Below are 55,480 nucleotides of genomic sequence, written 5' to 3'. Positions count from 1 at the left end.
GGGAAGGGCTTCGAGCACCTCGGTCTCACCGCCCCGCAGGAGATCAAGGGGGTGCGGACAGCGAGTGCCTGTCCGCCGTGCGTCGGCGACTCCAGGCGACGCCACATCCAGGGCATCGAGATCCACGTGGGTGAGGCCAAGGGACAACGCGTCCGGCTCTACCTCACGGCGTACTGAGCTGACCTGCCGCCCCCACCTGGGACGGCTCCACCCCCCACTCCCGGTGTGCGACACCATCGTCCTGCGGGCGCGCTGATCGCATCTGCTGCGCAGGAGCAGCGCAGTAGGATCCGCCGCGACAACGTGGCGGAACCAAGCATTCCGTGGAACCCGCTCGCGTCCCCCCCCGTCACAGGGGGCGGCACAGCGCTTGCGACCCTGACGAAGGCAGCGAAGGTGACCACGCAGACGCACCCCGTCGACCCCGTCGGCCCCCTCGACCGCGAACTCATCGAGGCCGCGGAGCACACCGCCCGCACCCGCTGCCAGGGCGAGAACCACACCGTGGCGGCCGCGGCCCGCGCCCGGGACGGTCGGATCGTCACGGGAGTGAACGCGTACCACTTCACCGGAGGGCCCTGCGCCGAGCTGGTCGTCATCGGCGCGGCAGCCGCCCAGGGTGCGTACGAGCTGGACGCGATCGTCGCCGTGGGGGACCGTGACCGGGGTGTCGTTCCCCCGTGCGGCCGGTGCCGTCAGGTCCTGCTGGACTACTTCCCCACCATCAAGGTGATCGTCGGCGCAGGTGACCGCGTCCGAACCGTCCTGATCACCGAGTTGCTGCCCGAGAGTTACGTCTGGGCCGACCACCAGCTCGACGCCGAGTAGGTCGCACCGGAGAGGGGAACAGTCAGTGATCTCGGCGCAGGTGTCGCGTCCCGGGCGGCCGGTCACGCGCGTTGGGCGCGGTCGTACACCTTCTGGGCCGTGGCGCGCAGCACCTCGCCGTACATCTTGGTGGGGGTGAAGGAGTCCATCGTGCTGTTGACCGAGACCAGGGTGCCCTGGCCGGTCGTGGTGTTGAAGTCCGCGAACCAGGGCCCGCCGCTGGCGCCGCCGGTCATGTCGCAGGGGATGAACTGGGCGCCCTGTTCCTTCTTGGCGGTGCCGGTGCAGCGCAGGAGTTCCTCGCCGAGCTGCGGGCGGGTGGCGGGGTAGCCGAAGGCGGAGACGGTGCCGCCCACGGCGCGGTGGAAGGCGATGGCCTGGCCGCCCGCGACGTCGGTGAGCATGCGGCCCCTCTTGTCGGCGTCGACGGCGAGCGCGGCCAGGTCGTTGACGGAGTCGTTCTGCCAGCTGCGCGGGGTGGCGGCGGCGCGGACCGCGAAGGCGCCGTGCGGCTGCTGGCCCTTGTGGTAGCCGGGGACGAACACCATGTCGGTGTGGGTGTTGTACGGGGAGGAGCCCCGGCGCACGCAGTGGGCGGCGGTCATCACGGTCGACTTGTTGGCGCTCTTCACGGCGGTGGCCGTGCACCAGGTGTCGGAGCCGTTCGCGTTGACGAAGAAGAGGCGTCCCACGGTCTTCAGCGCGGTGCCCCGCCAGGGCTTGCTCTTCGGTCCGGTCGGGCCGAGGTCCACGGACTTCCCGACGGCCTTGATGCGGGCGGGCGTCCAGTGGGCGAGGGCCGCCTTGCGTTCGCCGGCGGTGTACTTCAGGACCGAGACCGGGTCGGCCGGGGCGGCCTGCGCGGGCACCGCCGTCACCGCGACCGGGGCGGCGAGGGCGAGGGCGGTAGCGGCCGCGGCGAGTACCGCGGCCCGGGAACGGGAGCGGGAGCGGGAGCGGGGGCCTCGGGTCGCGGAGGGGGAGGTCTCGGTCATGCCGCTGGTCTCCTCGGTGGGTGCGGTCGACGGGCGGGCAGCCCGTTCGCACTGCAGGAGCGGGGACCCCCCGTGCCCGGTTGGCGCTGTCGTCGTCCCGTGACACGCGTGTGCCCGGACGTGGACACGGGGCTCCTGTTCCGTGGATGGCACCATCTTCAACTCGGTACCCCCCTAGGGTATTTGACGGAGTGTCGGGCTCGGGCTAGCCTCGTTCCAGTGGATACCCCGCCGGGGTATCCGGGAAGGGGTAACGGTGATGAGCGGGACCGACTGGCACCTCAAGGGCGAGTGGTTCGACGTGTGCAGCTGCTCGATGCCCTGTCCTTGCACCTTCGCGCAGGCGCCGACGGACGGCGCCTGCCTGTTCACGCTGGTCTGGCAGATCCACGAAGGCCACTTCGGGAACGTCCGCCTGGACGGCCTGGGCGTCGTGGCGCTCGGCGAGTTCGCCGGGAACATGTGGGTGAACGACCCCGACGCCACGATGGCCGTGATGTTCTACGTCGACGCCAAGGGGACGCCGGCGCAGCGCCACGCACTGGAGGAGCTCTTCCGCGGCAACGTCGGCGGCTGGCCGGGCACGTTCGGTTCGTTGATCAGCGAGGTGCGCGGTGTGGAGTACGCCCCGATCCACTTCGACGCCGCGCCGGACCTCGCGTACTGGCGCGCCACCGTGTCCGACCGGGTGGACGTCGGTGCCGTCGCGCTCACCGGTCCCACCGCGGACCCCGGCCGCCGGGTGCAGCTGATCAACGCGCCCGGCGCGGAGGTCGGGCCCGGGCAGGTCGCGACCTGGGGCGTGGTGAACGCGGACCGCGCGGAGGGCTTCGACTTCTCCCGCGCCTACCGCGGGGGGTCCAGCAAACACTTCCCGTTCGACTGGCGGCCCGACGCCTGACCGCGTCCCCGCCCCCTCGGCACGCCCGTCCGCGGTCCGCGGGCGGGCGACCGTGCGGTCAGTCCGGCCGCTTGCCGCGGCTGTGGGCGATGCGGAGGGTGTCGGTCAGCGCCTCGGCGAGGCGGGCGGCGGTGAAGCGGAGTTCCGGGAGGGTGAGCGCGGGCTCCTTGAGCATCGCCCTGGTGTGGCCGAGCAGGCCCTCGGCCATGGAGAGTTGGGTGGCTTCGACGCCGTCGGCGAGCCGGGCGAGGTAGCCGTGCTCGTCCTCCGTGGCGAGGTAGCAGGGTTTGCCTTCGGGGGAGGACCAGGGGAGGAGTCGCAGTCCGGGGGCGGAGGAGTGGGGCGGGTCGTCGAACGGGAACCGGATGGTTCGGGTCACGGGTTCGGCCAGGGTTTCCACGCGGGAGGGTTCCGCTTCCCACTCCCGTCCGCCGCCGAGCGGTCGGAGCAGCCACCGGCCGCCGATCTCGCCCCTGAAGGTGCCCGCCTTCCCCCGTGCGGTGTCCCGTACGAAGGCCCCCACGGGTGGTGGACCCTGATCCTCGGCCATGTCGTTTCTCCCTCCGTGCGGTAGCTCTCCGCACGCAAGAGGTAACCGCTCGGTCACCGTCCGGCGGTACGGTGGATGCGAGTACCGCTTTCCAAAGTGTCAAGAATCGCCGTGGAACGAGGAGTTGGACACCTTGGTCGATCGAGAGGCCAACGGACGGTTGGCGCTGCTCCACCGGGAGGCGGGGTGGACGCTGCGGCAATTCGCCCAGCTGGTCAACCGCATCGCCACGGAGCGGGGCACCCCGAGCAGTTACCGGGCGTCGTCGGTCCACCAGTGGCTCCAGGGACACGTGCCGCGTGCGGAGGCCCGGCACCTGGTCCGCGAAGCGCTGTCCCGGAGACTGGGCCGTCCGATCACCGATCGGGAAGTGGGGTTCCCCCCGGTCGACGCCGCCGCGGACCCGGGTCTCAGCGAACGGATCGCCGGTCTGGGCGAGAGCGACATGTCACCCTCCCGGCGGGGTGTCCTGAACGCCAGCCTGTTCAGCGTCGCCCTGACCATTCCGGGTTGGCCGGACGTCGTGGGGCGCATGGAGCGGGTCCGGCACCAGGTGGCGCCCCGCATGGGGATGCCGGACGTCGACATGGTGATCGCCATGACGGAGCGGATCTCCGAGCTGGACGACCAGTTCGGCGGCCGGCACGCCAGGCCGATGGCGGCGGCGTTCCTCGTCAACACGGTCGTGCCCTATCTCCGGGCGCAGGCCCCCGACGCCGTGCGCAAGGCGATGATGGCCGCCGCTTCGGACCTCTGCTACCTGACCGGATACATGGCCGTGGACGAGGGCCTCGAAGGTTTGGGGCAGCGCTACTACCTGAAGGCCCTGGAACTGGCCGGCGCGTCGGAGGACCACCTGACGTACTGCACGACGCTGCGCGGCATGAGCGTCCAGGCCGTTGAACTCGGGCACGGCCCGACCTCGCGGCGACTCGCCGACGCCGCCGCGTCCGCATCACCGCAAGCGGGTCCACGCATGCGGGCCTTCCTCGCGGGGCAACAGGCGCACGCAGCCGCACAGTGTGGGGACGCCTCCCGGGCGATGCTGCACCTGAAGGAGGCCGAACAAGCGATGGACAGGGCCGAGTCCCGCCAGACGACGTTCGGCTCCTACGATCCGGCGGCGCTCTACTACCACATCGGGCATACACGCCATGAGCTCGGTGACGTTCGGGGTGCCATCAGCGCCCTGGAGGAGTCCGACCGGCTCACCTACTCCATCTACCGGCGGGGGCGCCTCAAGAAGCGGGCCACTCTTGCGGAGTACCAGTTGCAACACGGTCATCTGGAGGCGGCCTGCGCCACCTGGAACCAGGTGCTGGACGAGTTGCCCTTGGTGCAGAGCGGGCGGGTGGACCGCCGGGTCAAGCAGATGTTCGGTCTGCTGAAGCCGCACCTCGGCAACCGGCATGCCCGTGCGCTGTACGAGCGGGCCCGCACGGAGACGCCGACCGCACTGCACGCCTGAGGCACCCACTACGGTGGATCCGCATGACCCACACCAAGACGGAGATCACCGCGGAACTGGTCCGGGACCTGCTGCGCGACCAGCACCCCGATCTGGCCGACCACCCCGTGGAACTCGGCGCGCGCGGCTGGGACAACCAACTGTGGCGGCTCGGCGACGACCTCGCCGTCCGACTGCCCTGGGCGACGCAGACCGCGGACGAACTGTTGCTCAAGGAACACCGCTGGCTGCCCGACCTCGCGCCGCACCTCCCGCTGCCGGTTCCCGTTCCGCAGCGCCTCGGCGAGCCGTCCGAGCGGTTCCCGCGGAGTTGGATCGTCACCACCTGGGTGCCCGGTGAGCCCGCCGACCGCGCCCCCGCCACGCGCCCGGAAGCGGCCGACTCCCTGGCCGCCTTCCTGACGGCCCTGCACCGACCCGCCCCCGACGGGGCGCCCACCGGTCGTGGCCGCGGCGGCCCGCTGTCCGACCACGCCGGGCACTTCGCCGACGGGTTCGCCGCGCTCACCGGCGCGGGCCTGCTCGCCGACCCGGACGGCGTCCGCGCGGTCTGGGCGGACGCCCTCGCCGCGCCCGAGTGGGAGGGCCCGCCGCTGTGGCTCCACGGCGATCTGCATCCGGCGAACGTGCTGACCGCCGACGGCACCTTCTGCGGCGTGATCGACTTCGGTGACCTCTTCGCCGGTGATCCGGCCAGTGACCTCTCCGCGCCCTGGCTGCTGTTGCCGGACGGCGCCGTCGACCGCTTCCACCGGGCCTACGAGCCGACCGTGGACGCCGCGACCCTGCGCCGGGCCCGCGGGTGGGCGGTGCTGCGCGCCTTCGTCTGCATCTCCGTCGGGGACGACGGCCTCCACGGCCGCCTCGGCGGGAAGGAGAGCTGGGGCCCGCCCGGTCAGGCCGCGCTGCGCCGCCTGATCGCCACGGCCGACCGCTGAGGGGGGAACCGCCTCTCGGCGCCCGTCCGCGATGACACGATGGCGCGATGGGCGAGCCCGATCCGCAGCCGTACTGGAACACCAACGTCGCGCGGCACCCCGGCATCCTGCGCGCCGTGCCCGAGGGGTGCGGCGACGCGTTGGACGTGGGCTGCGGGGACGGGCTGTTGGCCCGCAAGCTCACCGGGCGGGCGCAGCGGGTCACCGGGATCGACAGCTCGCCGGAGATGATCGCCCGGGCCCGGGAGCACGCCGTCGACCGTCCGCAACTCGACTTCGTCGAGGGGGACTTCCTCGCGGCCGGGCTGCCCGCGGCGGGGTACGACTTCATCTGCTCGGTGACGACCGTCCACCACATGGACTTCGACGAGGCGCTGTTGCGGATGCGTGAACTGCTGCGGCCGGGCGGGGTGTTGGTGGTGGTCGGATTGGCGCGGGAGACGAGCCCGGGGGAGTGGGCCGCGCTGATCGCGGCGGCCCCGGTCGTGCGGATCGCCAAGGTGGTGCGTCGGGCGGGCGGCCCGGAAGGGGTGCCGGTCGCCGATCCCGAGATGGGGTACGGGCAGGTGCGGGCCGCGGCCCGACGGCTGCTGCCCGGCGTGCGCTACCGCCGCCACGTGCTCCGCCGGTACTCGCTGACCTGGCGCAAGCCCGGACCCTGAACCGGGACGGCGGAACCGCCCACCCCGGCGGGCCCACCCCGGCGCTCACCCCAGCGGGGTCACGTCCTGGGGAGCGGCCGGCCACTCGTGGCCGGTGTCCGGGCAGCGCAGCGTCCAGTGGAGGTCGGTACCGGCGAGGAACTCGCCGGGCAGATGGCGTCCGGAGTCGAAGAGGAGGGCGCCGCGCCGGGGCGGGACGAGGGCGGTGCCGTTCGCCGCTTCGTGCAGGCCGTGGCGGCGGGCCCGGGCGGCGACCGTGCGTCGTCGAAAGGTCATCGGGGGTCCTCGGGGCGAGGCGGGCGCGGGGGCGTGGTGACGACGACCGTAGAGGTGTGACCTTCGGTAAGGCTACCGGTGCGGTGGGTGACCGTCGGAGAAAAAGGTGCGGTGGTGCGCGGTCGTACCCCCGTAGGGTCACTCGGGTGCACGGGGGGTGCCCACCTCCGCCGCGCGCCCCCGTTCGCGTCCGCATCCGACGCCCGTACCCGAGGACGACGTACATGCTGCTCACCGCCGACACGGACGCCGACCTGGAGGTCTTCCTCACGGAGGTGGGACGGCACCTCGCGGGGATCGGCGCGCAGGTGTCCATCGACCTGTACGTGGACGAGGAGATCGCCGACCCCGGTGCGCGCCGCCTGTACGAGGAGCTGCGCCGCACCGTACGGGAGGAGCGGGAGCGCGCGGGTGGGCGGACGTGGCGGCGGGAGTCGTACATGGCGGTGCCGTTGGACCTGGGCAGCGGGGACGGGCTCACCGCTTTCGTGCGGCTGGCGCACCGCACGATCGGTTCCGAGGCCGTCCTCGCCGACCGGATCGTCTTCTCCACCGTCGAGAACGAGCGGATCGTCCGGCTCCGGCTGCCGGCGGCGGACGTCGACCGGCTGGTGGCGCGGGCCCGGGAGGCGGGCGCGCGCAGCCTCGCCCCGCTCCCGCCGAAGCCCTGAAGCAGCCGTCCCGCCGGCGACGCCCGGAGTAGCCGTTCCGTCCGCGGTGCCCTGAGGCGACCGTCCGGTAGGGCCGACGCCGTCGCCCCGTCGCGTACACAGAGGACCGCCGCCGCGGACGGAACCGGCGTGCGGGGTACGGGCCGGCGCGCGCCGTCGGGTTCGCGCCCCGTGCGGGCCCTCGTGCGTCAGGTGGTTCACCCGAACGGCAGGCGCCGTTTGCGCGCGCCCGCGTGAACATCGGCCGAGGAACACCCACTGCACGGATGCGCGGGTTCCGCACCCCTCGTGCGGGCGGCCGGGCGGTAGCCCGGGAACACCCCCTCCCGGCGTGCCGCGGCCCCCGTCGGAGACCGGTTCGCGTCCTCGCCGTGAGCGTTCCGTGACCGCACCACACCGACCGCATGGGTTCACCGGCCGTTCACCTGCGGCCGTAGGCCACTTCACCTGTTCTGCCTAATTTCGGCCTTACCGGGTGCGAGCCGGGGCCGACACGGTCCCACGGTCCGCGCCGGGTGAACGCACGACTCGGACACCCTCCGGACCCAACCCCCTGACGGGGGAGGTCCGACCGACACACGCACGCCGCCGCGCAGCACGCCGGGGCGGCTCCTGGAAGGAACTCCCGAACAGTGAAGCTTCAGCGCAAGAACCGGCTGCGCGCCCTCTCCCTCGGTGCGGTCGCCGTCTCCGGCGCACTGGCCCTCACGGCGTGCGGCTCCGACGACACGGGCGGCGGCTCCAACGGTGCCAGCGGCGGGACGCAGAGCGCCGCCGCGGGTTCCATCAAGTGCGACGACGCCCGGGGCGAGATCCTCGCGGCCGGCTCCTCCGCGCAGAAGAACGCGGTGGACGCCTGGGTGAAGAACTACCAGGCGGCCTGCAAGGACGTCCGGATCAACTACAACCCCAAGGGTTCCGGCGCCGGCATCACCAACTTCCTCCAGGGCCAGACCGCGTTCGCGGGCTCCGACTCCGCGCTCAAGCCGGAGGAGATCGCCGAGTCCGCCAAGGTCTGTAAGGACAGCCAGGCGATCGACCTGCCGATGGTCGGCGGCCCGATCGCGGTCGGCTTCAACGTGCCCGGCGTGGACAAGCTGGTCCTGGACGCCCCGACCCTCGCCAAGATCTTCGACGACAAGATCAAGACCTGGGACGACGAGGCCATCCAGAAGCTGAACCCGGACGCCAAGCTCCCGGACACCAAGGTCCAGGCGTTCCACCGTTCCGACGAGTCGGGCACCACCGACAACTTCACCAAGTACCTCAAGGCCGCCGCCCCCGAGGCGTGGTCGTACGAGGGCGGCAAGGCGTGGCAGGCCAAGGGCGGCCAGTCCGCGCAGGGCTCCTCCGGGGTCGCCCAGCAGGTCAAGGAGACCGCGGGCGCCATCTCGTACTTCGAGCTCTCGTACGCCAAGGACGGCATCAAGACCGTCGACGTGAAGACGGACGCCGCCGAGCCGGTCGCGGCCACCTCGGAGAACGCCTCCAAGGCCATCGCCGCCGCGAAGATCGTCGGCAAGGGCAAGGACCTCGCCCTGGAGCTGGACTACAAGCCGACCGCCGAGGGCGCCTACCCGATCACCCTGGTGACGTACGAGATCGTCTGCGAGAAGGGCAACAAGGCCGAGACGCTGCCCGCCGTCAAGTCCTTCCTCTCCTACGTGGCCAGCGAGGACGGTCAGGGCCTGCTCGCGGGCGCCGGCTACGCCCCGCTGCCCACCGAGATCGCGACCAAGGTCCGCGAGACGATCGCCTCGCTGAGCTGACCGGGCCGACCGAGCTGACAGAGCCGACCGAGCCGACCTGCCTGAGCGTGCGGGCGGACCCCGCCCTCCCCGTTCCCGCCTCCCCCGTCACGGGCTCCCCCGAGACGGGGAAGGCGGGGCCCGGGCCCGCCTGCACCGTCCGGTGCACCGCCGCCTGGAACCGCACACCACCCCGTGCGGTTCCGCAGACCGGAGAACTCCATGGACATATCTACTAAGGACATTCCGCCCCCACCCGCCCCCGCCCCGCCCTCGGACGTCGAGCGGCAGCGGGCCGCACGGGGTGCCACCCGCCCCGGTGACCGCATCTTCCTCGGTCTGACGCGCGGCTCCGGCATCCTGCTGCTGACCGTCATGGCCGCGATCGCGGTCTTCCTGACGTACCGGTCCGCACTGGTGCTCACGAAGAACGAGGGCAACTTCTTCACGACGTTCGAATGGAACACGGGCGTCAACCCGCCGGTCTTCGGCATCGCCGTGCTCGCGTTCGGCACGGTCGTCTCCGCGCTGATCGCCATGGTCATCGCGGTACCGGTCGCCGTCGGCATCGCCCTGTTCATCACCCACTACGCCCCGCGCCGCCTCAGCGGCCCGGTCGCCTACGTGATCGACCTGCTGGCCGCCGTGCCGTCGATCGTCTACGGCCTGTGGGGCGCACTGGTGCTGGTCCCGCACCTGACCGGGCTGTTCAGCTGGCTGGACACCTACTTCGGCTGGACCGGGATCTTCGCGTGGCAGGGCGGCGCCCCCCGCTCCATGCTGACCGTCGGCATCCTGCTCGCGATCATGATCCTGCCGATCGTGACCAACGTGTCGCGCGAGGTGTTCAAGCAGGTCCCGCAGATGCACGAGGAGGCCGCGCTCGCCCTCGGCGCCACCCGCTGGGAGGTCATCCGCATGGCGGTCCTCCCGTTCGGGCGCTCCGGGGTGATCTCCGCGTCGATGCTCGGCCTCGGCCGTGCGCTCGGCGAGACCATGGCGGTCGCCACGGTCCTGTCGCCGACGTTCGACATCAACGCCAGCCTGCTCGACCCGGGCGGCGGCACCTTCGCCCAGAACATCGCCAGCAAGTTCGGCGAGGCCAACACCACGGGGCAGGACGCGCTGATCGCCTCCGGTCTGGTGCTGTTCGTCATCACCCTGCTGGTCAACGGCGCGGCCCGCGGCATCATCGCCCGCCGCAAGGAGTACTCGGGGGCCAACGGATGAACCAGTCAGCCACCACCCGACGGCCCGAGCAGCCGGTGTCCTCCCGCATCCAGGGAGCGACCCTGCCGCGCTGGACGCCCTGGGCGCTCGCCGGATCCTCCGTCGCCCTGTCCGTGGGCATCGGCCTCCTCTTCGACCTGCACAGCCGGGTGCAGTGGGGGCTGCTCGCCGCCCTGCTGTTCGTGCTGCTCACCTACGGCGTCGCCACCCGGGTCGAGGGGCGCCGGCAGGCCCGGGACCGGGTCGCCACCAGCGTCGTGTGGGTCGCGTTCATCCTCGCGGTGATCCCGCTGGCCTCCCTCATCTGGGAGACCGTGAAGCGGGGCGTGACCGTCCTCGACGGCTACTTCCTCAGCCACTCGATGGGCGTCGTCGCCGACACCGAACCCGGCGGCGGCATCTACCACGCCCTCATCGGCACCCTGGAGCAGGTGGGCATCGCGACCCTGGTCGCCGTGCCGATCGGGGTGCTCACCGCGATCTACCTGGTCGAGTACGGCCGCGGCAAGCTCGCGGCGGCCGTCACCTTCTTCGTCGACGTGATGACGGGCATCCCGTCGATCGTCGCGGGTCTGTTCGTCCTCAGCTTCTGGATCCTGATGCTCGACCTGGGCCCGTCCGGCTTCGCCGGCTCGCTGGCCCTGGCCATCCTGATGATGCCGGTCGTCGTCCGCTCCACCGAGGAGATGCTCAAGCTCGTCCCGAACGAGCTGCGCGAGGCGTCCCTCGCGCTGGGCGTGCCGAAGTGGCGGACCATCCTCAAGGTGGTGCTGCCGACCTCCATCGGCGGCATCACCACCGGCGTGATGCTCGCGGTCGCGCGCATCACCGGCGAGACGGCGCCCGTGCTGCTGCTCGTGTGGGGCACCAACTTCATCAACAACAACCCCTTCGAGGGGGCCCAGGCGTCGCTGCCGCTGTACATCTACCAGCAGTACGCGAACAGCGCGGGCTCCGGCGCGGCGTACGACCGCGCCTGGGCCGCGGCGCTCACCCTGATCGCCTTCGTCATGATCCTGAACCTGGTGGCCCGCGGCATCGCCCGCTGGAAGGCCCCGAAGACCGGTCGCTGACGCGTCCCGACGGAAAGAAGTGTGACTCCCATGGCCAAGCGGATCGACGTCAGCGGCCTCACCGCGTACTACGGCACCCACAAGGCGATCGAGGACATCTCGATGTCCGTCGAGCCCCGGAGCGTGACGGCCTTCATCGGCCCGTCCGGCTGCGGCAAGTCGACGTTCCTGCGGACCCTCAACCGGATGCACGAGGTCACCCCCGGCGGTCGGGTCGAGGGCAAGGTGCTCCTCGACGACGAGGACCTGTACGGCAGCGGGGTCGACCCCGTGGCGGTGCGACGGACCGTCGGCATGGTGTTCCAGCGGCCCAACCCGTTCCCCACGATGTCGATCTTCGACAACGTCGCGGCGGGCCTGAAGCTCAACGGCGCGTACAAGAAGTCCGAGCTGAACGACGTGGTGGAGAAGTCGCTGCGCGGCGCGAACCTCTGGAACGAGGTCAAGGACCGGCTGAACAAGCCCGGTTCGGGTCTCTCCGGCGGTCAGCAGCAGCGGTTGTGCATCGCCCGGGCCATCGCGGTGGAGCCGGAGGTGCTGCTGATGGACGAGCCGTGCTCGGCGCTCGACCCGATCTCCACCCTCGCGATCGAGGACCTGATCGGAGAGCTGAAGTCGCAGTTCACGATCGTCATCGTGACCCACAACATGCAGCAGGCGGCGCGGGTCTCCGACCGGACGGCGTTCTTCAACCTGGCGGCGGTGGGGCAGCCCGGCCGGCTCATCGAGATCGACGAGACCGAGCGGATCTTCTCCAACCCGTCCGTCCAGGCCACCGAGGACTACATCTCCGGCCGCTTCGGCTGAGCCGCCCCGGTCCCGTACCGCCCGCACGGCCGCGCAGCGGCCGGTGGTCCGGACGGGGACCGACCGGACTCCCCGCGGTGCTGCATGGCGGTGCCGCCGCGGGGCCCCGGGCCCGCCCCCGACCCCCGGGGGCGGGCCCCTCCCTTTCCCGCGGGCCGGCCGGCCGGTCGGCGGGGGCAGCCGGAAAAAAGGGGGCGACAGGCGGGGACGGCTGCGCCTAGCGTGGAGGGATGGGTGGAGACGGAATCGACGTGCGTTCCCTGCGGGACGGCGAACTGGCCGACTGGTTGCGGGCGTTGAACACGGGGTTCCTGAACGAACCCACTCCGACCGCGCGCGATGTGGCGGGCCGTACGGAGATCGTCGCCGAGTCCCGGGTGCGCGGTGCGTTCGACGCGGGCCGCTGCGTCGCCACGTACCGTTCGTTCGACCAGCAGGTGACCGCGGTGGGCGGTGCGCCCGTCGCGTCGAACGCCATCAGCAACATCACCGTCAGCCCCACGCACCGTCGCCGCGGACTGCTCAGCCGCCTGATCGACCTGGACCTGCGGGCCGCCCGCGAGCGCGGTGACGCCCTCGCGACGCTGATCGCCGCCGAGTACCGGATCTACGGCCGCTTCGGCTTCGGGCCGGCCACCCGCGGCACGGAGTGGGTCGTCGACGTGGCGCGCACCGGTCTGGACCCCCGCTGGTCCGGGCCCGCGGAGCCCGGTGCCCGGATCGACCTGGTGGACCTCGCCGACGTGCGGGTCATCGGCCCGGTGCTGTACGACGGGTTCCGCCGCCGCCAGCCCGGGGCCACCGACCGGGACGCGATGTGGTGGCGCCGCTCCACCGGGGAACTCCGGCTGGACTCCCCGCCGTGGAAGGAACCGTTCTACGCGGTCTACCGGAACGCGGACGGCGCGGTCGAAGGACTGATCGCCTACCGGACCGAGGAGAAGTGGGGCGAGGGCAAGCAGCCGCTGAACACCGCGACCGTCGAGGACCTGGTGGCGCTCACCCCGGCCGCCGAGCGCGCGCTGTGGGCCTACGTGTGCTCGATCGACTGGATCGTCACCGTCCGCACGGGCATGCTCGCCCCGGACACGCTGCTGCCCGATCTGTTCCCCGACGCGCGGGCGGCGCGGGCCGCCACCCAGGGCGATTGGCTGTGGGTGCGGCTGCTGGACGTCGCCGCGGCGCTGTCGGCCCGGACGTACGAGGGCACCGGCTCCGTCGTCCTGGACGTGGTGGACGAGCCGCAGGGCGCGGGCGGGCCGTCGGGCGGACGGTTCCGGCTGGACGCCTCGCCGCAGGGCGCCCAGTGCGTACCGACGACCGCCGCCGCGGACCTGACGCTGTCGCTGGGCACCCTGGCGTGGCTGTGGCTCGGGGAGGGCTCGGTGCAGCGGTTGCTGGCCCTGGGCCGGGTCACCGAGGAACGCCCGGGCGCCGCCGCGGCTGCCGACGCCCTGTTCCGCACCTCCCGCCGCCCCTGGTGCCCGGACATCTTCTGACGCCCTCGGGGAAACCATCGCCACGCACCCCCCACTCTCCTAGGCTCTCCCCACAGGGCCTAGTGACCGCGGACACCGCGCCGCCGACCGAGTGGGTGACCCCCGAGACGGTGAAACACACGACCGAGCACCTCGACCGGACGATCGCGGGCGCGAAGGCCGTCCTGTGGGGTTTCGACGGACCCGTCTGCCGGCTGTTCGCCGCGCACCGGTCCGAGCGGGTCGCCGCGGGCCTCGCCGAGTGGCTGGCGGGGCGCGGACTGCGGGGCCTGCTCACCGACGAGGAGCGCGCCCTCGCCGACCCCCACGTCGTGCTGCGCGCGGTGGACCGCCGACACCCCGGCAGCGACCTCGTCGCCGAACTGGAGGAACGCCTCACCCAGGAGGAACTGCGGGCCGTCGACACCGCCCGGCCCACCGCCTGGGCCGATCCGCTGATCCGCACCTGGACCGCGGTCGGCGCCCGGCTCGCCGTCACCACCGACGACTCGCCCCGGGCGGTCCGCGCGTACCTCGCCGGCCGCGGACTCGCCGACTGCTTCGCCCCGCACGTCTACGGCCGCACCCGACAGCTCCAACTCCTCAAGCCCGAACCACACTGTCTGATCCGCGCCCTGACCGCGACGGGCACCGTGCCGTCCGAGGCGCTGATGATCGGCGACACGCCCTCCGACCTGGAGGCCGCCCGCAAGGCCGGCGTGCCGTTCCTCGGCCACGCCCGCAACGACGCCCAGCGGCACCTGCTGCAACGCGCGGGCGCTGGCCTGGTCGTCGACTCGCTGGAGGTCGTGCTGCGCTCGGTGGAGCAGCTCGGCCGCGTGCGGCGCGGGGGCGGCGGCGGGGCGCGCTGACCCGGCGGCCGCGGGGCGGTATCGGTTGACGGGGCGGCCGGGGCGGCCGGCGTGGACGGGGGAGTGCGCGGGTGCGCATACGCTCGTCGGCATGAGGGGTGCGCATGAGCGGTGAGACGGGGTTGCGGGAGCGCAAGCGGCTGCGGCGGTACCGGGAGGTGTCCGACGCGGCGATCGCGCTGTTCCTGGAGCGCGGCTTCGAGGGGGTGTCCGTCGCCGAGGTCGCGGCGGCGGCCGGGATCTCCAAACCGACGCTGTTCCGGTACTTCCCGGCCAAGGAGGACCTGGTGCTGCACCGGTTCGCCGACCACGAGGACGAGGCGGCCCGGGTCGTGACGGCGGCACTGGCCGCGCGGATCGCCCCGCTGGCCGCGCTGCACCAACACCTCCTGGACGGTCTGGACCGGTACGACCCGGTGACCGGACTGTGCGACGAGCCCGACGTCCTCGCCTTCCACGGGCTCCTCTACGGGACGCCCGCGCTCCTCGCCCGGCTGTACGGGTACCTGGAACGCACCGAGGAGCACCTCGCGCGGGCGCTCGCCCCCGGCGCCTCGGACACCGGGGCGGGTGCGCTGCCCGTCCGGGCCCGGCTCGCCGCCGCGCAGATCGTCGCGGTGCGCCGGGTCCTCGCCCAGGAGAACTGGCGGCGGATCGCGGCCGGCGCCCGTGCCCAGGCGGTGCGCCCGGGGGCGCTCGCCCAGGCGGACCAGGCGTTCGTCGAGCTGCGCGCCGGGTTGCCGGCGTACGCCTGACCACCCCGACCGCGCGGGCCGTACCGAGCGGGCCGGGCCGAGCGGGCCGGGCCGAGCGGGCCGGGCCGCCAGTCGGCGTTACCGAGTAAAAAGTGTAACCCGGTAACGTTTTTCGCCTAGGGTGGGGCCATGTTGCGCTCCGACCACCCTTCCCCGGACCCCGCCGACCCCGTCCCGTCCGCCCTGCGCGAGGAGCGGGCCCACCACGAACGCTGCCGGGCCGCGCTGACCGTGATGGCGCGCGGCGCCGAGGAGCACGTCGTCACCGGGGAGGACGTCTCCGCCTCCGGGGCCGACGCCGAGGTCCTCGGCCGCGCCCTGCGCACCCGGGCCCGCCGCTTCCGCGAACTCCCCGAAGGCCCCCTCTTCTTCGGACGGCTGGACTTCGCGTCCGCGGCCCCGGGAGGCGGCTCCGAGGGCGAGGCCGAGGTCGAGGGCGGCGAGCGGGCCGCGCACGCCGGCCAGAGCTACCACATCGGCAGGGTGCGGATCACCGAGGACCCGACCGCCCCGCCGCTCGTGGTCGACTGGCGGGCCCCGGTCTCCCGGGCGTTCTACCAGGCGGCCCCGCACGACCCCCGGGGCGTCGCGGTCCGCCGCCGCTTCGGCTGGACCCCGGGCGGCCGGGGTGCACCCGAGGACCTGACCGCACTGGAGGACGAACACCTGGCCGAGCCCCCGTCCGGGCACCCGGACGCCGGTGCACCCGGTGGGCTGCTCGCCGCCGAGATCCGGCGCCCCCGCACCGGACCGATGCGCGACATCGTCGCCACCATCCAGCCCGACCAGGACGACCTCGTCCGCGCGGACCCCGCCGACTCGCTGTGCGTGCAGGGCGCCCCCGGCACCGGCAAGACGGCCGTCGGCCTGCACCGGGCCGCCTACCTGCTCTACGCCCATCCGCAACGCGTCCGCCGCTCCGGCCTGTTGGTCATCGGGCCGCACCGCACCTTCCTGCGGTACATCGCCCAGGTGCTGCCCGCCCTCGGTGAGGACGGCATCGGGCAACTGACCGTGGCGGACCTGCTCGCCCGGCAGCCGGTGCGCGCCCGGGACGGGGCGGCGACGGCCCGGCTGAAGCACGACCCCCGGATGGCCCGCGTGCTGCGCCGCGCCCTGTACGCGGCGGTGCGGCCCGCCGCGGTCGCCGACGCGGGGCTGACCGTACCGGACGGCTCCTACCGCTGGCGGCTGTCCGCGGACGAACTCCGGGCGCTCGTCGCGGACGTCCTCGCGGAGCGCCCCCCGTACGCCACCGGGCGCGAACGGGTCGCGGCGCGGGCCGTGGCGCGGTTGCGGGAGCGGGCCGAACGGCGCGCCGGTCCCCGTACCGAGGGCTGGGCCCGGCGGCTGGAACGGTCCCGGCCCCTCACCGCGTTCCTCGACGCGGTGTGGCCGAAGGCCGTCCCCGAGGAGGTGTTGGCCGGGCTGTTGTCCGGGTCACCGGCGCTGGACCGGGCGGCGCACGGGGTCCTGGACGCGGACGAACGGGCGGCGCTGCGCTGGGACCGGCCCCCGCGTTCGTACCGGACGGCCCGCTGGTCGGCCGCGGACCTCGTCCTGCTCGACGAACTCGCCGGGCTGGTCGGGCCGCCCGAAGGGTTCGGCCACATCGTGGTCGACGAGGCGCAGGACCTGTCCCCGATGGAGTGCCGGGCGATCGCCCGGCGCGCCCCGCACGGTTCGCTGACCGTCCTCGGCGACCTCGCCCAGGCGACCACCCCGTGGGCGGCCCGGTCCTGGGCCGAACTCCTCGGTCACCTGGGCAGACCCGGGGCGCGGCGGGTCGCCCTGAGCACCGGGTTCCGGGTTCCCGGGGCGGTGGCCGACCTCGCCAACCGGCTGCTCGACACGCTCGGCCTGCCCGCGGCGGACGTGCCGCGCATCCGATCGCTGCGCGCGGACGGCACGCTGACGGTGCGCCGGGTGCCGGACACCGCCGCGGCGACCGTCACGGCGGTACGGGCCGCGCTGGCCGCCGCGCCGGGGTCCCTCGCGGTGATCGCCGCGGACGCGGAGGTGCCCCGGCTGCGCACCGCGCTCACGGCGGCCGGACTCGACGCCGACGACCCGACCGACGCCACGGCCGCCAGCGGGGGGTCCGGGGACCCGGGGGTGACCCTGTTGCCCGCCACCCTGGCCAAGGGGCTGGAGTTCGACCACGTCATCGTCGTCGAACCGGCCGCCGTCCAGGAGGCGGAGCCGCGCGGGGCGCACCGGCTGTACGTGGTCCTGACCAGGGCGGTCACCCATCTGGAGATCCTGCACCGACGGCCGCTGCCGTTCGATTGACGGCGGCCGGGGCGGGGCGATCAGAAGTTGATCATGTGGCCCGCGAGGCCGTGCACGGCTTCCTTCACGGCCTCGCCCAGCGTCGGGTGCGCATGCACGTTGCGGGCGACCTCGTGCACCGTCAGGTCCCACTGTTGGGCCAGGGTCAGCTCCGGCAGCAGTTCGGTGACGTCCGGGCCGATCAGGTGCCCGCCGAGCAGCTCCCCGTGCTTCGCGTCGCTGATGAGCTTCACGAACCCGACGGTGTCGCCGAGCCCGTGCGACTTGCCGTTGGCGGTGAACGGGAACTTCGCCACCTGCACGTCGTACCCGCGCTCGCGGGCCTGCGCCTCGGTGTAGCCGAAGCTCGCGATCTGCGGCTGGCAGTAGGTGGCGCGCGGAATCATCACGTAGTCGAGTTCCATCGTCTCCGCGTCGGCGATGGTCTCGGCCGCGATGACGCCCATCGACTCGGCGGCGTGCGCCAGCATCAGCTTCGCGGTGACGTCGCCGATCGCGAAGATGTGCGGCACCGAGGTCCGGCAGCGCGCGTCCACGTCGATCGCGCCGCGTTCGGTGACCCGCACCCCGGCCGCCTCCAGGCCGTACCCGGTGACGTTGGGCTGGAAGCCGATCGCCTGGAGCACCTTGTCGGCGCTCAGCACCCGCTGCGCGCCGTCCTTGCCGGTCACCGTGACCTGCACCTGCGCGCCCGACTCGTCGATGGAGTCGACCCGGGTGGAGGTGAGCACGTCGATGCCGAGCTTGCGGTACTGGCGGGCCAACTCGGTGGAGACGTCCGCGTCCTCCAGCGGGGCGATGCGGTCCAGGAACTCGACGATCGTCACCTTCACGCCGTAGTTGTGCAGGACGTACGCGAACTCCACCCCGATCGCCCCCGCACCGGCGATCACGATGGACTGCGGTACGTCGTCGGCGAGGATCTGCTCCTCGTAGGTGACGACCCGTTCGGTGCGGCGGGTGCCGGGCAGCAGCTTCGGGGTGGCGCCCGTCGCGATGATGCAGTGCTCGAACGTGAGGGTGCGCGTGGTGCCGTCGGAGGCGGCGACCGAGAGGGTGTTCGGGTCGGTGAAGGTGCCGCGCCCGTCGATCTCGGTGATCGCGTTCTTCTTCATCAGGTAGTGGACGCCCTTGACCCGGCCGTCGGCGACGCGGCGGCTGCGCCGGAACGCCTCCCCGTAGTCGAACGAGACCGAGCCCTCCACCTTGATGCCGAAGGTCTTGGCCTCGTGGGTGAAGAGGTGCGCGAGTTCCGCGTTGCGCAGCAGGGCCTTGGTGGGGATGCAGCCGACGTTCAGACAGACGCCGCCCCAGTACTTCTCCTCGACGACCGCGACCTTCTTGCCCAGCTGGGCGGCCCGGATGGCGGCGACGTACCCGCCCGGTCCCGCGCCCAGGACGACGACGTCGAAGCGGTCTACTTCCGTGGTCATGGAGTGCTCCCTGCCCTGTGATGGGTGTACTCCCCGATGGTCGCACCCGGCCCGTGCGTCGCGGAGCCGGGCCACCCTCTCGGCGGACGCGGTGTCCGTCCGATCAGCCGGTGACGTCGAGCGCGGTTCCGTACAGTCGGGTGACCCGCAGTCGGATCACCACGCGCCGCTCGGCGACGAGGGTGGCGAGGAACGCCGCCTCCTCGGCCGGGTCGTCGAACCCGGGGGTCAGCGCGAGCAGTTCGCGTCCGACCGCGTCCCCGGGGGTGGTGGTCGGCTCGGACAGTTCGACGGTTCCCTCGGCCACCGCGAAGGACCAGACGTCCGGGCCCTGGACGTGCAGCGCGGCGTGCGGGTCCTTGCGCAGCAGCCGTGTCTTGAGCCGTTCGGCGGTGGTGGAGACCCGTACGGTCCGCTCGGTCGGGTCCCATCCGTAGAGCACGGTTGACAGGTGGGGGTGTCCGGTGGAGCGGACCGCGGCGAGCGTCCCGAACTGGGCGCCGGCCAGCAGCTCGGACACGGCCGCGTCGTCCAGGACGCGGGGCGGGGGCCCGGAGGTCTTCCCGGCCTCGGGGTCCGTGGTGGGGTCGGTCACGGGGGTGGTGGCTTCGCTGGACACGGTGGGGCTCCCTGTCGGTGGGGGCGCCGTGGTGTGGACGGCGCCGTGGTCGACGACAGGATCGACCGTAGCAGATAGTTTTGTTGCAGACTATATGTTGCCCTTGCGCTGCCGGGCCCGGCGGGCCGGCTGGGTGCTCTCGGTGGGGGTGGCCAACGGGCCCTCGGCCAGATGGCGCAGGGCGTGCACGAGGGCGTCGCGCTCCCCTTCGGCGAGTGCGGCCAGGGCTTCCCGGTGCACCCGGTCGGCGACCTCCTGGCTGCGTCGGGCCATCTCGGCGCCCTGTTCGGTGACGGCGATGATCCGGGCGCGGCGGTCCGTCCGGGAGGGGCGGCGTTCGGCGAGGCCCGCTTCCTCCAGTGCGTCGACCGTGACGACCATCGTGGTCTTGTCCATGTCGCCGAGCTCCGCCAGCTGGATCTGGGTGCGTTCTTCCGCCAGGGCGTGCACGAGGACGCAGTGCATGCGGGCGGTCAGGCCGAGTTCGCCCAGTGCGGCGGCCATCCTGGTGCGTAGGACGTGACTGGTGTGGTCGAGGAGGAACGAGAGGTCGGGCTCCTTGCGGGTCATGTCCCCAGAATAGTCCCGTACAGGACTATCCCGCACTAGACGTTCTCTCCCCTCGGGTGCGTGGGGGTTGCCCACGCCGTTCCCCGCGCCCCTATCGGTGCGCTTCCCTGCGGGTGCGTTGTCCGGTGCGGGTGCGCTGTTGTTTCGCGCAGTTCCCCGCGCCCCTGAAGGGGGCGCTCCTCAACGCCACCGCCCGCCCCCCCCACGCACCCGCACGGGCCAGCGCACCCGCAGGGGACCGCCCCGACAGGGGCGCGGGGAACGGCGCGGGCAACCCCCACGCACCCGCACGGGACAACGAACCCCCGGAAGGCCCCCCACGCACCCGCAGGGGCCAGCGCACTCGCAGGGGACCGCCCCGACAGGGGCGCGGGGAACGGCGCGGGCAACCCCCACGCACCCGCAGGGGACAACGAACCCCCGGAAGGCCCCCCACGCACCCGCAGGGGACAGCGCACTCGCAGGGGACCGCCCCGACAGGGGCGCGGGGAACGGCGCGAGCAACCCCCACGCGCCCGCACGGGACAACGAACCCCCGGAAGGCCCTGGTACCGACGCTGGACAGCGCAACCGCTTACGTTGGGGGCAGGTGGATACGGAACGGGAGTGGAACGAACCCCGCGTTCGACACCCCGTCGGCGCGACAGAGAGGTACCCCCGTGAAGGCCCGTCAGACGTGTGAGGCACCCCTACCCCAGCTGATATCCGATGCCGAGCACCCGGATTCGCACGGCATCCTGAACCGCCTGGAACTGTCCGCCCCGGACTTCGAGCACCGAATACACCGGGCGTTGGACACCGCGGAACAGGAACTCCAGAGCTGCGCGCAGGGCTCCGCGGACCCCCGCATCGCCGCCCTCACGGGCCACCTCGCCGCGGCCGGCGGCAAGCGCCTGCGGCCCCTCCTCGTCCTGCTCGGAGCCGAGTTCGGCGACCCGGCGCGGGAGGGGATCGCCCGGGCCGCCGTCATCGCGGAACTCGTCCACCTCTCCTCGCTCTACCACGACGACGTGATGGACGCGGCCCGCACCCGGCACGGCGTCCCCAGCGCCAACGCCCGCTGGGGCCAACGGGCCGCCGTCCTGGGCGGGGACTGGCTGCTGGCCCGCTCCGTGCAGCTCGCCGCGGACCTCGGTGCCGCGGCCGTCCACCTCAACGCGCAGGCCGCGGCCCGACTGGTGGCGGGCCAACTGCGCGAGCTGACCGGGCCGGCGCCCGACGAGGACCCGGTCGAGCACTACTTGCGCGTGGCGCTCGGCAAGACGGCCGCACTGTTGTCCATGTCGTTGGGGCTGGGCGCCGTCCAGGCCGAGGCGCCCGCCCCGTGCGTCGCGGCGCTGACCGAGTTCGGCGAACACATCGGCATCGCGTTCCAGATCGCCGACGACCTGTTGGACCTCGCCTCACCCACCGAGGTCACCGGCAAGGAACAGGGCAAGGACCTGCTCGCCGGCGTGCCGAGCCTGCCCGTCGTCCTCGCCCTGGCCGGCGACGAGCCCGGCGACGAGGAACTGCGCGCCCTCCTCGCGGCCGGACCCACCTCGGACCCCGCGGCCCACCGCCGCGCGCTGGAGCTCTTCGGCCGCTCCCCGGCGCCCGCCCGGGCGGCCTCGGTGATGTACGAACGGCTGGACCGGGCCCGCGACACCCTCACCGCGTTGCCGCCGCTGGCCGCGCGCCGCGCGCTGCACGGACTCTGCGACTTCGTCGGCCGCCGCTCCGCCTGACCGCAGCCGCGCGCGACCCCGATGTCAGTGCCCGGCCCTACTGTCGACGGCATGGGAAGGGTGACGTTCGTCGACGAGACGACCTCAGGGGACAGGGACGGCGGCCGGGGGCTGGACGTCGCCGAAGACCGCTTGGCGTTGCGCGAGTTGATCCGTAGACGGGTCCACCAGGAGGTGACGGAGTACCACGCGGGCGGCGGCGTGCGGTTCCGCGGCCTGGTGCGGCCGCGGGAGGTCGAGCCGGGACGGCGGGTGGACCCCGGGGCGCAGACCGAGCGGGCCCTGCGGGCGTTCGAGGGCAACGGGCTGCTGGTGCTCGTCGGCGACCGCCAGATCACGGAGTTGGACGAGGAGATCGCCCTCCCGTCCGGCACCGAGATCACCTTCCTGACGCTCGTACCGCTGGTGGGGGGATGAGAGCCGTGGACGGACGGTTGAACGTGCACCCGGCGCCGTACGGCCTGCTGCGCGAGGAGTGGAAGCGACTGCTGGGACCGGTCACGGCCGACCATCTCCTGGCGGGCGACCACCGTGCCGCGGCCGACCACCTGCTGTGTTCCCCCCGGGAGGGCCCCATGGCCCACGAGGGGTTCCGCAGGTGGGCCGGGGCCTTCACCCGGCTCCCCGAGCCGCCCCGCCGGGCGATCCTCGCCGCGCTGGTGGACCGTTGGCACGAGGAGACCGCCCCGTCCGACCGCGGCCCCCGCCGCCCGCGCCATCCCGAGGAGTCGCCGACGGACGTGCTGTGGTTGATCGCCGTCGTCGGCGCGGGCCTGCCGGACCTCCCGCTGCCCGCTGAACGCGCCGCGGCGGTCGCCGAGATGGGGGAGTGCCACGGCATCAGCCAGGCCGTGCCCCAGTACCCCCTCCTCGAACAGGAACGCGTCGAGGGCCGGGAACTCACGGCGGCCACCATCGCGACGGTCCGGCGGACCGCGGCGTCCATCCCCGCGTACTACGAGAACCACGACGGCGCGTTCGCCGCCACCCTGACCGAGCCGGTGCTCAACGTCGGCGAGGCGTGGGCCGACCGGGCCATGGCCGAGCAGCGGTTCGACCCCCGACCGGTGCTCGCCCACGCCCTGACCGCCACCTCCTCGAAGCCGTCGGCCAGATGGGACCGGGGCGCCCGTGCGGTGCTCGCCGCAGCGGGCGACCCGGACACCGTGCGCAGCGCCCTCCTCGACTGGCTGGCCCGGGTGGGCCGCCCGCGGACGCTGCCCCTCAAGCCCACCTGGTACCAGCAGCAGGTCGACGACCTCTACGACGCCTTCAACATCGACGCCCTGCGCGGTCTGGCCTGGATGCTCCCGCTGCTGCCCCCGCACCCGGACGTGCCGCGGACCCTCGGCGCCCTGGTCGCGGGCGCCCTGCGCAAGGTCTCCGGGACGGGCGCCCGCAGTCCCAGGACCGCGACCGCCGCGATCCACGCCCTCGCCCGTACGGAGGGCGAGGAGGCCCTCGCCGAGTTGGCCCGGCTCCGTACCCGGGTCGTCCACAAGCCGACCGTCAAGGTCCTGGACGGCGTCCTCACCGCACGGGCCGACGCGCTGGGCCTGGGCCGCGAGGAGATCGAGGAACTCGCCGTCCCGTCCTACGGGCTGACCGAGGTCGGCCGCGCCGCACACGCCCTGGGCGAGGCCACCGCGCTGCTGACCGTGGAGGGCTCCCGCGCCCGGCTGACCTGGCGCAACGCCGCGGGCAAGCAGGTCAAGGCCGCTCCGGCGGCGGTCCGGCGCGACCATCCCGAGCGGGTGAAGGAGCTACGGGCGCTCACCAGGGACGTCGACCGGATGCTGAGCGCCCAGGCCGAACGGCTGGACCGCCAGTTCCTGGCCCGCCGCAGCTGGGCCCACCACCAGTGGCGCGCCCGGTACCTGGACCACCCCGTCGTCGGGACGCTCGCCCGGCGCCTGATCTGGACCGTCGACGACGTCCCCGTGGCCCACGGCACCGCCCCCGGCGACCCCGACGCCACCGCGGCGTCCGGGCTGCGCACCGTCGAGGGCCGCCCCGTGGAGCCCGGACCGGACGCCGAGGTGCGGTTGTGGCACCCCGTCGGACGCGCTCCCGCGGAGGTCACCGCCTGGCAGGACCGCCTCGAACGGCTCGCGGTGACCCAGCCGTTCAAGCAGGCGCACCGCGAGGTGTATCCGCTGACCCCCGCCGAACGCACCACGGGCACGTACTCCAACCGCTTCGCCGGGCACTACCTGCGCCAGCACCAGTTCCACTCCCTGACCGCGGTCCGGGGCTGGCGCAACGCGCTGCGCCTCCCCGTCGACGACGCGTGCCCGCCCGCCGAACGGCTGCTCCCCGAATGGGGACTGCGCGCCGAGTACTGGATCGAACCCGACACCAGCGGCCTGGGCCGGGACCAATCCGATTCGGGCACCTACCTGCGGCTGCGCACCGACCAGGTCCGCTTCTACCCCGTCGACGCCCCGCGCAACTACGCGCACTCCGGCGGCGGCGCCTACCAGCAGGTGCGCAGGCCCGGCGCACCGCAGACCGAGCCCGTGCCCCTGACCGAGGTGCCCGAACTGGTGCTGAGCGAAGTGCTGCGGGACGTCGACCTGTTCGTCGGCGTCACCAGCATCGGCAACGACCCGACCTGGTCGGACGGCGGACCCGACGGCCACTTCCACAGGTACTGGACCTCCTACGGATTCGGCGAGTTGGACGGCGCGGCCGATACCCGTAGAGCGGTACTGGCGCGGCTGCTCCCCCGGCTCGCGATCGCCGACCGCTGCTCGATCGAGGACCGCTACCTGCACGTCCGGGGCGACCGGCGCACGTACAAGATCCACCTCGGGTCCGCCAACGTCCTGATGGTGCCCGGCGACACCTATCTCTGCATCGTCCAGGGCGGCGCCGGGCCCGCCCCCGACACCGGGTACCTCCCGTTCGAGGGGGACCGCAGGCTCGCGCTGATCCTCTCCAAGGCCGTGCTGCTCGCCGATGACACGGCGATCACCGACCCGACGATCACCAGCCAGTTCCCCCGGGGCTGACCGCGCCCCGGCCGGTCCGGCGGTGCGGGCCGCGGACCGGTGGGGACGGCTCGTACCGCAGGAGCGCCTCGGCGGCCGGTTCGCCGGTGCGGCGGGCGTGCACCAGCCGCTCGCGCACCTCGCGCAGGGTGCGCGGTCGCCAACCCGGGCCGCCGCAGCAGCTCTTGTGGAACCGCACCCCCGCGTGCAGGAGCACGGACAGCGCCCGCCACGCCCGGGTGTCCCGGCGTCGCGGTGCGGCGAACGCCGACCCCACGTGGATCAGTGGGCCCGAGCAGCGCGGACAGACCCGGTCCCCGCCGGCGGAACGGCTCGCTCCGGGGTGGGGCTGCTTGTACGCGGCCCGGCAGGGCAGGCAGACGAACGAGGTCTTGGACGGGGGCATCCCCCCACGGTAGGGCCGCCCACCCCCCGGTCACCAGCCGATTTGTCCCCGGTACCTCCCCGTCCCCGCACCTGCGCCCGCGTCCGGGCGGCGCCGTCGCGACCCGTCAGTGCGTCGTGAGGTCCGCCAACAGCTCCGCGGCGGCCCGCGGGTGGGCGAGCCAGTGCAGATGGCTCCCTTCGAGGGTCCGGACCTCGAAGGGGTTGTCGGGCGTGAGCGCGTCCCCTTCGCGGACCATCCGGTCCTGCATGGCGAGCGGAATGCTGGCGTCGGCGGCCAGCCGCACATAGGTCCGGGGAATCCGACCCCAGGTCGCGGCCCGGGCCCGGTCGGCTGACGTACCGGCGTCGAGGCTCTCGTCGGGCTGGAAGGTGTTCAGGAAGGCCAGGAACTCGTCATCGGTGAGGTCGGCGGCGGTCGCCCGCTTGAACGCGGCCAGCGTCGCCGGGTCGGCGGTGCGGAAGTTGCACCGGAGCAACCCGAGTTCGGCCGGGTTCCCGACGAACGCGGCGGCGAGGGCCGCCGGATCGACGTCCGCCATCTCCGGCTCGGCGTAGTAGCCGCCCACCTCCAGATCGACCGGGCACCAGGCGGAGACGTACACGATCCGGTCGATCAGGTCGGGCCGGGCGTTGGCGACGGCGGTGATCGTGATGCCGCCGCGGCTGTGCGCGACGAGGACGGTGGGCCCGTTCCGCCGGGCCCGTTCGAGGGCGTCGATCACACGGGCCGCGTTGTCGGCGAGGGTGGCGCCCTTGATGTGTCCCGGTGCCACGGCGAGGGCGTCGAGGTCCTGGGGCGCCTGGTAGGCCGCGGGGAAGGTCGCCCCGAACCCGTGCCCCGGGAGGTCCACCGCGGCCGATCGGTGGCCGAGCAGGGCCAGTTCGGCTTGGAGCGGCGCGAACGAGAACGAGTTGGCGAAGGCTCCGTGGACCAGGACGTACGTGGGTTGATTGGGCATGCCCCACCCTCCAACAGAACGATCTTCACGGCAAGTTGTTACCGCCCCGCACTCGTGTGACGTCCCGCCCACCGCGCTCCTGGGCGTACGCCCGGGGGCCACCGGGGCCGTGCCGTTCGTGGCCGACGGCCCGATGCCCGGACGGGACCCGACCCGGCAGCGTGGACACCGTGATCGAAGCAACCGAACTCACCAAGCGCTACGGCGCGACCACCGCCGTCGACCGGCTGTCGTTCACCGTCCGCCCCGGGGTGGTGACCGGATTCCTCGGCCCGAACGGTGCCGGGAAGTCCACCACGCTGCGGATGGTCCTCGGACTGAACCGGCCCTCCGACGGCACCGTCACCGTCGACGGGCAGCCGTTCGGCGACCGGCCCCGTGGGCTGCGGCACGTCGGCGCCCTCCTCGACGCCCACGACGTGCACGGCGGGTGCACCGCCCGCGCCCATCTGACGGCACTGGCGGTCAGCAACGGGCTGCCCCGCCGCCGGGTCGCGGAGGTACTGGCCGAGGTGGGCCTGGCTGGGGCGGCCGGACGTCGGATCGGGGGGTTCTCGCTGGGCATGAAACAACGGCTCGGCATCGCCGCCGCGCTGCTCGGCGATCCCCCCGTCCTGCTCTTCGACGAGCCGCTCAACGGACTCGACCCGGAGGGCGTGCACTGGGTGCGCACCTTCTTCAAGCAACGGGCGGACGAGGGCCGCACCGTGCTCGTCTCCAGCCATCTGATGCGGGAGATGGAGCAGACCGCGGAGGAACTGATCGTCATCGGCCGCGGCCGGCTGATCGCGGCGGAGGGCCTGCGGGACTTCGCGGCCCGCAGCACCCGGCTCCGGGTGAGCATCCGCACGCCCGACGCGGACGCCCTGTCCGGGCCGTTGACGGACGCGGGGGCGACGGTACGGGCGGAGCCCGACGGGGCGTACACGGTGACCGGTCTGCCCGCGGACCGCATCGGCGAACTCGCCTTCGCGCACGGGGTGCGACTGCACGAACTCAGCCCCCACACGGCCTCCCTGGAGGAGGCGTTCATGGAACTCACCGCACGGAGCGTCGAATACGCCGCAGGAGCCCCCCGATGACAACGCCCCCCGTACTCGACCGCGCCGCCGCCCGCCCCGCGACCCCGACCCCGCAACCGGCCCGCTTCCGGCACCTGCTGGCCGCCGAGTGGATCAAACTCTGGTCGCTGCGCTCCACCCGCGGGGTGCTCGGCGTCGGCGCGCTGACCGTGATCGGCATCAATGCGAACTCCGCCGTGTCCAACGCGGACCGGCTGACGCACCAGCCGGAGCCGCCGCCGGAGGCGTCGGCCCACCCCGAGATGCTGTTCGATCCGCTCGCCACGGCGTTCGTCGATCCCGCCTGGCAGCTGTTGATGATCATCGCCGCGGCGGTGGGCGCGCTCACCGTCTTCGGCGAGTACTCCAGCGGGCTGATCCGGACCACCTTCGCCGCAGTCCCCGACCGGCGTGCGGTGATCGCCGCCAAGGTGACCGTGGTGTCGGCGGTCCTGCTGGCCTTCGGCGCGCTCGTCTCCGGCGCCTCCTTCGGCCTCACCCAGATGCTGCTACGGGACCACGGCGGCCTCTCGCTGAGCAGCCCGGGCGCCCTGCGCGCCGTGGTCGCCGCCGCCCTGGTCGCCCCGCTGTGCGCGCTGGTCGGCATGGCGGTGGGCGCGACCGTCCGCCATGCCGCCGGGTCCGTCGTCACCGTCATCGCCCTGCTGCTCCTGCTACCGGCGTTCTTCCGGGGCGAGCGCTACCGCTGGGTCAAGGAGATCGGCAACGCCATGCCGCTCAGCGCCTGGATGCGGCTGGTGACGAACCCGGAACGGTGGCGCCACCCGGGCAAGTACCCACTGAGCGTCGCCGAGGCGTGGACCGTGTACGGCGCGTGGGCCACGGTGGCGGTGGTCGTCGCGGTGCTCGTGGTGCGCCGCCGGGACGTCTGAGCCCCACCGGGACGCCCGGACGCCCGGGTGCCCGGACGCCCGCGTGTCCTTGCCATGACGGGCCGGGTCAGTCGGTGGCGAGCAGCGAGAGCGTGTCGATCACGCGGTTGGAGAAGCCCCACTCGTTGTCGTACCAGGCGACCACCTTGACGTGCCGGCCCTCCACGCGGGTCAGCGCCGAGTCGAAGACGGCCGAGGCGGGGTTGCCGACGATGTCGGACGACACGAGCGGGTCGTCCGAGTACTCCAGCACCCCGGCGAGCGGCCCCCGTGCCGCGTCCCGGTACGCCGCCAACACGTCCTCGTGCGTCACGTCCCGCGCGACGGTCGTGTTGAGTTCGACGATCGAACCCACCGGAACCGGCACGCGGATCGAGTCGCCGGACAGCTTCCCGTCGAGGTTCGGCAGGACCAGACCGATCGCCTTGGCGGCGCCCGTCGTGGTCGGCACGATGTTCACGCCGGCGGCGCGGGCCCGGCGGGCGTCGCGGTGCGGACCGTCCTGGAGGTTCTGCTCCTGCGTGTAGGCGTGCACCGTCGTCATGAAGCCGTGCTCGATGCCGGCGAGGTCGTCGAGCACCTTGGCCAGCGGGGCGAGCGCATTGGTCGTGCACGAGGCGTTCGAGACGATCGTGTGCACGGCCGGGTCGTACGCGTCGGTGTTGACCCCGTACGCCAGCGTGACGTCCGCGCCGGCCGCCGGCGCACTGACCAGCACCCGCTTGGCGCCCGCGTCGAGGTGGGCGCGGGCGGCCGTGGCCGAGGCGAAACGGCCGGTCGCCTCCAGCACGATGTCGACGCCGAGCTCGGCCCACGGCAGCCGTCCCGGTTCCCGTTCGGCGAGCACCGTGATCCGCCGACCGTCCACGACGAGGGCGTCCCCGTCGACGGTCACCGGGCGACCGAGCCGCCCCGCCGTCGAGTCGAAGGCGAGCAGCCGCGCCAGCGCGGCGGGCTCCGTGAGGTCGTTGACGGCGACGACCTCCAGATCGCTGTCACGTTCGAGCAGGGCGCGCAGCACGTTGCGTCCGATGCGGCCGAATCCGTTGATGGCGATGCGAGTCATGAGTGGTGTCCCTTGTTCGGTTCCCCACCAGGTTCCCGCCCGGCACCCGCCGGTGACAGCGGCGTGATCGCCACGGTCCGCAAGGATCATGCCAGGTGGTCGACGGTGGGTCACCCGCCGCGCGCGAAGGTGCGCCGGTACTCGCTGGGCGTGGTGCCGAGGATGCGCTGGAAGTGCAGCCGCAGGTTCGCACCGGTGCCGAGCCCGGCGTCGGCGGCGATCTGCTCGATGCCCCGCTGCGAACGCTCCAGCAGCTCACGGGCGACGTCGACGCGGGCGCGCATCACCCACTGCATCGGCGTGTACCCGGTGTCCTCGACGAAGCGCCGCGAGAACGTGCGCGGCGACACCGCCGCGTGCCGGGCGAGCACGTCGAGGGTGAGGGGCTCGCCGAGCCGGTGCAACGCCCACTCGCGGGTGGCGGCGAAGCGCTCGCCGAGCGGCTCGGGCACGCTGTACGGCACGTACTGCGCCTGACCGCCGCTGCGGTAGGGGGCCGCGACCAGGCGCCGGGCCGCGTGGTTCGACGCGGCCACCCCGAGGTCGCCGCGCAGGACGTGCAGACACAGGTCGATGCCCGAGGCGGCGCCGGCCGAGGTCAGCACGCTGCCCTCGTCGACGAAGAGCACGTTCTTGTCGACCCGGACGAGCGGACGCTTCGCCGCGAGGGCCCGCGTGTAGTGCCAGTGCGTCGTGGCGCGCTTGCCGTCGAGCAGTCCCGTGGCGGCGAGCGCGAAGGCACCCGTGGAGATGGCGGCGAGCCGCGCACCCCGGCCGTGGGCGGCGATCAGCGCGTCGACGACGGCCGGCGGCGGGTCCTCGCGGTCCGGGAACCGGTAGCCGGGCACGAAGACGATGTCGGCCCAGGCGAGCGCACCGAGGTCATGGGCGACGTGGTACGACAGGCCGTCGCCGCCGGCCACGGGACCGGTCGTCGCGCCGCACACCCGCACCTCGTACGGCATGCTCGCGCGGGTGGTGAACACCTGCGCGGGAATGCCGACATCGAGCGGCTTCGCACCTTCGAGGACGAGGACGGCGACGCGATGCAGGGGTGAGGCTGGCACGGGAAGAGGGTACGCAGGACGGCCGTCCCCGTGCCGTGGCCACGCATCAGCCGGCCGAAGTCCCGGTGTCGGTCCTGGTGTCGGTGTCGGTGTCCTGACCCAGCCCGAGGGCGGAGAGCATCCGGTCGACCTCCCGTTCGTCGGCGCCCTCGACGAGGACGTCACCCCACACCCGTAGATCGAGGTGGGCGAACCGGGGGGCCAGTTCGGCGAGGACGGCCAACGGCTCCCGCTCCGCGTCCGTGTCCTCGATCACCAGCTCCCGGATGCTCAGCTCTTCGAGCTGGGGGAGGACCGAGGACCCGGCGAGCACGACGAAGTCGCCCGCGCCGTCCGGGTCGAAGCACGCCCCGCTCAGGTCCAGGCTCCGCAGCCGCGGGTACCGGGACGCCTCCAGGTCGTCGAGGATCGCGTTCGGCGGTACGACACCGTGGACGTCCGGCCCGATCTCCACCTCCAGGGAGACCAGGCCCGGAGTCGAGAACGCGAACAGGGAGCCGTCCGAGAGGACGGCGCCCCGGGTCCGTAGGTGCGTCAGGGTCGCGTGTTCCACGTCGTCGAACAGGAACGCGCCTTCGAGCTCCAGGGTGCGCAGGGCGGGCAGCGCCTCCCACAGTGCGGTTCCCGCCTGAGCGGGGACCACCGCGGCGTGCAGGTACTTCGCGGGTTCGACCCGGTCCCCCGTCGACGTGGTGTGCAGTGCGAGGAGCAGGTCGAAGCCGTGGCCGAAGTGCAGGGTCGCGAGCCGGGGCCGCTGCTGACGGGACAGGGCGAGCACGGCGCGCTCGGCGGAGTGGTGGTAGTCGGTGAGGTGCAGCTCCAGCCCGCGCAGCAGGCGGCTGGCCGGGTGCGACAACAGGACGTCGATCAGGGCCCCTTCCCACTGCTCGGGATCGGCCGCATCGTCGCTCCCGGTGTGGGGCAGGTCGGCGAGGAGCCGTTCGACCAGTGCTCCACGTCGCGACCGGCCCTCCGTCGCGAGCCGGAACGCAGCTTTGTCGATGAAGCCGCGGGACCAGGTGAACCGCCAGGAACCGTCCGCCCGCAGACCGTCGAGCCCCCACTGCCGCTCCACCCGCCCGTACGCCGAGGCCAACGCCTGCGCGTCCCCACCGCCGGTCTCGCAGCGGTGCTCGCACCGGATCGCCTCTCCCCGGGCGTCACCCGCCGCGGTCAGCACGTCCGCGTACGCCAGCCACGCCTCCCACCCCTCCGACTCTGGAACCGCGGTACGGAATCCCTCGTACCTTTCGACACCCTCGAACCCCTCGACGGCACGGTGCATGTGATTCTCCGAACTCCCCTGATCTGACGGGACGCTGTCGGGGCCCCTGCCCGCCGCCCCCCTGCCCTCTGCCTGGCATCGCATCGGTGAGGGAGCGTACCCAGTCCGCATCGGACCGGCCGGTGGCCCGTGGCCCGGCCCTCCGTGGCGCACGGCGCCGTCCGCCGCGGACGAGCGGGCCCGCGTCGACATCCACCGGGCGATGCGGACCCGGCAGGTCGCCGTTCCGCTGCCGTTCCGGGCGGACACACCGGCATCCCGTGGCGACGGGTAACGGACGGGGGGCCGCGGCCGGTTGACGCCCCGAGCGCGTCGGTCGCGGTCACCGGTGCGATCATCCGTCCATGGACGCGAGCGCAGGAACGATGATCGCCGTCCCGTCGGGGCGGGTAACGCTGTCGGACCGGCGGACGCGGCGCAGCTGGCCGGTAGAGCTCGCGCCCTACGAACTCGCGGCGCTCCCCGTCACTCAGGCCCTGTACGAGCAGGTCACCGAGGTGCGACCGAGCACCGCCCAGGGGGCTCACCTGCCCGTGGAGAGCGTCTCCTGGTGGGACGCGGTCCGGTTCTGCAACGCCCTGTCCCGACGCGACGGGTTCGCGTCCGCCTACCACCTCCACGCCGACGGTGAAGGCATCGAGTGGGACCCGTCCGCGGACGGGTACCGGCTGCCGACCGAAGCCGAGTGGGAACACGCCTGCCGGGCCGGTACGACCGGACCCCACTACGGACCCCTCGACGAGATCGCCTGGTACCGCGGCAACTCCCGGGAGCAGATCCACGACGCGGGTGGCAAACGGCCCAACCCGTGGGGCTTCCACGACATGCTCGGGAACGTCTGGGACTGGTGCTGGGACGTCTACGACGCCGAGGTCTACGGCGACTACCGGGTGCTGCGCGGCGGCGGCTGGTTCGACGAACACTGGAGCTGCCGGGCCTCCGCGCGGCGCCGCAGCCACCCGACCTTCCGGGTCGACGACGTGGGGTTCCGCCTCGCACGCTCCCTCGCGCCCTGACGGGCGCCGTCAGCCGAAGACCTTGCGGGACCTGGAGCCCGATGGACCGGCAGCAGGCCAAGGCGCCGAGCCTGGACCCGGGTTGGCCACCGCACCCGCCCTCCCCTCGGCACGTCCCTGCGCAACCGCGATCTCCGGCGGCCACTGGTCCCGAGGTGCCGCCGCGCTGTCAGAGTCGCCGCTCCGAAGGGGCCGGCCCGCCCAGTGAGCGCGGACGGCCGCTGCCGCCCGCTGTCCCCATGAGGATCACCGCTCGGCCGGCGGGGTGTCCTGGCCGCCGAACACCTCCTCGACGAGCTGTGCCACGGCCTTCTGGAACGCCTCGGCGAGGGACAGCGCGGCGTCGTCCACGTAGTTCAGCGCGGCGATCAGGGTCTTGCTGCCGTCGGCCGTGCTGTACATCAGCGCTCCGTGGCCCGCCACGCCGCCGTTGTGGGTGATGATGGTGCCGCCGTTCCCGCTCGCCTGCTGGACGAACAGGCCCAGGCCGTAACCGGTCTCGGGGTGCGGCTCGCACATCTCGGCCAGCAGCGCGGCGGGCAGCAGCTTGCCGCTCAGCAGCGAGGAGATGAACGTGTGGAGGTCCCGGGTGGTGGAGATCATGTCTCCGCCGGTCGAGATCCAGGAGGGGTCGTGCCGGGTGACGTCGACGGTCTCCGTCCGCCCGGCGTCCTCGTACCGGTAGTAGGCGCGGGCGTGCGGCTCGGGCAGCTCCGGGTCGCCGTCCGGCACCAGGGTGTCCGACAGTCCGAGCGGCTCCAGGACCAGTCGCCGCATCTCCCCGGCGAAGGAGCGGCCGGTGGCCTTCTCGACCAGCAGCCTGAGCAGGACGTAGTTGGTGTTGGAGTAGCTCCAGCCCGTTCCCGGCTCGAACCGCGCGGGCCGGGACAGGGCCAGTCGCACCAGTTCCTCCGGCTGGTAGGCCGTGAACCGCTTGTCCACCCACTCCTGGCCCGTGTTCGTGGCGGGGATCCCCGGGGTGAAGGTCCCGTCGGCGTGGTACTCGCCGGTGAAGTTGAACACCCCGCTGGTGTGCCGCAGCAGCATCCGCACCGTGATCCGCGGGTCCAGCCCGAACCCGGGCAGGTGGTCGGCGGCCGGGGCGTCCAGCTCGATCGCGCCTTCGGCCACCAGCCGCAGCACCAGGGCCGCGGTGAAGGTCTTGGTGTTGCTGCCTATCCGGACGTACCCGTCCACCGGGGGCTTCTCGGTCCCGCCCAGCTCGCGGGCCCCGGCGCTGCCGACCCATTCGCCCTGTTCGTCGTGCAGGCGCATCGTCACACCGGTGAAGCCGGACTCGATCATCCCCTCGATGAGCTTCCGCAGCTCGGGACGGTCCTGGTCGCCAAGGGTGAGGGACATGGTGGGTGCTCCTTCAGGTCTGAGGGGGGAGTGCGGTGGGGAGAGTGCGGGTGAACGGGCCGGATCGGCGCGGGGTGTGTGTCCGCGTCAGAGGCTGCGCGCGCTGATGTCGCCGTAGGCGGTGGTGGCGTGGACGGTGAGGGCGGCGTCGGTGCCGTCGGCGTTCCGGAGCGTGTTGTGGATCCGGCCGTAGGAGGTGCCGGCGTCCAGGGAGGCGGAGACCCCACGGGCGGCGGCGACGGAGATCTCGCCGTGCTCGGTGCGCAGCGTGACCGTGCCGCGCACGGCCTCGTCGACGCGGAGGTCGCCCTTCTGGGTGCTGATGTCCGCGTCGCCGCCCAGACGGCCGACCGTGACGTCGCCCGACTGGAGGGTCAGCCGGACGCTCGCGGCCTCGTCGAGCTCGACCGTGCCCTGAGCGGTCTCGAAGGTGACGTCGCCGAGCCGTCCGACGCCCCGCAGCCCGGCGAGGGCCGCGTTCGCCTCGACGTGGGATCCCGCGGGCAGTTGGACCGTGACCTCGACGGATCCGGAGGGGCCGAAGACCTGGTTGTCCGCCTGCGGGGCGGTGATCCGCAGGACGTTGTCGCCGTAGACGACCTCCGTGCGCTCCGCGGCCTTCGCGTCGCGGCCCGTGGACGGGTTCTTGGGGAGGACCTCGACGGTGGTGTCGGCGCGGTCGGCGGCGATGAGACGGATGTCGCCGGCGGGGACGTCCAGGATGACGGTGACCGGGGTGGGGGTGTCGAACTTCTGCATCGTACTGCCCTTCCGTTGCTGTTTCCGATGAGGGAAAAGCTACGTTGCATTTCCAGATCCGGCAATCATGTCGTTGCGATGGGTCGGCATAATCGCAGCTCAGAGCGGTGAATTCATTGCAATGGGGAGAGTTGCAACGCAACGATCAAGCTGTGTCACGTTGCAATAGATCGAAAGTGAACGCTACTGTGGGGAGCCCACGGACGATCACGGAGGAGAGTGCGATGCCAGGAGGCCGACTCACCCAGCAGGAACGCCAGCGGATCGCGCTGGGACTGGCCGACGACCTCTCCTACGCGGAGATCGCCAGAGGGCTGGACCGCCCGACCTCGACCGTCACCCGCGAGGTCATGCGCAACGGCGGCCCCGCCGCCTACCGTGCGGACCTCGCCCACCGCGCCACCGAACGCCGCGCCCACCGCCGCAAGAAGACCACGACGGCCCCGGACCCCGGCACGCCCCCGCAGGCCCACGGGCGCGACGCCGAAGCGGTGCGCGAGTACGAGGAGATGTTCGCCACCGTCTTCATGCAGTCGGGCCTGCCCAGGATGACGGCCCGGGTCCTGGCCAGCCTCTACACCACCGACGCGGGCAGCCTCACCGCCTCCGAACTCGCCGGACGCCTCCGGATCAGCCCCGCGTCCGTCTCCAAAGCGGTCACGTTCCTCGGCGGCCAGGGCCTGATCCGCCGCGAACGCGACGACCACCGCCGTGAGCGCTACGTCGTCGACGACGACGTCATGTACCAGTCCACGATGGCCAGCGCCCGGGCCACCGCCCACCTGGGCGACATCGCCCGGCAGGGCGTCGGCGTCCTCGGCCCCGACACCCCGGCCGCCACGCGCCTGGAGAACATCGCCCGCTACGTGGACTTCGTCTCCGAGAGCATCGCCCGCGCCGCCGACCAGGCCCGCGAGATCCTCCACACGACGCCCGGCGGGACCTCCGACGGCGCCCCCTAGGCCGCCTCTTACGGCTAGCTGGTCGTCAGTGCAGGCGGGCGCCCGAACGCCGAGGAGCGCCCGCCTGCCCGGTCGGCCGCATTCGCGTGCTGCGCGAGCCCGCCGCGGCCTTTTGCTAGCAATGCGCTTGCAATTGTTAGCGCGAGGGTGCACGGTAGGGGCATGGCATCGCTCAACGTCGGCAACCTCGGCGAGTACCTCCGCGAACAGCGGCGCACCGCGCAACTGTCCCTGCGGCAGCTCGCCGAGGCCGCCGGCGTCTCGAACCCCTATCTGAGCCAGATCGAACGCGGGCTGCGCAAGCCGTCCGCCGAGGTGTTGCAGCAGGTCGCGAAGGCGCTGCGGATCTCCGCGGAGACCCTGTACGTCCGCGCCGGGATCCTCGACGAGCGGGAACGGGACGAGCTGGAGACGCGGGCCGTCATCCTCGGCGACCCCTCGATCAACGAGCAGCAGAAACAGGTGCTGCTCCAGATCTACGAGTCCTTCCGCAAGGAGAACGGCACCGATGCGCCGGCTACCGGCCCCTCGCGGGCGGGTGCGGACGGCGCGATATCCGGACCCCGCCCGGCCGACGACGACGGAACCGGAAGCGAAGCCGGAACGGGAGCCGGAAGCGGAGCCGCACCCGCGCAGCCCCAGTGACCGCGCACGCCGACCGCCGCAGACCCACGACGCACCTGAACGACGTGATCCAGGAGGACCGCTGACCATGGCCATCACCGACGACCTGCGCAAGACCCTCTCCGACCCCACCCCCCTCTACTTCGCCGCCGGTACGGCCGACCTGGCGTTCCAGCAGGCCAAGAAGGTCCCGGGACTCGTCGAGCAGCTGCGCGCCGAGGCCCCCGGGCGCATCGAGGCGGTCCGCAACGCCGACCCGAAGGCCGTGCAGGACAAGGCGAGCGCCCGGGCCCGGGAGGTCCAGGAGACCGTTCAGACGAAGGTCAACGAGTTCATCACCGCGCTCGACGGGGACTTCAAGAAGCTCGGCGACTCCGCCCAGGACCTCGCGCTGCGCGGCGTCGGCGTCGCCGCCGAGTACGCGATCAAGGCCCGTGAGACGTACGAGAAGGTCGCCGAGCACGGCGAGCAGACCGTGCGCACCTGGCGGGGCGAGGCCGCGGAGGAGATCGTCGACCTGGCCGGAGCCGTCGAGCCCGAGCCGGCGCCCGCCCCCGCACCGAAGAGCCGCGCCCGGTCCGCGTCCGGCACCCGGCCGGCCTCCCGGACGGTGCCGGCCCAGGACTCCGCGCAGAGCGGCGCCCGGGACTCCGCCGCGGGCCCGGAGGGCGCCGCCCCGGCGGGCAAGCCGGTCGCGAAGAAGACTCCCGTCCGTAAGCCGGCGGCGAAGAAGAACACTCCGCCCGCCGAGTAGGTAGGAGCGGGCACCGCGGCGGCCGTCGGGATTCCGCGCCGCCCGCCGCACCGCCCACCGCGCGGGGCGCCGCAGGGGCCTTCGCCCGTGGCGCCGCAGGGGTCGGACAATGGGCCGGGCACGATTCGCGTGCCCGGCCCGTTCAGCGGGTACGGTGGCGACGTAGGGACGATTCGACACGGGTGGTGGACGCTGTGCTGCGAGCCGGATTCAGCGATGTGTTGTTGCTGATCTACATGGCCATGCTCGTCATGGCCGCGGTGGCCCTGGTGATGGCCGCGATCGCCCGCGAGGACGCCTACCGCGCCGCGAACAAGCAGAACAAGATGTTCTGGCTGATCCTGCTGGGCATCACCGTCGCGGTGAACCTGCTGGTCCCGATCATGTTCCTCCAGATCGCGGGACTGATCGCGACGATCGTGTTCTTCGTGGACGTGCGCCCCGCGCTCCGGGCGGTCTCCGGCGGCGGTGGCCGTCGCGGGGGCAGCAGCAGCGACGGCCCGTACGGCCCCTACAACGGCGGCCGGTGACCCGTCCCCGCTGGAGCCGCCCACGGGCGACGATGACGCGGGTGCTCAGTGCCCGGGCTCCCGGTCCAGGAGCACCACGGCCACGTCGTCCGTGAGGTCCCCGCCGTTGAGGTCCCGGACCTCGTTCACGGTCGCTTCGAGCAGTTCCTCCCCGCGCCGGCCGTCGGCGAGCTGACGGCGGACGAGTTCCACCATGCCGTCCTGCCCGAGCCGCTGGGTCCCGGAGCCGATGCGTCCCTCGATCAGTCCGTCCGTGTAGAGCATCAGGCTCCAGGTGCCGCCCAGGTCCACCTGGCGCCGCGGCCAGCGGGCGCGGGGCAGCAGGCCCAGCGCGGGGCCCCCGCTCTCGTACGGGAGGAGTTCCGCGAGCCGTCCGGGGCGGACCACCAGGGGTGCGGGGTGGCCCGCGAGGCACAGGCCCGCGTGGCGGCCGTCGGGGGCGATGTCGACCGTGCAGAGGGTCGCGAAGATCTCCTCGTCGGCCCGCTCGTGTTCCAGGACCTGCTGGAGCGTGGAGAGCAGTTCGTCCCCGCACAGTCCGGCCAGGGTCAGGGCCCGCCAGGCGATGCGGAGCTCGACGCCGAGCGCGGCCTCGTCCGGTCCGTGTCCGCAGACGTCGCCGATCATCGCGTGCACGGTGCCGTCGGGCGTGCGCACCGCGTCGTAGAAGTCGCCGCCGAGCAGGGCGCGGGAGCGGCCGGGCAGATAACTGGCCGCGAAGCTGAGCCTGGCCCCGTCCAGCAGCGGCTTGGGGAGCAGTCCGCGCTCCAGGCGGGCGTTCTCCTGGGCCCGCATCCGGGACTCGGTCAGTTTGCGCTGTGCGGCGTCCGCGCGCTTGCGCTCCACGGCGTACCGGATGGCGCGGCTCAGCAGCCGGGCGTCGAGCTCGTCGCGGAACAGGTAGTCCTGGGCGCCGACGCGGACCGCTTCGGCGCCGCGCTCGGCGTCACCGGAGGTGGTGAGGGCCAGCACGGCGTGCCGGGGCGCCAGGCGCAGCACGTGCTTGAGCGAGGCCAGCTCGTCGGGCTTGTCCGCGCCGCCGCCCGGCGGGAGGGTCAGGGCGAGGTCCAGCAGGATGCAGTGCACGTCGTCGGTGAGCAGCCGCTCGGCCTCGGTGAGGTTGCGGGCGGTGCGGATGCGGATGGGCTTCCCGGCGGCGTCCAGTAGGTCGGGGATGCCGAGGGAACCCGCGGGGTCGTCCTCGATCACCAGCAGGCTGAGGCCGCCGCCGGTCGCGGTGCCGGTGCGGTCGGTCACCGCCCGGGCCTGCGTGGTCGCGGTGGCCGGGGCGGACGCGGCGACTGCGGTCGTGGCTGCGGACGCGGGCGCCGTGGTGTCGTTCGGGCCGTCCGGGCCGTTCTCCACGGCCGGTATCGCTCTCTGCCGCGGTACGGGTGCGGGCATCGTCTGGATTCCTTCCCTCCCCCCGAGGGCGCGGCGGGGCGTCGAACGACGCACCGCCAGACGGGGACCATAGCGGTATGCGGCGGCGCAGGGGAACGAGGTATCCGAAGCTGCTGGGCAATCGGCCATCGTCATATGCCGCATCCCCTCCCGCAATTGGACAGCGGGCCACCGTCAGGGTGTCCGCACGGAATGACGAACGTCACGCCGCCCGGGTTGAGTCCCGGCCCGGACGTGCCGTACGTCACGTGGCGCATACGGACCTCCGGCCGGCCGGCTCCAGATGGCGGGCCGGGCCCCTCGCGTTCGGGCGGAGGCTCTGACCTGCGGTGGGCGGGGCCTGCACGCTGCGGGGCGGCGGGTCGGCTCGGTCGGGTCGGTTTGGGGCCTGCTCGGGTCAGCCCTCCGGCCGGACCACGCCCAGTATCGGCATGGAACCCGCGCCGGCCACCGTGACGGAGCGGCCGGGGCGCGGTGAGTGGATGATCGAGCCGTCCCCTATGTACAGGGCCACGTGGCTGGCGTCGGAGTGGTAGATGATCAGGTCCCCCGGCTGGAGGTCCGCCTCGGACACCCGCCGCAGCGATTGCCACTGCTGTTGTGAGGTGCGGGGTATCGGTACCCCGGCGGCGGCCCACGCCTGTTGGGTGAGGCCGGAACAGTCGAAGGAGTCGGGGCCCTCGGCGCCCCACTCGTAGGGCAGGCCGAGCTGGTCCTCCGCGTAGGCGATGGCGGCCCGGGCCCCGGCGCTGCCGTCCGTCCCGCTCCCCTTCAGGACCCCGGAGCCGAGCCAGGCGTCCTGGGCCGCTCGCTGGTCGTCCTCCTCCAGCCCCCGCAGCCGTTCCAGCTCCTCCGCGGCGAGGGACTTCTCCAACTCCTCCGCATCGGCGAGCTTGCGCTCGACCTTCTTGCGCGCCGCGTCCTTCTCGCCCCGGGTCTCCTCCAACTCCTCCTGGTTCGCGGTGGCGTCCTTCGCGTAGATCCGCAAGTCCTCCTGGGTCCGGGTGAGCTGGGTGATCAGCCCCTTGGTGGCGCGCTGGCCCGCCAGGACGCGCCCGGCGCCGTCGAGGAAGTGCCCGGGGTCGTCGCTGAGCACCAGCCTCGCCTCGTCGGGGACGCCGCCCGAGCGGTACTGGGCGCGGGCGGCGGCCCCCGCGCGGTTCCGCAGGCCCTCCAACCGCTCCTCGCCGTCCGCGATCTTCTCGGCGAGGTCGGCGATCGTCCTGGACTGCTCGGCGGCGGACTCCTCGGCCGCGTTGTAGGCGTCGGTGGCCGCTGCCGCCTCCCGGTAGAGGCGGTCCAGCCGGTCCCGGACGTCCTCCAGCCGATCGGCGCCCGTCCGGGGGGTGCCCGACCCCGAGGTGCCCGAGGTGCCCGAGGTGGGCGGCTGGGGGAGGGGCGTGGGCGCTGCCGAAGCGGCACGGGGAACCGACAGCAGGCTCACCGCGCAGGCCACCGCCACGACCACGATCGTCAGAATCCGCCGTACGCGCATCCGTTCTCCCCCTCCGCTCCCCGGTACCACCCGTGCCCCGCCCGTGCCCCACCCGAACCAACGGACTCCCGCGCCCGTTCGGCCCCGTACCCGTACCCGTACCCGCCCCGCACGCGTACCGCACGAGCGCACCACCCACGCGACCGCGCGACGGCGCCCCGTACATCGGCTGGCCGGCGCATCCGCCGACCGGCCCGTCCGTTCCGCTCCGATCCGAATGACGATCGGGTCCGTACGTTCGTTCCCGACCCGGAGCGGTCGCACGCGTGTTCACCCGAACGCGTGAGGTGCCCCCGCTGGGTGACGGGAGGTGCGGACACCGTTCCGGGCGGGTCGTGTCGGGGGGACGCCCGGCCGCGGCCCCCGTGGCGACGGACCGCACCCACCTCGGCGGCGCCCCCGGCTCACCGCACCGCCGGGGCCAACGCCTCCCACCGCAGCGTCACTTCGCCCTGCCGCCACCGCTTCGGACCGTCCACCACGGGCCAACCGCCCGCCCGGAGGTCCCGCACCGCCCGCATCCACCGCTGCCGCGCCCCGTACGAGGCGTAGGGCGCCGCAGCCGCCCACGCCCGGTCGAAGTCCCGGAGGAACGCGTGCACCGGCTCGCCCGGCACGTTGCGGTGGATCAGCGCCTTGGGCAGGCGTTCGGCGAGGTCCGAGGGGCGCTCCAGGGAGGCGAGCCGCGTCGCGAAGGTCACCGTCCGGGGCCCCTCGGGCCCGAGCGTCACCCACACGTGCCGCCGGCCGATCTCATCGCAGGTGCCCTCGACCAGCACCCCCTCCGGCGCGAGCCGGGCGCACAGCCGCGCCCACACCCCGGGCACCTCGGACTCGTCGTACTGCCGCAACACGTTCGCCGCCCGGATCAGCACCGGGCGACCCGGCAACGGCACCTCGAAGCCGCCGTGCCGGAACTCCAGCCCCGCACGCGCGTACGGCCGGGCCGCCGCCACCCGCGCCGGGTCGATCTCCACCCCGACCACCCGGGCGCGGGGCGCGACGGTGCGCAGCCGGTGCAGCAGCTCGACGGCGGTCCAGGGCGCGGCCCCGTAGCCGAGGTCGACGGCGACGGGGTCGTCCGCGCGGCGCAGGGCGGGGGCGTGGGCGGCGGTGATCCAGCGGTCCATACGGCGCAGCCGGTTCGGATGGGTGGTCCCGCGGGTCACCGTTCCCACGGGTCGGGAGGGCATGCCCCCGAGGGTATCCAGCCGGGGCCGCACACCGCGCCGACCCCGTCGCCCGGCCGGTCCGTGGATCAGCCGGAGGACCCTGACCTGCACGGTTGACGAAGGCAACGTAATAGTTGTGCAAAATGGGAAGGGAACGGTGTCCTTCGGTGTTGCAGGGCTCCGGAGGGTAGGCCGCGCCCTCCCGCAGGCATGCCACCGCGGTCGCAGGGACACGGAACCGCGAGGTCCGGACCCGCACCGACGACGGAGCCGGGCGGCGAAGGCCCCGCACGACGACCGGATGCAGCCGCGAGGAGGACCGCTTCGTGAGCCACTACGTCAGCAGGCTCGGGCGACGATCCACCGCTTCCCCACCCCGTCCCTCCTCCCGGCTGCGCCTGCCGGGCACCCTCCGCAGACCGCGCCGCATCGCGATGCTCAGCGTGCACACCTCGCCGCTGCACCAGCCCGGCACGGGCGACGCGGGCGGCATGAACGTCTACATCGTGGAGCTGGCGAAGCGGCTGGCCGCGATCGGCATCGAGGTGGAGATCTTCACCCGCGCCACCACCGGCGGCCTGCCGCCCACGGTGGAGCTGGCGCCCGGCGTCCTGGTGCGGCACGTCGACGCCGGCCCCTACGAGGGCCTCGCCAAGGAGGACCTGCCCGCGCAACTGTGCGCGTTCACCCACGGCACCATGCAGGCGTGGGCCCGGCACCGCCCCGACCACTACGACCTGGTCCACTCGCACTACTGGCTGTCCGGACACGTCGGCTGGCTGGCCGCCGAACGCTGGGGCGTCCCCCTGGTGCACGCCATGCACACCATGGCGAAGGTCAAGAACGCCTGCCTCGCCGACGGCGACACCCCCGAACCGGCCGCCCGGATCATCGGCGAGACCCAGATCGTGCGCGCCTCCGACCGGCTCATCGCGAACACCCGCGAGGAGGCCGACGAACTGGTCGGCCACTACGAGGCCGTGCCCGACAAGGTCGCGGTCGTGCACCCGGGCGTCAACCTCGAACGGTTCCGTCCCGCGGACGGACGGCTCGCCGCCCGCGCCCGCCTGGGGCTGCCGCCGAACGCCCTGGTGCCGCTGTTCGCGGGCCGCATCCAGCCCCTGAAGGCCCCTGACGTGCTGCTCCGCGCGGTCGCCGTCCTGCTGGCCGAGCGGCCCGGGCTGCGCGGACGGCTCGTCGTCCCCGTCGTCGGCGGCCCCAGCGGCAGCGGGCTCGCCAAGCCCGAGGGCCTCCAGAAGCTCGCCGCGCGCCTCGGCATCACCGACGTCGTGCGCTTCAGACCGCCGGTCGGCCAGGACGAGTTGGCGGACTGGTTCCGGGCCGCCTCCGTCCTGGTGATGCCCTCGCACAGCGAGTCGTTCGGCCTCGTCGCGATCGAGGCGCAGGCGACCGGCACGCCGGTGCTCGCGGCCCGGGTCGGCGGGCTGCCCGTCGCGGTACGGGACGGGGTCACCGGCCACCTCGTCGACGGCCACGACCCGGTCGACTACGCCCGCGTCCTGGGTGCGTACGCCGACGATCCGGCGATGTCGTTCCGGATGGGCGCCGCGGCGGCCCGGCACGCGGAGTCCTTCGGCTGGGACGCGGCGGCCTCCGCGACGGCCGACGTCTACACCGCCGCGCTCCACGAGTACCGCCGCGGGGCCCGCACCCACCACGGCTGACCGCGCCTCCGGCGCGCGCCGGGGGAGTGCGGCAGGCATGACGTACGCGTGGCGCGCGCCACAACGGCGGCCCGCCGCCGCGTACGGGACCGTCCCGTAGGCTCGCCGCATGGCTGAGGCGGCGGTGATCATCGAGCGGGTGCTGACCGAGTCGGGGATCGAGTGGGAGAGCCCCGAACCGGGCGCCTACGTGGCGAAGCTGCCCGGTACCCGCAAGCTCTTCACCACGGTGTCCCTGATCGTCGGCGAGCACACCCTGTCGCTGAACGCGTTCGTCGTGCGCCACCCCGACGAGAACGCGGAGCGCGTGTACCGCTGGGTCCTGGAGCGCAACCTCAAGCTGTACGGCGTGGCGTTCGCGCTGGACCCGCTCGGGGACGTCTACCTGGTCGGCCGGCTCCCCCTCGACGCGGTCACGCCCGCCGAGGTCGACCGCGTCCTCGGCTCCGTGCTCGAAGCGTCGGACGGCGCCTTCAACACCCTGCTGGAACTCGGTTTCGCCACCTCCATCCGCCGGGAGTACGCCTGGCGCGTGTCCCGCGGCGAGTCCACCCGCAACCTCGACGCGTTCACCCACCTCACCCGCGACACCACCCCCGACACCCCGTCCCCCACCACCCCGGACGCCCCCGCGTAACCCCGCCCGACCTGCGAGGACCCCCCTCCGCGACCGCCTGGAACAGGGCGCCGGAACACCACTGTGCCCACGTCAGCGGCATGGCTTACCCTGCTGATCATCGGCCGCGCCCCGCGCACAGCCTCTTCACAGCGTGCCCTCGGGCGTCGCGCGGCCGGATCCATCAGGGTGGGGGTTCATCACTGTGCGCACGCGCAGCATCTCGTCGGCGACCGCGCTCGCCGTCCTCTTCAGTTCCGCCGCGCTCGTCGCGGGCACGGCCGGCAGCGCCGCGGCCGACTCCGCGCGGGTCCTGAACGTGAAGTCCGTCGGGGACGTCGTGGTCGACGACGCACGCCAGCGCGTGTTCGTCTCCGACCCGCGCAGCGGCAAGATCGTCGTCACCGACTACGCGGGCCGCGTGGTCAAGACGCTCAGCGGCCTGCCCGGCGTCCACGGGCTGGAGCGCTCCGCCGCCGGTCAGGTGTACGCGGCGGTCGGCGACACCGGCCGGATCGTCTCCGTCGACACCGGGACGCTCTCCCAGACCGCGAGCTACGACCTCGGCGCCGAACGCCCCCACGACCTCGCCGTCGCCGGCGGGAAGCTGTGGTTCAGCCACGCCGCGGGCCTCGGCTCGCTCGACCTCAGCGCCGCCGAACCCGTCGTCGTGCTCGCCGCGGCCACCGGCTCGCAACCGCTCCTGGGCGCCGACCCGGCAGCGCCGGACGTGCTCGTGACGGCGACCGACCGCGCCGCCACCGTGTACGACGTCTCCACGGGCACGGCCGTGGAACGGACGCGGGGCGGCATCGACGCGGAAAACCTCCGCCAGGTCGACGTGACGCCCGACGGCCGGCGCTTCGTCGTCGCCAGCGGCGCCCCCTACGAACACGTCGCCTACTCCACGACGGACCTGTCCCGCGCGACCAGCTACCGCACCACCCACTACCCCAACGCCGTCGCCATCGCCCCGGACGGCAGTGTCGCGGCCGGCGTCGACGGCTCGTACTCGCCCGACGTGTACGTGTTCCCCAAGGGCCACACCAAGCTCGTCCGCAGCTACGAGTTCCCCAGCACCGGTCACAGCAGCGGCTCCGACCTGCTGCTCCCGGGCGGCCTCGCCTGGACGTCCGACTCCCGCCGGCTGTTCGCCCTGTCGGCCAACAGCCTCGGCACCGTCTCCCTGCGCACCTTCGACAACCCCACCCGGTCGCTGCCCAAGGTGACCGTCTCCGCGCCGAGCAGCGCCACCCGGGCCAAGCAACTCACCGTCACCGGCAAGGTGTCGGCGACCCTCGCCCTGCCCGCCGGCACCCCGCTGACGGTCACCCGCACCGACGCCGAGTCGCCGAGCGGCAAGCGCCTGGCCTCCGTCAAGACGACGTCCAGCGGCTCGTTCTCGTTCAAGGACACCCCGCCCTCCGGTGGCAAGGTGACCTACCGGGTGGCGTACGCGGGCAGCGGCACGCACGCCGCGGCGGCCGGTTCGGACAGCGTCTCGGTGTCCCGCGCGGCGACCACCCTGAAGCTCGACAAGAACAAGAACGTGTACGCCCACGGGACGTCGGTGAAGTTCACCGCGACCCTCGGCAAGACGTACAAGAACCGCACCGTCAAGCTGTACTCCGACCCCGCGGGCGACGGTCGCGGCCGGGTCCTGGTGAAGACCGGCAAGGTCGCGAGCAACGGCAAGATCTCCGCGACGGTGAAGCTCGGCCGGGACACCACGGTCACCGCCGTGTACGACGGTGACTCCCGTACGTCCGGGAAGTCGGCGAAGAGCTGGGTCGGCAGCAAGGTCAGGATCTCCACCAAGTTGACCAACCACTACAAGACCGCGCGGCTGAACGGCGCCACGACGCACTACTACAAGGCGTCGAAGGACCCGTACGTCGGGACCGTGATGACGGCGTACCCGGGCCGCCAGCACCGCCTCCAGTACGAGGTCCGCGTCCAGGGCCGCTGGCAGGGCCTGGGCACCGAGTACTTCGCCGCCAGCTCCTTCGGCGAGACGCGCATCCGGCTGCTGGGCCCGCACGAGCCGGGCTACCAGTTCCGCGTCCGGGCGTCGTACATCAACGGCGCGCACGGCGACAACGTCCACTCGACGACCCACGGAGCGTGGAAGTACTTCATCCACACCCGCTGACCCACCGACATCTGCTGACCCACCGAACCCACCGGGCTCGTCGTCCCCACCCCGTAGCGGGCGGGGACGACGAGCCCGGTGGCCGTGGTGACGACGTGCGCGCTAGCGGCGGACGTCGGGGGCCTGTTCGGCGTACCGGGGGGCGGCCTGCGACCATGTGGCCTCCGGCTCCGGCGCCGCGTAGGGGTCGGCGCTCCGGCCGGGCCGCCGCGGCCACCACAGCCCACGCCCCAGCAGCACCGCCACCGCCGGCACCAGCACGATCGACAGCACGAAGGACGACAACACGATGCCCAGGGCCGTGGCGAAGCCGACCTCCTGGGTCGCCGGGCTGGCGATCAGGCTGGCGAAGGAACCCGCGAGCACCAGACCGGCGGTGGCGATGGCCGGCGCGGTGTGCCGCACCGCCTCGGCGACGGCCTGCCGCACGGTGACCGGCTTGTCCATCTCCTCCTTGATCCGGTCGCTGATCAGGATGTTGTAGTCGGTGCCCAGGGCGACGACGAAGAGGAACAGCACCAGCGGCAGGGTGAACGAGATGCCCGGCCGGTCCAGCAGGTGCTGGAAGGCCAAGGTGCCCGCACCGAGCGTCGCCGCGAACCCCAGCCCCACCGCGACCATGAGCACCAGGGGCGCCAGCACCGAACGCAGCAGGAGCAGCAGGATCAGGGCGATCAGGGCGGCGGCGATCGGGAAGACCAGCCGCAGGTCCTTCTCCACGGCGGTCGAGATGTCGGCGAACACGGCCGCCGTTCCCGTGAGGTGCGCCTCGGTGTGCGCGGGGGTGTTCTCCTCGATGGCGGAGCGCACGGGGCCCGACACCAGGTCACGCGCCTGCTGGGTGTCGGACTTGACGGACAGCACCACCTCGATGCGGGCGGCCGTGCGGTCGGGGTTCAGCACGGGCGCGGACACCCGCCCCACCCCTTCGACCTCGGCGAGCGAGCCGGTCAGACCGGACAGCGCGTCCGTCCGCAGGGCGCCGTCGTCGCTGCGGACGTACACGGTGTGCGGGTCGGTGGCACCGGCGGGCAGGCTGCGGGAGATCTCCTCGGCCACCTCGACGGCCTCGGTCCTGGGCTGACCCGCCTGGTCGTAGCTCATCTTCAGACCGAACGCACCGGCCGACAGCACCCCCAGCAGGGCTAGGCTGGCGATGACGTACCGCACCGGCCGTCGGGCGATCTCCAGTCCGAGGCGGGCGCTGACCCCGCCGGGGCCCTCCTTCTTCCACGCCTTGGCGGGCCAGAACATCGCCCGCCCGCTCACCGCGAGCAGCGCCGGCATCAGGGTGAGGCTCGCCAGCAGCATCACCAGCACGGAGATCGCGATGGCCGGGCCGAGCACCCGGAACTGTCCGAAGCTCGCGACGCCCAGGGTGGCGAACGCGGCGACGATCGTCAGCCCCGCGGACAGGATGGCGTTGCCCACCCGGCCCGTGGTCACGGCCGCAGCCGTGACGGCGTCCTGCTCGGGGTGGGTGCGCAACTGCTCCCGGAACCGGAAGAGCAGGAAGAGGAAGTAGTCGATGCCGATGCCCAGCAGGACCACCGTGATCAGGGACGGGGTGGACGCGTCGAGCTTGATGTCGAACAGCTCCGCCGCTCCGGCCACCGCGCCGGCGGCGACCCCGCCGATCAGCGCCACCGCGATCAGCGGCAGCAGTGCGGCGAGCACGCTGCGGAACACCACCACGTTCAGCAGGACGATCAGGCCCATGGTGAGGGCGCCGATGAGCTTCTCGCGGAATTCCCCCGCCTCCATGGTGTCCGCGGTGCTGGCGATCCCGCCGGTGAATCCGATGCGCAGACCCTGCCCGTCGAACTCCTCCTCGGCCGTGTCACGGAACTCCCGGAACACGTCCTGGAGCCCCGGGTCGTTCATGTTCCCGTTGACCGAGAACGACACCAGTTGGAACGTCCCGTTGGGGGCGACCGCGCCCAGGCCCAGCCGCGGGGTCTGCGAGTGGTCCTTCATCAACCCCTCGGGCTCGGGCGCCACGATCCGACGTTCGCCCAGCTCGGCGACGGCCTCGCGGATCGCCTTCCGGTCCCGGACGGTCAGCCGCTCCCCGTCGTTCCTGGCGACGAGGGCGGTCGCCGCGTTCCCATCGGGTTTCGCGTCGAAATCCTCCTCGGCGATGTCCAGAGCCGCAGCCGAGTCGTAGCCCTTGGGCAGGAAGTCACCCGCCTGGGAATCGGTGGCGCTGAACATCATGGACTGCCCCACGACGGTCAGCGCCGCGCCCAGAAGGGTCCAGACGATGATCGTCACCCATCGACGGCGCGTGGCGAACGATGTCAGACTGCGAATCATTGCTCTTCTCTCGACAGGGGGCTGCACGGCCTCTTCCGGACGCTCCCCAGCCCATCAAGAACCGCCCCGCGACGGCATCGCCCGGGGGGAGGGGCCGCGAGGGGGACCCGGGTCCGGGGCGCGGGCGACCCAGGACCCCGGTCCTGGGTCGGTGTCGTCCCCGGGGCGGACGGGGTCGCCGGCCCGATGTGATGCGATGGCCCGGACGCCCTCGCGGACGCCCTCGACGGGGTCTGGTGGACGCCCTCGAAGCGCCCTCGTGGATGCCCTCGTGGATGCTCTTTCGTGACGACCGCACCGCACGCGGGGTCGCCCCCGCACGGGCGTCGCCCCGTACCCCTCAGCTGAAGGAGGCGCCCCGATGGGCCCCGACCCCCGTACCGCGTCCGCCGGCCTGCTCCGCGGTGCCCGGCCGGACCTGCGGAGGTGGTGGCGACTCGCGGGCGAACGCGGGCTGGCCTCCCCGGCCCTCGGCTGGCTCCGCAACGACGTCCTGATCGCCGTCGTCGCCGCGTTGGAGATCCTCGACTACGTGGGCACGAACGTGGCCCGCGGGAAGCCGGTCGTCCCCCTCGCGGTGGTCCTGCTCGTCGTGTCCGCCCTGCCGCTCCTGGCCCGCCGGCGCCGTCCCGTGGGCGCGCTCGCCGGGGTCCTGGCGCTCCAGACGGTCGCGAGCCTCGCCGCCCCCGTCGTCCACGGCAACGGCATCCCCGCGATGCTCGCCCTGTACGTGATCGCCAGGCTCCGCCCGCACCGCACCGTGGTGCTCGCCTGGCTGGCCGCGCAGGCGGTCCAGGTCTTCCGCGGCCTGTGGAACGACATGGGGGCACCGGAGATCGCGGGAGAGACCGCGGGCTTCGTCGTCGTCATCGCCGCGGCGTTCTGGGTCCGCAAGTGGCGTCGGCAGGTGGAGCTGAACCGGGAGCTCCTGGCCGACCGCGCGGTGGCGGAGGAGCGTCGGCGCATCGCACGGGAACTCCACGACGTGGTCGCGCACCACATCACCACCATGTACCTGATGTCCGGGGGCGCGCGGACCCACCTCGACCAGGACCCGGAGACCTCCCGGGAGGCCCTGGTCACCCTGGAGGCGTCGGCGCGTACGGCGCTGCGCGAGATGCGGCAGATGCTCGGCGTGCTGCGCGGCGACGACCTCGTCGAGGAGGCGCCGTCCCAGCCGCAGCCGGGCGTCGCCGACCTCGACGGGCTGATCACCGAGTCCCGGGCCAGCGGTCTGCCCGCCCGGCTCGTCGTCACCGGCGACCAGCACCCGCTGCCGATGACCGTCGGCCTCACCCTCTACCGGATCACCCAGGAGGCCCTGACCAACGTCCGCAAGCACGCGGGCGACGCCTCCGCGGACGTCCACCTCGTCTACCTGCCCGACCGCGTCACCCTGGAGATCACCGACGACGGCAACGGCAGCCGTCGGGCGCGGGGCGCGGCGGGCGGGGGATACGGTCTGGTGGGGATGCGCGAGCGCGTCGCCGTGCACGGCGGCTCACTGGAGGTCGGCAGCCGCGCGGAGGGCGGCTTCCGGGTCGCGGCCTCCGTGCCCCTCCCCGCCCCGTGACGCCGCCCGCGGAACGCGCCCGAGAAACGCCTCCGCGGAACGCAGCCGCGTACGTGAACGCGTGTGACGTACGGGAACGATCAGCATGAGCAGGAGTGAGGTTCGATGACACCGGCCGCCCCCACCGAAGGCACCCAGGCGCACCCGCCCGCGGACCCGGCCCACCTGTCCGCGGCGGGGGCCTCCCCGGCGGCGCCCGCGGACGCCCCGCCGGCGGACCGCACCGGAACCATCACCGTGCTCATCGCGGACGACCAGCCCCTGGTCCGCCGGGGCCTGGCCCTGATCCTGCGCTCCGCGCCCGGCATCGAGGTCGTCGGCGAGGTCGGCGACGGCGAGCAGGCCGTCGCCGCGGCCCACGCACTGCGCCCCCGGGTGGTCCTGATGGACATCCGGATGCCCGTGCTCGACGGGGTGCGCGCCACCGAACGCCTCACCGCCGAACTGCCCGAGTGCCGGGTGCTCGCCCTGAGCACCTTCGACATCGACGAGTACGTGGTCCGCGCCCTGCGCGCGGGGGCGTCGGGCTTCCTCCCCAAGGACGTGTCCCCCGAGGAACTGGCCTCGGCCCTGCGCACGGTCGACGTCGGCGATGCCGTGGTGGCGCCCCGCATGCTGACCCGGCTGATCGCCACCTTCATCACCGAACCGACCGTCTCCACCGACCTCTCCGCGCTCACCCCGCGGGAGGTGGAGGTCCTGCGGTTGATCGCCTCGGGGCTCGACAACGGCGAGATCTCCCGGACCATGCAGATCGGCGTCCAGACCGTGAAGAACCACATCACCAACGTCTTCGCCAAGCTGGACGTCCGCGACCGGGCCCAAGCGGTCATCGCGGCCTACGAATCCGGCCTGGTCCAGCCCCGCGGCGCGGGCGGGGCGTAGCGCCCTCGCTCTGTTCGGCGCACGCAGCCGAAAGGCCCCCATCCCGCGGAGGAATCGCAGGTCGGGGGCCCAAGGGAAGGCGTACTGCTGGGTGCCCCGGGGCGTGCCGGTCGTGCTGATCGTGTCGGCCGTACCGGTCGTGCCGGGGAGCCCGCTGGGACGGCCCGCCACCGGACACGGCAACGAAGCCGTGCCCCTGAACGGGCGTCACCGGTCGGTACTAGCCCGCCTTGCGCTGACCCGCGTCGATGCCCGGGAAGGGTGCCTGCGCATCGTCGTAGTAGGTCTCGTCCTCCCCGAGGTCCGGGGCCTGGAAGGGGTTCGTCGCCGGAGGCGGCGAGGCCGCGGTGGCGTGGCGGGTCGCCTCCGCCGGAGCGGAGAACAGTGAGGTCACGTCGATGAGGGGTCTCCCATTGGGTACGAGGCCATGAAGGTGCCTGGCGTGAGACGACCGGGCGTGGCAGGTCTACAGCTTGCTCATCCTGGCGTACGGGCTCAAGATCCGTTCCTGAACCGAACCAAAATCCACGAGCGCCGCGATTCCCTCCTCGATGCCGGTCACCCGACCTAGGCCGTACATGTCATGTGTGACCTGGTCGCCCACGGCGAAGTGCTTGGGTGGCGGCGCGACCGGGGCCTTGAAAGGGCTGGTGGGCAGATGACGCTTCGGTGCAGATGGCTTTGTCATTGCCCCCAGTATGGGCCTGCGTGTACCGATCGGTGCAGTCGTGCGCGTCCGCTGTTCGTCACAGCCTCCGGGTGGCGGGGGCCGCTTGACGGAGGCCGCTCGGGGCTCCCGCCTCTGACCTGCGGTTTCGGCCGGGCCGGGGTGGACGGCGGCTGTCCTGCGGTCACCATCTCGCTGAACGTGGTTCGTCGACTACGTCCACCGCGGCGGTGCGTGAAGTCCGCCGGTGGCGCCTCTCCTTGGGTGCCGGACGAGAGGTTCGGTGCGCTCAACGCCCCTTCGCGCGGGCAGCGAGGTACTTGACGTACTTGACGTACTTATATGCGGGGGGCACCCTGGTTCCACGAGACCTACGGGAGGTCGCCATGTCCGCAGTGCATTTCGAGAGCTACACCGAAGCGCGTACGCACCTGAAGGAACTCCTCGACGCTGCTGACGAGGGACGGGTCGCGACCGTGCGTCGGGCCAGCGGCTGCGCTGCGGTGGTGGACGTCGAGCGACTGCGCGGCTACCTGTCTTCGGTGTGTTCGGCCCGGGCCGAGGTCGTTGCGGAGGCGGACGGGTGGTCCATCTTCATTCCCGGGCTCCCCGTTGCAGCCGATGGACCAACCTTTGATGCCGCCGTTGACGAGATGGTCGACGCCTTGCGGGAGTACGCGGACGACTGGCAGGAGAGGCTGAGACTGGCGCCCAACCATCGGGACAACTGGGGTTTGGTGCAGCTGATTGCCCTGAGTGACGACCGTCAGCTGAAGGACTGGCTGGTGGGAGTTCAGCGATGACGCGACCTCAACCGGACCGTGAGCGTCATGACCGGTTCTGTGTCGTCGAGAGGTGGGAGCGGGTCCGAGACGCTCGTGGGCGTACCGGTACGCATCACGTCACCTACGAGTTGACGCTGCATGATGGGCGCATCCTGCGGACTCGTGTTTCGCACCCTGTCGATCGCACTGTTTATGGGGCCGCGTTGTGGGGCCACATCCTTCGCGACCAGTTGGTCGTCACCGAAAGCGCGTTCCGGGACTGCGTGATCGATGGAAAACTCCCTGACCGGGGAGCCCCCTCCCCGCCCAAGGAATCGTTGCCGGCCGATCTGGTCTACCTGTTGATCCACCGCGTCGGTCTCTCGGAGGAGACCGTCTCCGAACTGACGAAGGAAGAAGCGGTGGCTCGCCTGCAACGCCACTGGACGGACGGCACGTGATGCCGTCTGCCTGCACCGACCAATACGACAGCCGCTGAGGCTCACCGGGGCTGCCGCTGAGGGTGTTGCCTGCCCCTCATGCCCAGTAGCGGGGACCGCACCTGGAAGGCCCTCGCCGCGCAGCGTGTTGGCGATCCAACGCTCCGCTTGGCGTCCGGTGTAGGCGTCGAGGGCCCCTCATCGTGCCGGTCGTCGCTGGCGGGTGAGGTGTTCCGGCCAGCATTCGCACCAGTGGCCCCGCCCGGTCGCGTCGTCCCGCCCGGGTCACCTCCTCCGCGCGGGTTCGCGTACGGCTCCGCACCATGTGCAGCGGGTTCGGGCTAGACGAGTTTCACGCCGTCGTGGGCGCGGACGGCCGGTGGGTTCGCCGTGTCGAGTGCGTCCAGGACGCGGATCGCGTACGCCTCGTCGGCGAGTTGGAGCGCTTCTTCGCGGGTGGCCCAACGCAGTGCGCGGGTCTCGTCCCCGACGGTGGGTGTGCCGTCGGCGGTCTCGCAGCGGAAGACCAGCGAGACGATCAGACCGGGCCATGTTGTCCTCGGCCATCGTCGATCGACCTCGGACGGCCCAGGGACGGCCCGAGTTCTGCGCCAGATCGACGTCAAGGCTCGGGGGTGCAGAATTGAGCGATCACCTGACGTGATCTTGCCCGCGCCCTCATGATGAACCGATGTCTGCTGAAACTACGTTCACTGTGATCAGCATTGCTTGTCAGATGTTCGGACTTGCCGCTGCTGCTGACGGCTTCCACCGAACATTCCGGAGTTCTGCCGCACCCGGTGATCGGTTCTTTGCGCTGGTGCTGAAGGTCCAACTTGCGATACTCGGGCGATGGAGAACTGCCCTGGTTCGTGGCGTACGACGTCTTCTAAGACGCCCCCCGCGATCTATCACGCGTTCTCTGGGCACGGCCCTTTCCGTCGAATCGGCGATGAACCTCCGCGGTATCGTTCAGTTCGGACCCTTGCCAGACCTGGAACAAGATCCAGCGGCCTTCACGTCCGAGGTTGAGCGTCGTTTGAACCGGGTCTACCGGCTGGCTCAGGATGTTGAACACGACCTCAAGCAGGAAACGGACTCACGTAGCGAAGCAGATCGTCAAGTCGCTTCTGATCTTGAGGCTCGTATCTCGTCCTTGGACGAGGAGTCCAAACGAACCAGTATCCAGGGCTTGCGCGAACAGGTGCTCGGTTGGTCCTTCGTGGCGCTTGGTCTTGTTGCTCAGACCATGGCCGACTTGGTGTTCTGACCTTGGTTTCCCGCAGCACCTGGCACGCGTAAGGCGGAGCGAGCCGCTTTGGACCAGTGGAGATCCTGGCAAACAGGTCCGCGGTGCTGATGTGGCCGTGCCCGGAGTCGTGGATCAGCACCCGGCGCGCGATCGAGTGGACCATGTTCAGCCCTCTCCCGCGCTCGGCGCCAGCGTCGTTGTCTGCTCTTCGGTGCTCGTAGCCTGGCATTGTTCCTGCTCCCCAGGCATCCGTCGCCACCACTCGGCGGGTCGCGCAGTCGAGGTCTGCGACACGGTCATGGCCGCGGACGCGTACGTGCTGTCGTACCGGCTCCCGGCGACGTGAGGGGCCGCACCGGGCGTGGCTGCCCTAGTCACAGGATGCAAACAAGCCCCCCACCGGCGGACAACCACAGGTAGGGGGCCTGAATGGCTCAGGGGGCTACTTCTTCTTGCCCTGGTTCTTGACCGCCTCGATGGCCGCCGCGGCCGCGTCCGGGTCGAGGTACGTGCCGCCCGGGTTGAGGGGCTTGAGGTCGGCGTCCAGCTCGTAGGAGAGCGGGATGCCGGTCGGGATGTTGAGGCCCGCGATGTCCGCGTCGGAGACGCCGTCCAGGTGCTTGACGAGCGCGCGCAGGCTGTTGCCGTGCGCGGCGACCAGGACCGTGCGACCGGTCAGCAGGTCCGGGACGATGCCGTCGTACCAGTACGGGAGCATCCGCTCGACGACGTCCTTCAGGCACTCCGTGCGGGGCCGCAGCTCCGGCGGGATCGTCGCGTAGCGCGGGTCACCGCTCTGCGAGTACTCGGTGCCGTCCTCCAGCGCGGGCGGCGGCGTGTCGTACGAGCGGCGCCACAGCATGAACTGCTCGTCGCCGAACTCGGCGAGGACCTGTGCCTTGTCCTTGCCCTGGAGCGCACCGTAGTGCCGCTCGTTCAGGCGCCAGCTGCGGTGCACCGGGATCCAGTGGCGGTCGGCCGACTCCAGCGAGAGCTGGGCGGTGCGGATCGCGCGCTTCTGGAGCGAGGTGTGCACGACGTCGGGCAGCAGGCCGGCGTCCTTCAGCAGCTCACCGCCGCGGACCGCCTCCTTCTCGCCCTTCTCGGTCAGGTTGACGTCCACCCAGCCGGTGAACAGGTTCTTCGCGTTCCACTCGCTCTCGCCGTGGCGGAGGAGGATCAGCTTGTACGGTGCGTCGGCCATGCCCCGAGCGTAATCGAACCCCTGCGCCGGCCGCGCGCCCGGTCCGGCTCCTGATACGTCCCCCGGGTGGCCCCGGCTGCGGACGCACCGCCCCCGCCCCGACCTCGTCGATTGACGGTCCCCGTCAATTCACTGGTGTGCCTCCCCACCCCGTGCGTAATGTCTCCTTGCGCGTTTCACTACTTACATGGGCACCTGGTGCCGAGGGGGTCTGCATGTCCGC

53 protein-coding genes and 1 pseudogene (1 of these 54 only partly in view) are annotated in these 55,480 nt (G+C 72.6%); 33 read left to right on the top strand and 21 right to left on the bottom strand.

The genetic code is table 11. The features are described from left to right. Both ACFYOU_RS05120 and ACFYOU_RS05115 read left to right on the top strand, forming a co-directional pair. Positions 1–177: the end of a hypothetical protein gene (locus ACFYOU_RS05120; RefSeq protein WP_391303711.1), read on the top strand. The gene continues 180 nt to the left of window position 1, outside the view; the window shows 177 of its 357 coding nt (coding positions 181–357); the start codon falls outside the window, past its left edge; its stop codon occupies positions 175–177. Positions 178–396: 219 nt separating this feature from the next. After that, complete coding sequence (locus ACFYOU_RS05115) at positions 397–828, top strand: cytidine deaminase family protein (protein ID WP_391303710.1); 432 nt, start codon at positions 397–399, stop codon at positions 826–828. A 62-nt stretch (positions 829–890) separates the two neighbouring features. On the opposite strand, the gene ACFYOU_RS05110 is transcribed toward ACFYOU_RS05115, so the two are convergent. Further along, positions 891–1,823 carry a trypsin-like peptidase domain-containing protein gene (locus tag ACFYOU_RS05110; RefSeq protein ID WP_391303709.1) on the bottom strand — a complete coding sequence of 311 codons (933 nt, stop codon included), beginning with the start codon at positions 1,821–1,823 and terminating at the stop codon, positions 891–893. A 259-nt stretch (positions 1,824–2,082) separates the two neighbouring features. Between ACFYOU_RS05110 and ACFYOU_RS05105 the strand changes: the two genes are divergently transcribed. Beyond that, entirely contained in the window at positions 2,083–2,724 is a 642-nt protein-coding gene (locus ACFYOU_RS05105; RefSeq protein ID WP_391303708.1) for a DUF1326 domain-containing protein, read from the top strand. Positions 2,725–2,782: 58 nt separating this feature from the next. Here ACFYOU_RS05105 and ACFYOU_RS05100 read toward each other — a convergent pair whose 3' ends face one another. After that, complete coding sequence (locus ACFYOU_RS05100) at positions 2,783–3,274, bottom strand: hypothetical protein (protein WP_391303707.1); 492 nt, start codon at positions 3,272–3,274, stop codon at positions 2,783–2,785. A gap of 133 nt (positions 3,275–3,407) precedes the next feature. Here ACFYOU_RS05100 and ACFYOU_RS05095 point away from each other — a divergent pair, with 133 nt between their 5' ends. Genes ACFYOU_RS05095 through ACFYOU_RS05085 form a run of 3 tightly spaced genes read left to right on the top strand, consistent with a single transcriptional unit; the run spans position 3,408 to position 6,342 of the window. Further along, positions 3,408–4,742, top strand: coding sequence for a tetratricopeptide repeat protein (locus tag ACFYOU_RS05095; RefSeq protein ID WP_391303706.1), 1,335 nt, complete (start codon positions 3,408–3,410; stop codon positions 4,740–4,742). Between the two features lie 23 nt (positions 4,743–4,765). After that, complete coding sequence (locus ACFYOU_RS05090) at positions 4,766–5,680, top strand: phosphotransferase (RefSeq protein ID WP_391303705.1); 915 nt, start codon at positions 4,766–4,768, stop codon at positions 5,678–5,680. Between the two features lie 47 nt (positions 5,681–5,727). After that, entirely contained in the window at positions 5,728–6,342 is a 615-nt protein-coding gene (locus ACFYOU_RS05085; protein ID WP_391303704.1) for a methyltransferase domain-containing protein, read from the top strand. A 45-nt stretch (positions 6,343–6,387) separates the two neighbouring features. Here the strand turns inward: ACFYOU_RS05085 and ACFYOU_RS05080 are convergent, their stop codons facing one another. After that, positions 6,388–6,618: a hypothetical protein gene (locus ACFYOU_RS05080; RefSeq protein ID WP_389767750.1), complete on the bottom strand. Its 231-nt coding sequence runs from the start codon at positions 6,616–6,618 to the stop codon at positions 6,388–6,390. A gap of 224 nt (positions 6,619–6,842) precedes the next feature. Here ACFYOU_RS05080 and ACFYOU_RS05075 point away from each other — a divergent pair, with 224 nt between their 5' ends. The 9 genes from ACFYOU_RS05075 (at position 6,843) to ACFYOU_RS05035 (ending at position 17,544) form a co-directional block, all read left to right on the top strand. Continuing rightward, on the top strand, positions 6,843–7,289 hold the full coding sequence (locus ACFYOU_RS05075) for a hypothetical protein (protein WP_391303701.1): 447 nt from the start codon (positions 6,843–6,845) through the stop codon (positions 7,287–7,289). Between the two features lie 632 nt (positions 7,290–7,921). Then, the gene (pstS, locus tag ACFYOU_RS05070; protein WP_389767746.1) at positions 7,922–9,058 is read left to right on the top strand and encodes a phosphate ABC transporter substrate-binding protein PstS; all 1,137 of its coding nucleotides are present in this window, start codon (positions 7,922–7,924) and stop codon (positions 9,056–9,058) included. Between the two features lie 201 nt (positions 9,059–9,259). After that, complete coding sequence (gene pstC, locus ACFYOU_RS05065) at positions 9,260–10,267, top strand: phosphate ABC transporter permease subunit PstC (RefSeq protein WP_389767744.1); 1,008 nt, start codon at positions 9,260–9,262, stop codon at positions 10,265–10,267. Beyond that, complete coding sequence (gene pstA, locus ACFYOU_RS05060; protein WP_389767742.1) at positions 10,264–11,340, top strand: phosphate ABC transporter permease PstA; 1,077 nt, start codon at positions 10,264–10,266, stop codon at positions 11,338–11,340. Before pstC ends, pstA begins: the two co-directional genes overlap by 4 nt. A 30-nt stretch (positions 11,341–11,370) precedes the next feature. Further along, positions 11,371–12,147 carry a phosphate ABC transporter ATP-binding protein PstB gene (pstB, locus tag ACFYOU_RS05055; RefSeq protein WP_389767740.1) on the top strand — a complete coding sequence of 259 codons (777 nt, stop codon included), beginning with the start codon at positions 11,371–11,373 and terminating at the stop codon, positions 12,145–12,147. 230 nt (positions 12,148–12,377) lie between these two features. After that, on the top strand, positions 12,378–13,646 hold the full coding sequence (locus ACFYOU_RS05050) for a GNAT family N-acetyltransferase (protein ID WP_391303698.1): 1,269 nt from the start codon (positions 12,378–12,380) through the stop codon (positions 13,644–13,646). A gap of 110 nt (positions 13,647–13,756) precedes the next feature. Further along, entirely contained in the window at positions 13,757–14,497 is a 741-nt protein-coding gene (locus ACFYOU_RS05045) for an HAD family hydrolase (protein ID WP_391303696.1), read from the top strand. A 104-nt stretch (positions 14,498–14,601) separates the two neighbouring features. Continuing rightward, positions 14,602–15,252 (top strand): TetR family transcriptional regulator, encoded by a 651-nt coding sequence (locus tag ACFYOU_RS05040; RefSeq protein WP_391303694.1) that lies wholly within the window; start codon positions 14,602–14,604, stop codon positions 15,250–15,252. A gap of 129 nt (positions 15,253–15,381) precedes the next feature. Continuing rightward, on the top strand, positions 15,382–17,544 hold the full coding sequence (locus ACFYOU_RS05035; protein WP_391303692.1) for an ATP-binding domain-containing protein: 2,163 nt from the start codon (positions 15,382–15,384) through the stop codon (positions 17,542–17,544). Positions 17,545–17,564: 20 nt separating this feature from the next. Here ACFYOU_RS05035 and lpdA read toward each other — a convergent pair whose 3' ends face one another. From lpdA to ACFYOU_RS05020, 3 genes are all read right to left on the bottom strand, one after another. Beyond that, positions 17,565–18,977, bottom strand: coding sequence for a dihydrolipoyl dehydrogenase (gene lpdA, locus ACFYOU_RS05030; protein WP_391303690.1), 1,413 nt, complete (start codon positions 18,975–18,977; stop codon positions 17,565–17,567). Between the two features lie 103 nt (positions 18,978–19,080). After that, complete coding sequence (locus tag ACFYOU_RS05025) at positions 19,081–19,596, bottom strand: TIGR03618 family F420-dependent PPOX class oxidoreductase (protein ID WP_391303688.1); 516 nt, start codon at positions 19,594–19,596, stop codon at positions 19,081–19,083. A 90-nt stretch (positions 19,597–19,686) separates the two neighbouring features. Further along, positions 19,687–20,166 carry a MarR family transcriptional regulator gene (locus ACFYOU_RS05020; protein ID WP_391303686.1) on the bottom strand — a complete coding sequence of 160 codons (480 nt, stop codon included), beginning with the start codon at positions 20,164–20,166 and terminating at the stop codon, positions 19,687–19,689. Between the two features lie 659 nt (positions 20,167–20,825). Between ACFYOU_RS05020 and ACFYOU_RS05015 the strand changes: the two genes are divergently transcribed. Genes ACFYOU_RS05015 through ACFYOU_RS05005 form a run of 3 tightly spaced genes read left to right on the top strand, consistent with a single transcriptional unit; the run spans position 20,826 to position 24,907 of the window. After that, positions 20,826–21,893 carry a polyprenyl synthetase family protein gene (locus ACFYOU_RS05015; protein ID WP_391303684.1) on the top strand — a complete coding sequence of 356 codons (1,068 nt, stop codon included), beginning with the start codon at positions 20,826–20,828 and terminating at the stop codon, positions 21,891–21,893. Between the two features lie 51 nt (positions 21,894–21,944). Beyond that, positions 21,945–22,310, top strand: coding sequence for a hypothetical protein (locus ACFYOU_RS05010; RefSeq protein WP_391303682.1), 366 nt, complete (start codon positions 21,945–21,947; stop codon positions 22,308–22,310). After that, positions 22,307–24,907, top strand: coding sequence for a DUF4132 domain-containing protein (locus ACFYOU_RS05005; protein ID WP_391303680.1), 2,601 nt, complete (start codon positions 22,307–22,309; stop codon positions 24,905–24,907). The genes ACFYOU_RS05010 and ACFYOU_RS05005 overlap by 4 nt, the downstream gene beginning before the upstream one ends. Here the strand turns inward: ACFYOU_RS05005 and ACFYOU_RS05000 are convergent. After that, entirely contained in the window at positions 24,882–25,292 is a 411-nt protein-coding gene (locus ACFYOU_RS05000) for a deoxyxylulose-5-phosphate synthase (RefSeq protein WP_391303678.1), read from the bottom strand. The genes ACFYOU_RS05005 and ACFYOU_RS05000 overlap by 26 nt on opposite strands. 106 nt (positions 25,293–25,398) lie before the next feature. Further along, complete coding sequence (locus tag ACFYOU_RS04995) at positions 25,399–26,253, bottom strand: alpha/beta fold hydrolase (RefSeq protein WP_391303676.1); 855 nt, start codon at positions 26,251–26,253, stop codon at positions 25,399–25,401. 170 nt (positions 26,254–26,423) lie between these two features. Here ACFYOU_RS04995 and ACFYOU_RS04990 point away from each other — a divergent pair, with 170 nt between their 5' ends. After that, positions 26,424–27,335: an ATP-binding cassette domain-containing protein gene (locus ACFYOU_RS04990; protein WP_391303674.1), complete on the top strand. Its 912-nt coding sequence runs from the start codon at positions 26,424–26,426 to the stop codon at positions 27,333–27,335. After that, positions 27,332–28,207: an ABC transporter permease gene (locus ACFYOU_RS04985; RefSeq protein WP_391303672.1), complete on the top strand. Its 876-nt coding sequence runs from the start codon at positions 27,332–27,334 to the stop codon at positions 28,205–28,207. The genes ACFYOU_RS04990 and ACFYOU_RS04985 overlap by 4 nt, the downstream gene beginning before the upstream one ends. A 67-nt stretch (positions 28,208–28,274) precedes the next feature. On the opposite strand, the gene gap is transcribed toward ACFYOU_RS04985, so the two are convergent. The 3 genes from gap to ACFYOU_RS04970 all read right to left on the bottom strand — a co-directional run bounded on the left by gap (position 28,275) and on the right by ACFYOU_RS04970 (position 31,625). Continuing rightward, entirely contained in the window at positions 28,275–29,273 is a 999-nt protein-coding gene (gene gap / locus ACFYOU_RS04980; RefSeq protein WP_391303670.1) for a type I glyceraldehyde-3-phosphate dehydrogenase, read from the bottom strand. 110 nt (positions 29,274–29,383) lie between these two features. Beyond that, complete coding sequence (locus ACFYOU_RS04975; RefSeq protein ID WP_391303668.1) at positions 29,384–30,340, bottom strand: helix-turn-helix domain-containing protein; 957 nt, start codon at positions 30,338–30,340, stop codon at positions 29,384–29,386. Between the two features lie 46 nt (positions 30,341–30,386). Further along, positions 30,387–31,625: a hypothetical protein gene (locus ACFYOU_RS04970; RefSeq protein WP_391303665.1), complete on the bottom strand. Its 1,239-nt coding sequence runs from the start codon at positions 31,623–31,625 to the stop codon at positions 30,387–30,389. Between the two features lie 344 nt (positions 31,626–31,969). Between ACFYOU_RS04970 and ACFYOU_RS04965 the strand changes: the two genes are divergently transcribed. Continuing rightward, complete coding sequence (locus ACFYOU_RS04965; protein WP_391303663.1) at positions 31,970–32,641, top strand: SUMF1/EgtB/PvdO family nonheme iron enzyme; 672 nt, start codon at positions 31,970–31,972, stop codon at positions 32,639–32,641. Positions 32,642–32,887: 246 nt separating this feature from the next. On the opposite strand, the gene ACFYOU_RS04960 is transcribed toward ACFYOU_RS04965, so the two are convergent. Together ACFYOU_RS04960 and ACFYOU_RS04955 are read right to left on the bottom strand one after the other, a co-directional pair. Further along, a complete protein-coding gene (locus ACFYOU_RS04960; protein WP_391303661.1) occupies positions 32,888–34,003 on the bottom strand; it encodes a serine hydrolase in 1,116 nt (371 codons plus the stop codon). 87 nt (positions 34,004–34,090) lie between these two features. Then, positions 34,091–34,762, bottom strand: a complete 672-nt coding sequence (locus ACFYOU_RS04955; RefSeq protein ID WP_391303659.1) for a DUF4097 family beta strand repeat-containing protein — start codon at positions 34,760–34,762, stop codon at positions 34,091–34,093. 224 nt (positions 34,763–34,986) lie between these two features. On the opposite strand from ACFYOU_RS04955, the gene ACFYOU_RS04950 reads away from it, so the two are divergent. The 4 genes from ACFYOU_RS04950 to ACFYOU_RS04935 all read left to right on the top strand — a co-directional run bounded on the left by ACFYOU_RS04950 (position 34,987) and on the right by ACFYOU_RS04935 (position 37,632). Next, positions 34,987–35,724 carry a helix-turn-helix domain-containing protein gene (locus ACFYOU_RS04950; protein ID WP_391303658.1) on the top strand — a complete coding sequence of 246 codons (738 nt, stop codon included), beginning with the start codon at positions 34,987–34,989 and terminating at the stop codon, positions 35,722–35,724. Positions 35,725–35,886: 162 nt separating this feature from the next. After that, complete coding sequence (locus tag ACFYOU_RS04945) at positions 35,887–36,369, top strand: helix-turn-helix domain-containing protein (RefSeq protein WP_391303656.1); 483 nt, start codon at positions 35,887–35,889, stop codon at positions 36,367–36,369. Positions 36,370–36,436: 67 nt separating this feature from the next. After that, positions 36,437–37,102, top strand: a complete 666-nt coding sequence (locus ACFYOU_RS04940; protein ID WP_389767683.1) for a hypothetical protein — start codon at positions 36,437–36,439, stop codon at positions 37,100–37,102. Between the two features lie 194 nt (positions 37,103–37,296). Next, a complete protein-coding gene (locus tag ACFYOU_RS04935; protein WP_389767852.1) occupies positions 37,297–37,632 on the top strand; it encodes a DUF2516 family protein in 336 nt (111 codons plus the stop codon). Between the two features lie 45 nt (positions 37,633–37,677). On the opposite strand, the gene ACFYOU_RS04930 is transcribed toward ACFYOU_RS04935, so the two are convergent. The 3 genes from ACFYOU_RS04930 to ACFYOU_RS04920 all read right to left on the bottom strand — a co-directional run bounded on the left by ACFYOU_RS04930 (position 37,678) and on the right by ACFYOU_RS04920 (position 41,724). Next, a complete protein-coding gene (locus tag ACFYOU_RS04930) occupies positions 37,678–39,036 on the bottom strand; it encodes a SpoIIE family protein phosphatase (RefSeq protein WP_391303653.1) in 1,359 nt (452 codons plus the stop codon). Positions 39,037–39,433: 397 nt separating this feature from the next. Beyond that, positions 39,434–40,531 carry an NlpC/P60 family protein gene (locus ACFYOU_RS04925; RefSeq protein WP_391303651.1) on the bottom strand — a complete coding sequence of 366 codons (1,098 nt, stop codon included), beginning with the start codon at positions 40,529–40,531 and terminating at the stop codon, positions 39,434–39,436. 404 nt (positions 40,532–40,935) lie between these two features. Next, entirely contained in the window at positions 40,936–41,724 is a 789-nt protein-coding gene (locus ACFYOU_RS04920) for a class I SAM-dependent methyltransferase (RefSeq protein WP_391303649.1), read from the bottom strand. Between the two features lie 305 nt (positions 41,725–42,029). Here ACFYOU_RS04920 and mshA point away from each other — a divergent pair, with 305 nt between their 5' ends. From mshA to ACFYOU_RS04905, 3 genes are all read left to right on the top strand, one after another. Further along, complete coding sequence (gene mshA, locus ACFYOU_RS04915; protein WP_389767675.1) at positions 42,030–43,388, top strand: D-inositol-3-phosphate glycosyltransferase; 1,359 nt, start codon at positions 42,030–42,032, stop codon at positions 43,386–43,388. Positions 43,389–43,497: 109 nt separating this feature from the next. Further along, on the top strand, positions 43,498–44,025 hold the full coding sequence (locus ACFYOU_RS04910; protein ID WP_391303647.1) for a YbjN domain-containing protein: 528 nt from the start codon (positions 43,498–43,500) through the stop codon (positions 44,023–44,025). Positions 44,026–44,209: 184 nt separating this feature from the next. Next, a complete protein-coding gene (locus tag ACFYOU_RS04905) occupies positions 44,210–46,156 on the top strand; it encodes an Ig-like domain repeat protein (protein WP_391303645.1) in 1,947 nt (648 codons plus the stop codon). A gap of 102 nt (positions 46,157–46,258) precedes the next feature. Here the strand turns inward: ACFYOU_RS04905 and ACFYOU_RS04900 are convergent, their stop codons facing one another. Continuing rightward, positions 46,259–48,430, bottom strand: coding sequence for an MMPL family transporter (locus tag ACFYOU_RS04900; RefSeq protein ID WP_391303643.1), 2,172 nt, complete (start codon positions 48,428–48,430; stop codon positions 46,259–46,261). 403 nt (positions 48,431–48,833) lie between these two features. On the opposite strand from ACFYOU_RS04900, the gene ACFYOU_RS04895 reads away from it, so the two are divergent. Next, on the top strand, positions 48,834–50,045 hold the full coding sequence (locus ACFYOU_RS04895; RefSeq protein WP_391303640.1) for a histidine kinase: 1,212 nt from the start codon (positions 48,834–48,836) through the stop codon (positions 50,043–50,045). Between the two features lie 105 nt (positions 50,046–50,150). Further along, on the top strand, positions 50,151–50,930 hold the full coding sequence (locus ACFYOU_RS04890; protein WP_391303638.1) for a response regulator: 780 nt from the start codon (positions 50,151–50,153) through the stop codon (positions 50,928–50,930). Positions 50,931–51,150: 220 nt separating this feature from the next. On the opposite strand, the gene ACFYOU_RS04885 is transcribed toward ACFYOU_RS04890, so the two are convergent. Both ACFYOU_RS04885 and ACFYOU_RS04880 read right to left on the bottom strand, forming a co-directional pair. Continuing rightward, complete coding sequence (locus ACFYOU_RS04885) at positions 51,151–51,324, bottom strand: hypothetical protein (protein ID WP_387004159.1); 174 nt, start codon at positions 51,322–51,324, stop codon at positions 51,151–51,153. 72 nt (positions 51,325–51,396) lie between these two features. Beyond that, entirely contained in the window at positions 51,397–51,618 is a 222-nt protein-coding gene (locus tag ACFYOU_RS04880; RefSeq protein ID WP_385489890.1) for a CarD family transcriptional regulator, read from the bottom strand. Positions 51,619–51,983: 365 nt separating this feature from the next. Between ACFYOU_RS04880 and ACFYOU_RS04875 the strand changes: the two genes are divergently transcribed. Then, positions 51,984–52,400, top strand: a complete 417-nt coding sequence (locus ACFYOU_RS04875) for a prevent-host-death protein (protein WP_389767661.1) — start codon at positions 51,984–51,986, stop codon at positions 52,398–52,400. After that, on the top strand, positions 52,397–52,822 hold the full coding sequence (locus tag ACFYOU_RS04870) for a cytotoxic translational repressor of toxin-antitoxin stability system (RefSeq protein ID WP_391303635.1): 426 nt from the start codon (positions 52,397–52,399) through the stop codon (positions 52,820–52,822). Before ACFYOU_RS04875 ends, ACFYOU_RS04870 begins: the two co-directional genes overlap by 4 nt. Positions 52,823–53,142: 320 nt before the next feature. Here the strand turns inward: ACFYOU_RS04870 and ACFYOU_RS04865 are convergent. Next, positions 53,143–53,346 (bottom strand): annotated as a pseudogene (locus ACFYOU_RS04865) (NUDIX hydrolase); the annotation flags it as partial. Between the two features lie 146 nt (positions 53,347–53,492). Here ACFYOU_RS04865 and ACFYOU_RS04860 point away from each other — a divergent pair. Continuing rightward, positions 53,493–54,071: a hypothetical protein gene (locus ACFYOU_RS04860; protein ID WP_391303633.1), complete on the top strand. Its 579-nt coding sequence runs from the start codon at positions 53,493–53,495 to the stop codon at positions 54,069–54,071. 424 nt (positions 54,072–54,495) lie between these two features. On the opposite strand, the gene ACFYOU_RS04855 is transcribed toward ACFYOU_RS04860, so the two are convergent. Beyond that, a complete protein-coding gene (locus tag ACFYOU_RS04855) occupies positions 54,496–55,257 on the bottom strand; it encodes a phosphoglyceromutase (RefSeq protein WP_385489869.1) in 762 nt (253 codons plus the stop codon). Positions 55,258–55,480 lie beyond the last annotated feature (223 nt).

The sequence above is a fragment of the Streptomyces sp. NPDC005955 genome (assembly GCF_042871255.1).
In the GTDB taxonomy this organism is placed as follows: Bacteria; Actinomycetota; Actinomycetes; order Streptomycetales; family Streptomycetaceae; genus Streptomyces.
Note: the sequence above shows the minus strand (reverse complement) of the source record. Positions and strands in the feature narration are given on the sequence as shown.

Excerpts from the sequence above, each read along its gene's own strand:
- ACFYOU_RS05110 (WP_391303709.1), bottom strand. The coding sequence starts at position 1,823 with ATGACCGAGACCTCCCCCTCCGCGACCCGAGGCCCCCGCTCCCGCTCC.
- ACFYOU_RS05105 (WP_391303708.1), top strand. The coding sequence starts at position 2,083 with ATGAGCGGGACCGACTGGCACCTCAAGGGCGAGTGGTTCGACGTGTGC.
- ACFYOU_RS05100 (WP_391303707.1), bottom strand. The coding sequence starts at position 3,274 with ATGGCCGAGGATCAGGGTCCACCACCCGTGGGGGCCTTCGTACGGGAC.
- ACFYOU_RS05090 (WP_391303705.1), top strand. The coding sequence starts at position 4,766 with ATGACCCACACCAAGACGGAGATCACCGCGGAACTGGTCCGGGACCTG.
- ACFYOU_RS05085 (WP_391303704.1), top strand. The coding sequence starts at position 5,728 with ATGGGCGAGCCCGATCCGCAGCCGTACTGGAACACCAACGTCGCGCGG.
- ACFYOU_RS05080 (WP_389767750.1), bottom strand. The coding sequence starts at position 6,618 with ATGACCTTTCGACGACGCACGGTCGCCGCCCGGGCCCGCCGCCACGGC.
- ACFYOU_RS05075 (WP_391303701.1), top strand. The coding sequence starts at position 6,843 with ATGCTGCTCACCGCCGACACGGACGCCGACCTGGAGGTCTTCCTCACG.
- pstC (WP_389767744.1), top strand. The coding sequence starts at position 9,260 with ATGGACATATCTACTAAGGACATTCCGCCCCCACCCGCCCCCGCCCCG.
- pstA (WP_389767742.1), top strand. The coding sequence starts at position 10,264 with ATGAACCAGTCAGCCACCACCCGACGGCCCGAGCAGCCGGTGTCCTCC.
- pstB (WP_389767740.1), top strand. The coding sequence starts at position 11,371 with ATGGCCAAGCGGATCGACGTCAGCGGCCTCACCGCGTACTACGGCACC.
- ACFYOU_RS05050 (WP_391303698.1), top strand. The coding sequence starts at position 12,378 with ATGGGTGGAGACGGAATCGACGTGCGTTCCCTGCGGGACGGCGAACTG.
- ACFYOU_RS05040 (WP_391303694.1), top strand. The coding sequence starts at position 14,602 with ATGAGCGGTGAGACGGGGTTGCGGGAGCGCAAGCGGCTGCGGCGGTAC.
- ACFYOU_RS05035 (WP_391303692.1), top strand. The coding sequence starts at position 15,382 with ATGTTGCGCTCCGACCACCCTTCCCCGGACCCCGCCGACCCCGTCCCG.
- lpdA (WP_391303690.1), bottom strand. The coding sequence starts at position 18,977 with ATGACCACGGAAGTAGACCGCTTCGACGTCGTCGTCCTGGGCGCGGGA.
- ACFYOU_RS05020 (WP_391303686.1), bottom strand. The coding sequence starts at position 20,166 with ATGACCCGCAAGGAGCCCGACCTCTCGTTCCTCCTCGACCACACCAGT.
- ACFYOU_RS05010 (WP_391303682.1), top strand. The coding sequence starts at position 21,945 with ATGGGAAGGGTGACGTTCGTCGACGAGACGACCTCAGGGGACAGGGAC.
- ACFYOU_RS05005 (WP_391303680.1), top strand. The coding sequence starts at position 22,307 with ATGAGAGCCGTGGACGGACGGTTGAACGTGCACCCGGCGCCGTACGGC.
- ACFYOU_RS05000 (WP_391303678.1), bottom strand. The coding sequence starts at position 25,292 with ATGCCCCCGTCCAAGACCTCGTTCGTCTGCCTGCCCTGCCGGGCCGCG.
- ACFYOU_RS04995 (WP_391303676.1), bottom strand. The coding sequence starts at position 26,253 with ATGCCCAATCAACCCACGTACGTCCTGGTCCACGGAGCCTTCGCCAAC.
- ACFYOU_RS04985 (WP_391303672.1), top strand. The coding sequence starts at position 27,332 with ATGACAACGCCCCCCGTACTCGACCGCGCCGCCGCCCGCCCCGCGACC.
- gap (WP_391303670.1), bottom strand. The coding sequence starts at position 29,273 with ATGACTCGCATCGCCATCAACGGATTCGGCCGCATCGGACGCAACGTG.
- ACFYOU_RS04970 (WP_391303665.1), bottom strand. The coding sequence starts at position 31,625 with ATGCACCGTGCCGTCGAGGGGTTCGAGGGTGTCGAAAGGTACGAGGGA.
- ACFYOU_RS04965 (WP_391303663.1), top strand. The coding sequence starts at position 31,970 with ATGGACGCGAGCGCAGGAACGATGATCGCCGTCCCGTCGGGGCGGGTA.
- ACFYOU_RS04960 (WP_391303661.1), bottom strand. The coding sequence starts at position 34,003 with ATGTCCCTCACCCTTGGCGACCAGGACCGTCCCGAGCTGCGGAAGCTC.
- ACFYOU_RS04955 (WP_391303659.1), bottom strand. The coding sequence starts at position 34,762 with ATGCAGAAGTTCGACACCCCCACCCCGGTCACCGTCATCCTGGACGTC.
- ACFYOU_RS04950 (WP_391303658.1), top strand. The coding sequence starts at position 34,987 with ATGCCAGGAGGCCGACTCACCCAGCAGGAACGCCAGCGGATCGCGCTG.
- ACFYOU_RS04945 (WP_391303656.1), top strand. The coding sequence starts at position 35,887 with ATGGCATCGCTCAACGTCGGCAACCTCGGCGAGTACCTCCGCGAACAG.
- ACFYOU_RS04940 (WP_389767683.1), top strand. The coding sequence starts at position 36,437 with ATGGCCATCACCGACGACCTGCGCAAGACCCTCTCCGACCCCACCCCC.
- ACFYOU_RS04930 (WP_391303653.1), bottom strand. The coding sequence starts at position 39,036 with ATGCCCGCACCCGTACCGCGGCAGAGAGCGATACCGGCCGTGGAGAAC.
- ACFYOU_RS04925 (WP_391303651.1), bottom strand. The coding sequence starts at position 40,531 with ATGCGCGTACGGCGGATTCTGACGATCGTGGTCGTGGCGGTGGCCTGC.
- ACFYOU_RS04920 (WP_391303649.1), bottom strand. The coding sequence starts at position 41,724 with ATGCCCTCCCGACCCGTGGGAACGGTGACCCGCGGGACCACCCATCCG.
- ACFYOU_RS04910 (WP_391303647.1), top strand. The coding sequence starts at position 43,498 with ATGGCTGAGGCGGCGGTGATCATCGAGCGGGTGCTGACCGAGTCGGGG.
- ACFYOU_RS04895 (WP_391303640.1), top strand. The coding sequence starts at position 48,834 with ATGGGCCCCGACCCCCGTACCGCGTCCGCCGGCCTGCTCCGCGGTGCC.
- ACFYOU_RS04890 (WP_391303638.1), top strand. The coding sequence starts at position 50,151 with ATGACACCGGCCGCCCCCACCGAAGGCACCCAGGCGCACCCGCCCGCG.
- ACFYOU_RS04880 (WP_385489890.1), bottom strand. The coding sequence starts at position 51,618 with ATGACAAAGCCATCTGCACCGAAGCGTCATCTGCCCACCAGCCCTTTC.
- ACFYOU_RS04875 (WP_389767661.1), top strand. The coding sequence starts at position 51,984 with ATGTCCGCAGTGCATTTCGAGAGCTACACCGAAGCGCGTACGCACCTG.
- ACFYOU_RS04870 (WP_391303635.1), top strand. The coding sequence starts at position 52,397 with ATGACGCGACCTCAACCGGACCGTGAGCGTCATGACCGGTTCTGTGTC.
- ACFYOU_RS04860 (WP_391303633.1), top strand. The coding sequence starts at position 53,493 with ATGTCTGCTGAAACTACGTTCACTGTGATCAGCATTGCTTGTCAGATG.
- ACFYOU_RS04855 (WP_385489869.1), bottom strand. The coding sequence starts at position 55,257 with ATGGCCGACGCACCGTACAAGCTGATCCTCCTCCGCCACGGCGAGAGC.